Raw genomic sequence first — 56923 nt, 5'->3', positions numbered from 1 at the left:
CAACTCCCCGTCAAACAGGAGCTGTTCGGCGCCCTGGAGAGTGTGGTCGGCGAGGACTGCCTGCTCGCCACCAACACCTCCTCGCTGTCGGTGACCGCGATCGCGGGGGCGCTGCGCCACCCCGGCCGCTTCGTGGGCCTGCACTTCTTCAACCCGGCGCCGCTGCTCCCGCTGGTCGAGGTCGTCAGCGGCTTCGCCACCGACGAGGCGGCCGCGACCAGCGCGTACGAGACGGCGAAGGCCTGGGGCAAGACGCCGGTGCGCTGCACCGACACCCCCGGCTTCATCGTCAACCGCATCGCCCGGCCCTTCTACGCCGAGGCCTTCGCGGTGCACGAGGAGCGGGGCGCCGACCCGGCCACCATCGACGCGGTGCTGCGTGAGTGCGGCGGGTTCCGGATGGGCCCGTTCGAGCTGACCGACCTCATCGGGCAGGACGTCAACGAGGCGGTGACCCGCTCGGTCTGGGAGTCCTTCTTCCAGAGCCCCAAGTTCACCCCGTCCCTGGCCCAGCGCCGCCTGGTCGAGTCCGGCCTGCACGGCCGCAAGAGCGGACGCGGCTGGTACGCCTACGAGACGCCCGGCGCGCCCTCGAAGGAGGCCGTGCGCCCCGAGCCGCACACGGCGCCGCCCGCGAAGGCTCCGGCGGCCGTCACCGTGGTCGGTGACCTGGGCCCGGCCCGCGAACTCGTCGCGATGATGACGGAGGCCGGCATCGACGTGACGACCGTCAACGAGGGCGGTCCCTACATCGAGCTTCCGGGGGATGGACAGCTCGTCCCGGCCGACGGCAAGACGTCCGTCGAGTTCGCGGACGTCGTCTACTTCGATCTCGCCCTCGACTACCGGGGCGCCACCCGGATCGCGCTCTCCGCGAGCGAGGACACCTCCGAGCGCGCCGTCACCGAGGCCGTCGGCCTGTTCCAGAAGCTCGGCAAGGAGGTCAGCGTCATCGGCGACGTGCCGGGCATGATCGTCGCCCGTACCGTCGCGATGCTCGTCGACTTCGCCGCCGACGCCGTCGCCAGGGGCGTCGCCTCGCCCGAGGACATCGACACCGCGATGCGGCTCGGCGTCAACTACCCGCTGGGGCCCGTCGAATGGAACCGGCGCCTGGGCCAGGACTGGGCGTACGACCTGCTCTCGGCGCTGCACGAGCGCTGCCCCACCGGCCGCTACGCCCCCTCGCTCGCGCTCTACCGGCAGGCGTACGCGGGCGACGAGGAGACCGGCTCATGACGACCCCCAAGCGCGACACCTACACGCCCGAGACGCTCCTCACGGTCGCCGTGCGGGTCTTCAACGAGCGCGGCTACGACGGCACGTCGATGGAGCACCTGTCCAAGGCGGCCGGGATCTCCAAGTCGTCGATCTACCACCATGTCGCCGGCAAGGAGGAACTCCTGCGCCGGGCGGTGAGCCGCGCCATAGACGGCCTGTTCGGCGTCCTGGACGAACCGGGCGCCCAGCGCGGCCGTTCGATTGAGCGGGTCGAATACGTCACTCGCCGTACCGTCGAAGTCCTCATGGCCGAACTTCCCTACGTCACCCTGCTGTTGCGCGTCCGCGGCAACACCAAGACGGAACGCTGGGCGATGGAGCGCCGCAGGGAGTTCGACCAGCGGGTCTCCGATCTCCTGAAGGCGGCCGTCGCGGACGGCGATCTCCGCGCCGACCTGGACATTCGTCTGGCGACCCGGCTGCTCTTCGGCATGGTCAACTCGCTGGTCGAGTGGTACCGGCCGCAGCGCGAGGGCGAGGCGGACGGCGACCAGGTGGCCGACACCGTGGTCAGGATGGCCTTCGAGGGGTTGCGGACCGGCCATTGAGTCCCGAGGCCGTTGACTGAGGCACCGAAGCGGATCAGCATCCACGGTCATGGCTGCCTTGCGAACTCCTGCGCCCTTTGTGTCCGTCTGCGCCACGGTGCTGCTCGTGGGCCTGACGCTGGCCGGGTGCAGCGGTGAGGGCGGCAGAAACGATGCGGCGACCAAGTCGCCGGACGCGAGAGCCGCGGTCAAGAAGGCCGAGTCCCGGTCCGCCGAGCCGGCGCCGCCTGTCAAGGGCGACGACTTCGGCTGCCTGACGCCCGAGCAGGCCAAGGCGGGCTCGATCGTCTTCAAGAGCGCGACAGGATCGCCCACTGGCGGCTTTCTGACCGGTAGTGGCAATACCGGGATCGTTCTCGCCCACCAGTCGGACGGGAACGTCTGCCAGTGGAAGGACAAGGCCGTCGAGCTCGGCAAGGCGGGCTTCCGTGTGCTCGCCGTCAACAACACGACCGGTGACGCGGCCGACGAGATCGAGGGCGCGGCCACCGTGCTGCGGACCGAGGGCGCCTGGAAGCTGCTCCTGATGGGTGCCTCCAAGGGCGGCACCGCGACGCTGGAGGCGGCCGCCCACATGCCGCTGAAGCCGGACGCGGTGGTCGCCCTTTCCGCCCCCACGGCGTACGGCCCGATGGACGCGCTGGCCGCCGCCAAGAATCTCACCGTGCCGGTGCTCTACATGGCCGGCGACCAGGACGGCACGTTCGCCACGGCCGCGCGGGAGCTGAGCGGGGCGAGCACGAAGGCCCCGGAGGACCGGCTGGTTCCCGTCAAGGGATCGGCCTCCCACGGAGTGGCCCTGCTCGCCGCCCCCGACAACTGGGAGACCGTCCTCGCCTTCCTGAAGAAGTACTGCACCTGAGGGGTGAGTGCTGCGCCCGACAGACCCTTGAGCGCGGCGCCTGCGAGCGGGTCGCCCGGCCCCTACGCCGGGTCCAGGTCCGTCTCCTCGAACACCAGCAGGGTGCGCGTCGACAGGACCTCCGGGATGGACTGGATCCGGGTCAGGACCAGCTCGCGCAGCGCCCTGTTGTCGGGCGTGTGCACCAGGAGCAGGACGTCGAAATCCCCGCTCACCAGGGCGATGTGGGCGGCCCCGGGCAGTTCCGTGAGCTGCGCGCGGACCGTGCGCCAGGAGTTCTGCACGATCTTGAGCGTGATGTACGCGGCCGCGCCCTGGCCCGCCCTCTCGTGGTCCACGCGCGCGGTGAAGCCCTGGATCACGTTGTCCTCGACGAGCCGGTTGATCCGCGCGTAGGCGTTGGCGCGCGAGACGTGCACCCGCTCGGCCACGGAGCGTATCGAGGCCCGGCCGTCCGTCTGCAGGATCCGCAGGATGGCGTGATCGATCTCGTCCAGCGGGCGCGGCGGCACCGGCCGGATCTCGCCGGTGGCCATTTGTTCAGCTGCCATGTCCCCCCGCCTTCCTGTTGTGGACGACCTGTTCCCATCCCAGGCTGTGGAGAACCGTTTGTCCACAGGCTGAAGGTGGCTGTAGCCAAAATGCGTCCACGACCGAACAATCGGTAGGTGAGGGGCGTCACACTCACGCCCCTCCCACGGATGTCCGCTCCCCACAAGGAGGTGCATTGGCATGACGGTCCAAGAGCTCCCCGGTGCCGCCGCATACCGGCCGACCCCTCCGCCCGCCTGGCGGCCGCGCACCGACCCCGCGCCGCTCCTCCCGGACCCCGAGCCCCGCCGGGTCCTGGGGACCGGAGCCGAGCTCGACCGCGAGCTGATGCTGAAGCTGTACGCGGAGCTGGTGCGCGGCCGCCGCTTCAACGCGCAGGCCACCGCCCTCACCAAGCAGGGCCGCCTCGCCGTGTACCCGTCCTCGACCGGCCAGGAGGCCTGCGAGGTCGCCGCCGCCCTGGCCCTGGAGGAGCGCGACTGGCTCTTCCCGAGCTACCGAGACACCCTCGCCGCCGTCGCCCGGGGCCTTGACCCCGTACAGGCCCTGACGCTGCTCCGCGGCGACTGGCACACCGGCTACGACCCGCGCGAGCACCGCATCGCGCCGCTGTGCACCCCCCTCGCCACCCAGCTTCCGCACGCGGTGGGCCTCGCCCACGCGGCCCGCCTCAAGGGCGACGACGTGGTGGCGCTCGCCCTGGTCGGCGACGGCGGCACCAGCGAGGGCGACTTCCACGAGGCCCTGAACTTCGCGGCCGTATGGCAGGCCCCGGTGGTCTTCCTGGTCCAGAACAACGGCTTCGCGATCTCCGTGCCGCTCGCCAAGCAGACCGCCGCTCCTTCCCTCGCCCACAAGGCCGTCGGGTACGGAATGCCGGGCCGCCTGGTCGACGGCAACGACGCGCCCGCCGTGCACCAGGTGCTGTCCGAGGCCGTCGCCCGGGCCAGGCGCGGCGGCGGGCCCACCCTGATCGAGGCCGTCACCTACCGCATGGAGGCGCACACCAACGCCGACGACGCGACGCGCTACCGGGGCTCCGCCGAGGTCGACGCCTGGCGCGACCACGACCCGATCCGGATCCTGGAGGGCGAGCTGACCGCCCGCGGCATCCTCGACGAGGACGGCATACGTGCCGCCGCCGAGGCCGCCGAGGCCATGGCCGCGGCGCTGCGCGACCAGATGAACGCCGACCCGGTCCTGGACCCCATGGACCTGTTCGCCGAGGTCTACGCCGAGAAGAACGGCCAACTGCGCGAGCAGGCGGCCCAGTTGCGTGCCGAGCTGGAAGCCGAGGCCCACTGATGGCCACCGCCACCGACCGCAAACCCGCCACCATGGCGCAGGCCCTGCAGCGCGCGATGCGCGACGCCATGGCCGAGGACCCCACCGTCCACGTCCTCGGTGAGGACGTCGGTACCCTGGGCGGCGTCTTCCGGGTCACCGACGGGCTCGCCAAGGAGTTCGGCGAGGACCGCTGCACCGACACCCCGCTCGCCGAGGCCGGCATCCTCGGCACGGCCGTCGGCATGGCGATGTACGGCCTTCGTCCGGTCGTCGAGATGCAGTTCGACGCCTTCGCCTACCCGGCGTTCGAGCAGCTCATCAGCCATGTCGCCAAGATGCGCAACCGCACCCGCGGCGCCATGGCGATGCCCATCGTGGTGCGCGTGCCCTACGGCGGCGGCATCGGCGGCGTCGAGCACCACAGCGATTCCAGCGAGGCCTACTACATGGCGACGCCCGGCCTCCAGGTCGTCACCCCGGCCACCGTGGAGGACGCGTACGGCCTGCTCAGAGCCGCCATCGCCTCCGACGACCCGGTCGTCTTCCTGGAGCCCAAGCGGCTGTACTGGTCGAAGTCGGACTGGTCGCCCGAGGCCCCGGCAGCCGTGGAGCCCATCGGCAAGGCCGTCGTGCGGCGCTCCGGGCGCAGCGCCACGCTCATCACCTACGGGCCGTCCGTGCCGGTGTGCATGGAGGCGGCCGAGGCGGCCCGCGATGAGGGCTGGGACCTCGAAGTCGTCGACCTGCGCTCCCTGGTGCCGTTCGACGACGAGACGGTGTGCGCGTCGGTGCGCCGCACAGGGCGGGCCGTGGTCGTGCACGAGTCGGCCGGCTTCGGCGGCCCCGGCGGCGAGATGGCCGCGCGCATCACCGAGCGCTGCTTCCACCACCTGGAGGCGCCCGTGCTGCGGGTCGCCGGCTTCGACATCCCCTACCCGCCGCCGATGCTGGAGAAGCACCATCTGCCCGGTGTGGACCGGGTGCTTGACGCGGTGGCGCGGCTGCAGTGGGAGGCGGAGCACTGATGCCGAAGGTCCTTGAATTCAAGCTGCCCGACCTCGGCGAGGGGCTCACCGAGGCGGAGATCGTGCGCTGGCTCGTCGCGGTCGGCGACGTGGTGGCCGTGGACCAGCCGGTGGTCGAGGTGGAGACGGCCAAGGCGATGGTCGAGGTGCCCTGCCCGTACGGCGGCGTGGTCACCGCCCGCTTCGGCGAGGAGGGCACCGAACTGCCGGTCGGCGCGCCCTTGTTGACCGTCGCCGTCGGCCCCGTGCAGGAGGAGGACGCCGTCGAGGAGGCGGAGTCCTCTGCGTACTCGGAGGACTCCGGCAACGTCCTGGTCGGCTACGGGACGGCCGCGGCCACCACCCGCCGCCGCTCCCGTGTGCGGCCCATGACCCCGGCCGCTGTCCCGGTCGCGCCGCCCGCCCCGGTCGAGGCGGCCGGACCCGTGCCGGTCATCTCCCCGCTGGTGCGCAGGCTGGCCCGTGAACACGGCCTCGATCTGCGGGAGTTGCGAGGCAGCGGGCCCGAGGGGCTGATCCTGCGCGCCGACGTGGAGACGGCCATGCGGACACCGGCGCCGGCTCCCGCGCCCGTCGCGCCTGCGGGCCCGGCTCCCGCCCTCGCGGGTGAGCGCATCGCTCTGAAGGGCATCCGGGGCGCGGTCGCCGACAAGCTCAGCCGCAGCCGTACCGAAATCCCGGACGCCACCTGCTGGGTGGATGCCGACGCCACCGAGCTGATGGCGGCCCGCGCCGCCATGAACGCCGCGGGCGGCCCCAAGGCGTCCGTCCTCGCGCTGCTCGCCCGCATCTGCACGGCGGCTCTCGCCCGCTTCCCCGAGCTCAACTCGACCGTCGACATGGCGGCCCGCGAGATCGTGCGGCTGCCCGAGGTGCACCTGGGCTTCGCGGCCCAGACCGAGCGCGGCCTGGTCGTCCCGGTCGTCCGCGATGCCCACACCCGCAACGTCGACTCGCTCGGCGCCGAGCTCGCCCGGCTCACCGAGGCGGCCCGCACGGGCACGCTGACCCCGGCCCAGCTGACCGGCGGCACCTTCACCCTCAACAACTACGGGGTGTTCGGCGTCGACGGCTCCACGCCGATCATCAACCACCCCGAGGCGGCGATGCTGGGCGTGGGCCGCATCATCCCCAAGCCATGGGTGTACGAGGGCGAGCTCGCGGTGCGCCAGGTGGTCCAGCTGTCCCTCACCTTCGACCACCGGGTGTGCGACGGCGGCACCGCGGGCGGCTTCCTGCGCTATGTCGCGGACTGTGTGGAGCACCCTGCGGTGCTGCTGCGCACGCTGTGACGAACGGCCCCGCGAACTCGGGACGTTCGCGGGGGTGGCGGTGATCGTCCGGCGGCTCATACTCGGGGGATGACCGCGTATGACGCCGCAGCACCCGCGCATGACGCCGCAGGATCCGCACCGTATGACGCCGTGGTACTCGCCGGAGGCGCCGCCAAGCGGCTGGGCGGCGCCGACAAACCCGGGCTCAGCGTGGGCGGCCGGCCCCTGCTCGACCGGGTGCTCACCGCGTGCGCGGGCGCCGCGACCACCGTGGTGGTGGGCGGGCGGCGGCCCACCGCACGGCCGGTGGAGTGGACGCGGGAGGAACCGGCCGGCGGCGGACCGCTCGCGGCTCTGGACGCCGGGCTGCGCCACACCTCGGCCGAGAGCGTGCTCGTGCTCTCGGCCGATCTGCCCTTCCTGGCCGCGCCGACCGTCGACGCCCTCCTCGGCGAGCTGCGGCGCACCGGCCGCGAAGGCGTGCTCTGCACCGACGCCGACGGCCGCGACCAGCCGCTGGTCGCCGCCTACCGTGCCGAACCGCTGCGCCGCGAGCTCGCGCTGCTCGGCACCGGGCACGGCTCGCTCGCCGGGCTCCCGCTGCGGCTGCTGACCCGCGCACTCGACCTCGCCCGCATCACGGCGGACCCGCTCGCCTCCTTCGACTGCGACACCTGGGAGGACCTCGCCGCCGCCCGGGCCCGGATCAGGGACCATGGGGGCGTGCTGGACGAATGGATCACCGCAGTCAAGGACGAACTCGGCATCGAGCTGGACGTCGACACCGGCGTCCTCCTGGACCTCGCCAGGGACGCCGCCCACGGCGTCGCCCGGCCCGCCGCCCCGCTCACCACCTTCCTGGTCGGCTACGCCGCCGCGAAGGCGGGCGGCGAGGGCAAGGACGTGGTGGACGCGGCCCGTAAGGCCGCCGCGCTCGCCAACCGCTGGGCGGCCGAGGCCGAGGCGGCCGGCGGCCCGAAGAACGACGCCGGATGACCGCCCCCAGCCCGGCGGCGGACGACGGATCCGACGAGGCCCTCGCCCTGCTGCGCGACGCCCTCCCGGCGCCGGGCCCGGCCGGGGAGAGCCGGCCGCAGGACCCGGACAGCGCCGAGACCGCGTCCCGCCCGGCCCCGCGCCACCGGGCCTCCGCCTGGGCCGATGCCCGCAACGTGGCCGCCCGGGCAGGCCGGGCCGCACCCGCCCGCTCCCACCGGGTGCCGCTGGAGCAGGCCCTGGGGGAGATCCTCACCGCGCCGCTCACCGCGCTCACCGACCTGCCGTCCTTCGACACCTCGGCCATGGACGGCTGGGCCGTCGCCGGGCCCGGACCCTGGGAGGTGCAGGACGGCGGCGTCCTCGCCGGACACGCAGCCCCCGGTCCCCTCGCCGACGGCGAAGCCGTACGCATCGCCACCGGGGCCCGCATCCCCGCCGGTGCCACCGCGGTGATCCGCAGCGAGCACGCCCGCACCGACGAGGCCCGCACCCAGCTCCAGGCCGACCGCGTGGTGCTGCACGGCCAGGACATCCGCCCGCGCGGCCAGGAGTGCCGCTCGGGCGACGTACTGCTGCCCGCGACCGCGCTGGTCACCCCTGCCGTGCTCGGTCTGGCCGCGGCCGCCGGATACGACGAACTCACCACCGTTCCCCGGCCCCGCGTCGAGATCCTGGTGCTCGGCGACGAACTGCTCACCCGGGGACTCCCCCACGACGGGCTGATCCGGGACGCGCTCGGCCCGATGCTCGGCTTCTGGCTGCGCACGCTCGGCGCCGAGGTCATCGGGACCCGGCGGCTCAAGGACGACGCGGGAGCGCTGCTCGCCGCCGTCACCGGATCCTCGGCCGACCTGGTGATCACGACGGGCGGCACGGCGGCCGGACCCGTCGACCACGTCCACCCCGTGCTGCACAAGGCCGGTGCCGAGCTCCTGGTCGACGGGGTCGCCGTGCGGCCTGGCCATCCCATGCTCCTTGCGCAGATCGGGGTGGGAAAGTACCTGGTCGGACTGCCCGGCAATCCGCTCGCCGCGGTGTCCGGGCTGCTCACGCTGGCCGAGCCGCTGCTACGTGAACTCGCGCACCGGGCAAGGGCGGTGACGTACACCGCGCCGCTGCGCAACGAAGTGCAGGGGCACCCGCACGACACCCGGCTCGTGCCGGTGGTGCACCGCGCGGAGCGGGTCGTGCCGCTGCACTACAACGGGCCGGCGATGCTGCGCGGGATCGCCGCCGCCGACGGCCTCGCGGTGGTGCCGCCCGGCGGGGCGCGGGCGGGCCAGGAGGTGGAGATCCTCGATCTGCCGTGGGCTCAAGCAGGCCCGGGTGAAGGGTGTTTCACGTGAAACAGCGTGCCAGCACCCCCAACTCCCCCCTGGATGAAGGGTGTTTCACGTGAAACTTCCCGGCCATGACGCGATGGCACGCCAGGCGGGCGAGAACCTGATCACCCGGCCGGTGAAGCTGCCCCGCCGGGTCGTCGACCGGCCGTTGCGCCAGGTCGCCAAGCGGCTCCTCATGGCGCTCGCCGTGCTGATACTGACGACCCTCATCGTCTGGATCGACCGCGACGGCTATCACGACAACGCCAATGGCAAGGTCGACTTCCTCGACGCCGCCTACTACGCCACCGTCACGCTCTCCACGACGGGCTACGGCGACATCGTCCCCTACAGCGACAGCGCCCGGCTCATCAACATCCTGCTGGTCACACCGCTGCGCGTGCTGTTCCTGATCATCCTCGTCGGAACCACTCTCGAAGTCCTCACCGAACGGACGCGCGAAGAGTGGCGGCTCAACCGCTGGAAGGCTCAATTGCGAGAGCACACCGTCATCGTGGGCTTCGGGACGAAGGGCCGGTCGGCGATCCAGACCCTGTGCGCGACGGGCCTGAAGAAGGACCAGGTCGTGATCGTCGACCCGAGCGCGAAGGTGATCGAGACCGCCAACGCGGAGGGCTTCGTCGGGGTCATCGGCGATGCCACCCGCAGCGATGTGCTGCTGCGCGCCGAACTGCAAAAGGCCCGCCAGGTCGTCATCGCCACCCAGCGCGACGACACCGCGGTCCTGGTCACGCTGACGGCCCGCCAGCTCAACCGGGGCGCGAAGATCGTCGCCGCGGTGCGGGAGGAGGAGAACGCGCCGCTGCTGCGCCAGTCCGGCGCCGACGCCGTCATCACCAGCGCCAGCGCAGCCGGCCGGCTGCTCGGCCTCTCCGTGCTCAGCCCGAGCGCGGGCACGGTGATGGAGGACCTGATCCAGCAGGGCAGCGGGCTCGACATGGTGGAGCGGCCCGTGAAGAAGAGCGAGGTCGGCCGCGGGGTGCGGGAGACCGAGGACCTGGTGGTGAGCGTGCTGCGCGGCCACCGGCTGCTCGCGTACGACGACGCCAAGGCGAGCCCGCTCCAGCTCACCGACCGGCTCATCACGATCGTACGAGCCGGTGGCACGGCGGTCGAGGGTCAGCCGGAGTAGCGTCGCCCGCATGCATGCGATCACGATTCCTGAGCCGGGCGGTCCCGAGGCGCTGGTCTGGGCCGAGGTACCCGATCCCGTACCGAGCGAGGGCGAGGTCCTCGTCGAGGTGGCCGCGGCCGCCGTCAACCGTGCCGATGTGCTCCAGCGCCAGGGCTTCTACAACCCGCCGCCCGGAGCGTCCCCGTACCCGGGCCTGGAGTGCTCCGGGCGGATCGCCGCGCTGGGGCCCGGGGTGTCCGGGTGGAGCGTCGGCGACGAGGTGTGCGCCCTGCTGAGCGGCGGCGGATACGCCGAGAAGGTGGCCGTGCCGATCGGCCAGCTCCTTCCCGTGCCCGACGGAGTGGACCTGGCCCAGGCAGCCGCCCTGCCCGAGGTCGTCTGCACCGTGTGGTCCAACGTGTTCATGGTGTCCCACCTGCGGCCCGGCGAGACGCTCCTGGTGCACGGCGGGGCGAGCGGCATCGGCACGATGGCGATCCAGCTCGGCAAGGCGATCGGCGCCAGGGTCGCGGTCACGGCCGGTGGTCCCGACAAGCTGGCGCGCTGCGCCGAGCTGGGTGCGGACATTCTCGTCGACTACCGCGAACAGGACTTCGTGGACGAGGTGTTGAAGGCTACGGACGGCGTCGGCGCCGACGTCATCCTCGACATCATGGGCGCCAAGTACCTGGAGCGAAACGTGCGGGCGCTCGCCGTCAACGGGCGGCTCGCGGTGATCGGCCTCCAGGGCGGCGCCAAGGGCGAGCTGAACCTGGGCGCGCTGCTCACCAAGCGGGCCGCGGTCACCGCGACCTCGCTGCGGGGCAGGCCCGCCGCCGAGAAGGCGGCGATCGTGGCGGCCGTGCGCGAGCACGTGTGGCCGCTGATCGCCGGCGGCCGGGTGCGGCCCGTGGTGGACCGGACGCTGCCGCTGTCGGATGCCGCCGAGGGCCACCGGGTGCTCGAAGCCTCCACCCATGTGGGCAAGGTACTGCTGACGGCCTGACGGCCGGGTGAACGCGGAGAGGGGGCGCCGGGAAGGCGCCCCCTCTCACCGCTCCGTACGCCGGGCCTGCGAGCCCGGCAGGGGCCGGTTACAGGTACGGGCCCGAGCGGGCGCCCGCGTGCGGGCCGTCGTCGTCCTCGTCGTCGTGCGAGACGCCGGGCGGCAGCGCGCGGCGCATCTGCTCCAGCTGGGCGCGGGCGGCCATCTGCTGGGCGAACAGAGCCGTCTGGATCCCGTGGAAGAGACCTTCGAGCCAGCCGACCAACTGGGCCTGCGCGATGCGGAGTTCGGCCTCCGAGGGGATCGCCTCGTCGGTGAACGGCAGGGAGAGCCGCTCCAGTTCCTCGACCAGCTCCGGCGCCAGGCCGTCTTCCAGCTCCTTCACGGAGGAGGCGTGGATGTCCTTGAGGCGTACTCGGCTCGCCTCGTCGAGAGGAGCCGCGCGGACTTCCTCAAGGAGCTGCTTGATCATGCTGCCGATACGCATGACCTTTGCCGGCTGTTCGACCATCTCCGTCACCGGGACCTCGCGGGACTCGTCGTCTCCACCGCCGATGGCCATACCGTCCTGGCCTACGACCAGGATGTGGGGGCTGTCCGGCGACTTATCGTTCCTCGGCATCTCCATGCCGCCCATTCTCTCGCACACGTGCCTCACATCACGTTGTGCCCCCGGGAAGGGGTGATCCACCGCCCGCCGGGCGACGATTCCCGCCGGACGAGCGTGGTTTCACGTGAAACAGCCGTCCGTTTTCCCGGGGCCCCTTTCACGGCCGCCGGAGCCGCAGTGCCAGGAATCCGAGCCCCAGGCCGGTCAGTGCCAGGCCCGCCCCCAGCGAGAGGACGTGGACGCGCAGGCCGTCATCGGTGGACACGGCCTGCGGCGGCTGGTGGTGCCGGGCCGGCGGCAGGACCCCGCCGGTCGTGGGGGTGGGCGTGAGCGAGGGGGGCGCCGGAGGCTCCGAGCGCGGAATCTGCTGCGGGGTCTGCGGGGCCGCCCCGACCTGGGCCGGTGCCACCTCGTCGGGGTCCGCCATGGCGGGGGCGTACGGCAGGAAGTGGTACGCGGGACCCACCCGGCCCGGCCGGATCCGGCCTTCGCCCGCCCGGCTGCCCGCCAGGTGCTGGTCCTCGGAGACGGTCTGGGAGGCGGTGGTACGGGGTGAGGCACGCGAGGGTTCGCCGTGGGGCGAGGCCTGCGCCGTGCCGGAGGGAGTCGCGGTCGGGGACGGGCCGGGTGACGGAGTGGCGGCGGCGAGGGCGTACGGCAGGGGCGTCAGGAGCAGCGCCCCCGTCAGCGATGCGGCCGCGGCGAGCGACCGGATCCCTGGAGCCATGACAGGGCCCCTTCCCGAAGGGACGTGCAGGATCGCCTGGGGTGACCGAATCAGCGTCACACGGGGCGAGTTGTGCGGCATCCCGGGAGCTGCCCGCCGTGCGCCGAATGGGACGTGCGGTGTCGGCCGCACGCCCCCGGACATGCGCGAAGGCCCGGCACCAGGGGTGCCGGGCCTTGTCCGAACGAACGGCGCGCGGTTACTGCGCGGGCGCGTTGCCCGACGAGATCTGCAGCGTGAACTGCGCGTTCTTCTTGTCCACGTCCACGCCGGCGGCGGGGAACTGGCTGATCACCACGTCCTGCCCCCACTGGCCGTTGTCGACGGTCTCGGTGTTGACCTTCCAGCCCGCGGCCTGGATGCAGGACTTCACCGACAGGATGTCCTTGTAGGTGAAGTCCGGCGCCTGGACCTTGCCCGGGTCCACCGTGGAGGTCTGCGGCGAGGTGCACTTCTCGGCGTCCATCGTGCGGTCGCGCTCCGGGCCCTTGTGGCCCGCGGCCGACGAGCTGCTGGCCTTGGCGTCGCCGCCGGTGCCGCCCGAGTCGTCCTTGTTCATGGCGATCGCGGTGACCAGGCCGCCGACCGCGAGCAGGGCCACCGCGATCGCGCCCACGATCACCGGGGTGTTCCGCTTCGATGCGCCGGAGGCAGCCGGGGAGGCCTGCGGGGAGATCGTGTACGGCGGCGGCGTCTGGGCCGCCATCGGGGCGGGCTGCTGCGCCTGCTGCGGGTACCCGTACGAGGGCTGGGACTGCGGGGTCGGCGCCGGGGTCGGCGGACCGTAGGGGCCCGGCTGGTACGGGGTCTGCACATTGCCCTGGAGGCCGGGCGCGGCCTGCGAGTCGAGCGGCGGGAAGACCGTCGCGCCGACACCCGCGCCGCTGACGGGCGGGGCGCCGCCGGTGATGACCGGGGCCGCGCCCATCTGGCCCGCGTTGGCGATCCGCAGGATCTCGTCGTGCATGGCCTGGGCGCTCGGGAAGCGCTCGTTCGGGTTCTTCTTCAGCGCGCGGGCCACCAGCGCGTCCACGGCCGGGGTGATCGACCGGTTCACCGAGGAGGGCGCGACCGGCTCCTCCTGGACGTGTGCGTACGCGATCGCCAGCGGCGAGTCCGCGTCGAAGGGGATGCGCCCGGTGAGGAGCTGGAAGAGCATGATGCCGACGGAGTACAGGTCGGAGCGGGCGTCCACGCCGCGGCCGAGGGCCTGCTCGGGCGACAGGTACTGGGGGGTGCCGACGACCATGCCGGTCTGCGTCATCGAGGTGACGCCGGACTGCATGGCGCGGGCGATGCCGAAGTCCATGACCTTGACGACGCCGCGCTTGGTCATCATGACGTTGCCCGGCTTGATGTCCCGGTGGACCAGGCCCATCTCGTGGCTGACCTCCAGGGCGGCCAGCACGTCGGCGGTCACCTTGAGAGCCTTGTCGGCGGGCATCGCGCCGTACTGCTGGATGTCGCGGTGCAGCGTCGAGCCGAGCGGCTCGCCCTCCACGTACTCCATGACGATGTACGGCATCAGCGCACCACCGAGCTCGTCCTCGCCGGTGTCGAAGACGGAGACGATGTTGGTGTGCTGGAGTTTGGCGACGGCCTGGGCCTCGCGGCGGAACCGCTCGCGGAAGGACTGTTCCCGGCCGAGTTCGGTGTGCAGCGTCTTGATGGCGACCTGGCGGTCCAGAGCGGAGTCGTAGGCGAGGTACACCGAGGCCATGCCGCCCTCGCCGAGGAGGTCGCGCAGCTGGTAGCGCCCGCCCGCGATGGATCCGCCCGCATAGCGGCCGTGTGCGCCGTCCTGGCTCATGACTGTGCATCCCCCTTGGCGCGGTGGCCCGTGCTGATCCTCGATTTTTCAGGCCAAGTCTGCCCGAGGGGTCACCCACGTCAAGCCGGGTGCCCGTTCCGTGACCGTACGCACTGGAAGAGTCTCGCAAGCGTTACAGGACCGGCATGGAAAACGTACGGGATTTGCATGGGTACACGCGGAACCGATTGGATGGCCGGTCCATCCCGGACCGGTGCCCCGTGTTGACGCTGTAGCGTGCACTACTGCACAACCAGCGGAAGAGCACGACGGAAGACCGTAAGGAAGACCGCGGACGCGGCCAGATACGACGGCGAGGACTGATGGCACCCGAACCCGACGGAAACGGCGCCGGGATGGCCGATGCGCAGGACCACGAGTCGTGGGTCGGCGGACTCGTCGGCGACGGCCGTTACCGCCTCACCCACCGGCTGGGGCGCGGCGGCATGGCGGAGGTGTTCGCCGCCGAGGACGTGCGCCTGGGCCGTACCGTCGCCGTGAAGCTGCTCCGCGCCGATCTCGCCGAGGACCCGGTGTCCAAGGCGCGCTTCACGCGTGAGGCGCAGTCGGTGGCCGGACTCAACCACCACGCGGTGGTGGCGGTGTACGACTCCGGTGAGGACTTCGTGGGCGGCCAGACCGTCCCGTACATCGTGATGGAGCTCGTCGAGGGCCGCACCATCCGCGACCTCCTGGTGGACGCGGACGCCCCGCCGCCGGAGCAGGCGCTGATCATCGTCTCGGGCGTCCTCGAAGCGCTCGCGTACTCGCACCAGCACGGCATCGTGCACCGTGACATCAAGCCCGCCAACGTGATCATCACGGACACGGGCGCGGTCAAGGTGATGGACTTCGGCATCGCGCGGGCGCTGCACGGCGCCCAGTCGACGATGACCCAGACCGGCATGGTCATGGGCACCCCGCAGTACCTCTCGCCCGAGCAGGCGCTCGGCAAGGCCGTCGACCACCGCTCCGACCTGTACGCGACCGGCTGCCTGCTGTACGAACTCCTCGCGCTGCGGCCCCCGTTCATCGGCGAGACGCCGTTGAGCGTGGTCTACCAGCACGTCCAGGACATGCCGGTGCCGCCCTCGCAGGTGACCCATGTCGCGCCGCCGGAACTCGACGGCCTCGTCATGCGTTCTCTCGCCAAGGACCCGGACGACCGTTTCCAGTCCGCCGAGGAGATGCGCGGCCTGGTCCAGTACGGCCTGCAGATGCTCCAGGCGCAGGGCGGCCACACCGGCACCTGGAACACCGGCCCGGTCGAGCTGATGCACGAGGGCGCCCACACCCCGGCGATGGGCACCACCGGCGCGACGGCGGCCATGGGCCACCCCGTGCACGGGGACACCTCGCAGTTCGGCGGACCGATCCTGCCGCCGATGAACCCGGACGACGGCGGGTACGACGGCTACGCACACGGCGGCCACAAGCAGGGTGGTGGCCGCGGCGGCAAGATGGTGCTGTTCGTGGTGCTCGCGATCGTCGCGATCGCGGTGGGTGTCGCCTTCGCGCTGAAGGCCACGAACAACGCGGGCGGCGGCGGTGGCGGCGGGAGCAGCAACTCGCCGACGCCGAAGACGTCGCCGTCGGTCTCCCAGTCGGACACCCCGTCGACGCAGGACACCCCGGGCACCAGCCAGGGCCAGTCGTACGGCAGCAGCTCGAACGGCAACGGCGAGTCGCCCTCGACGCACCGCTCGCGCTCCTCCTCGCCGACGCCGAGCAAGTCGCACTCCTCGTCCTCGCCGGGCACCAGCCAGGGCACGACGTCGGGCACGAGCGAGGGCACGGACACGCAGGGCACGACGTCCGGCAACGAGGGCACGAGCTCCGGGAACACGGGCACTTCCAGCGGCAACACGGGGACGTCGTCCGGGAACACGGGCACCACCGACGGCACGAGCTCCGGGAACACGGGCACCTCCAGCGGCAACACGGGGACGTCGTCCGGGAACACGGGCACCACCCACGGCACCAGCGCCGGGAACACGGGCACCTCCAGCGGCCCCGGCGGCTCCAAGCCGACCCCCTGACCGGAGCCGGGGCTCAGCCCGCGAAGGCCTCGCACACCGCCTCGTACTCGCGGGTCCACCAGACCGCCAGGGCCGACGCCGCAGGAAACTGCGGGTCGGCCCTTCGGTCGTGCAGCTGGTAGCGCCAGCGCAGGATCCAGAAGTCGTTGAGCCGCTCCCACCACACCCGGTGCACCGCGGCCGCGAGCTCCTCGGCATCCGCCCCGGCGGCCCGCCGGTAGGCCCGCGCGTACGCCCGCACCTTCGCCAGCTCCAGCTCGCCCGACGGACGTACGAAGAAGATCGCGGCGGCCCGGACCGCCTCCTCGGCGCGCGGCTGGACGCCGAGCCGGTCCCAGTCGACGATCGCGGCGGGCTCGGCCGAGCGGCCCTCGCCCCGGTACAGCAGGTTCAGCGGATGGAAGTCGCCGTGCACCCAGGTGCCGGTGACGGGGGCGGCCGGGCGGCGGTGGGCGTGCTGGCCCAGCAGCACCCGCCGCTCCAGGAGCCGGTGTTCGGCGAGTTCGTCGAAGACGTCCCGGGGCCGGTGCCTGCGGGCCCGCGCCACCAGGTCGTCGATCAGCGCGAAGGTGTCCGCGGGGTCGGCGCTGAGGTGCTCGGCCTGCGGCACGTCGGGCTCCATGACCTGGGCCAGGCACGTGTGCACGAGCCCGAGCAGCGCCCCGAGCCGGCGGGACTCCACGGCGCAGAGCTGGGCGCCGTCGCGGTGGCGGCCGTGCACCCAGGGGTGCAGGGCGTAGCAGTGGCCGCCGATCACCGCGACGGTGTCGCCGGCGGCGTCCGGTACGGGAGGGGCGACGGGCACGCCGAGGGCCTGGAGGCGTTCGGTGGCCCGGTGCTGGCGGGCGATGGCCTCGTGGTCACCGTCCAGGTGGTGCTTGAGGAAGTAGTCGCCGCGGGTGGTGGCGAGCCGGTAGCCGCGGTTCAGCAGGCCCTGGGCGACCCGTTCGCAGGAGAGTGGCTCACCGGGGGACTCGTAGCGGCGCAGGAGGTCGCCCACGGGTGGAGTTGCAGATGAGCGCGGCACTCTTCAGATGTTAGATCACGCCACGTACTTGAGTTGTCGCTCTTTGGAGTAGTCCAGCGAATGGACGGTTACGAACTGGGGCTCGATGCGCATGTACACGGGATCGAAGGGCTCCCCGTCGACCGCGCGGGGGTCGTCGCCGAACAGCGCCAGCTCCCCGGCGGTCGGCTCGAAGGGCTCGGCGGTGCCGGTGAACTGCACCGACCACACGTCGGCCCCGCCCGAGCCGAGGTTGTCCGCGCCGTACGCGACCACGCTGCCCAGACAGGCGTGGTGGTGGCCGAGCCCCGCATGCAGGCGCAGCAGCACGCAGCCGTCGATCACGATGTGGCGGGCCGGGGCCACGAACGGCAGGGCTCGCATGCTGGTCGCGACGCGGCCGTACGGAACGCGGGCGAGCAGCTCGATGGCGCGGGCTTCCTCGGAGGACATGCCCCCACCTTTGCGGCCCGCGGGGGCCGGTGAAAGAGCCCGGGGCCCCGCGCATCCGGGCCCTAGGTCCCGAATGACCGGCCCGGGCCCCGTCGGTGAGAGGTGCTCAGTGGTTCTTCTCGGCCTGGATCCGGGCCACGTACGCGGCGGCCTGGGAGCGGCGCTCCATGCCGAGCTTGGACAGCAGCGAGGAGACGTAGTTCTTGATCGTCTTCTCCGCGAGGTGCAGGCGCTCGCCGATCACGCGGTTGGTGAGGCCCTCGCCGATCAGGTCGAGGATCTTGCGTTCCTGATCGGTGAGGTTGGCCAGGCGGTCGTCGCCCTTGCTCTTGCCGCCGTCGCGCAGCCGCTCCAGGACGCGGGCGGTGGCCACGGGGTCGAGCAGCGACTTGCCGGCCGCCACATCACGTACGGCCGTCAGGAGTTCACTGCCGCGGATCGCCTTGAGGACGTATCCGGAAGCCCCGGCCATGATCGCGTCGAAGAGGGCCTCGTCGTCCGCGAACGAGGTGAGCATCAGGCATTTGATGTCCTCGTTCTGCGAACGGATCTCGCGGCAGACCTCGACTCCGCTGCCGTCCGGGAGGCGGACGTCGAGCACGGCGACGTCGGGGCGGGTGGCGGGAATCCTGACCAGGGCGTCGGCGGCGGTGCCGGCCTCGCCGACCACTTCGATGTCGTCCTCGACGGAAAGCATCTCGTGGACGCCGCGACGGACCACCTCGTGGTCATCGAGCAGGAATACGGTGATTTTGCCTGTTTCGCGCACGGAATCAGTCTCACACATTCATCCGAAGGACGCCGGGGAGTGCCATAAGTGACCCCTTCCCGAACACGCGTGACCGGGATAACGTGCCGTTGTTCCGGCGGCCTGCAAGGCTGTGACCAGCGACTGTTCCCCACTTTCTCGATTTACTTGGAAATCCAAGCAAAAACGCAGGTCAAGTGGGGTTTCGCAGTAATGCGCAGCACTGGGTAACGTGCCTTTGGCAGGGCGCTCGCCGGGGCACCTGTCACGCCTGATCCCCGGCCGAGCGCGCACACCCCGTGCACTTGAGACGGACAGGCGAGCCTCCCCCAAGCTCTGGACGAGCCGGGGGGACCCCCAGGCTCACCGGCGAACCCGGGAGCCGGACAGACGGAGGAGCACGCACGTGACCGTGGAGAGCACTGCCGCGCGCAAACCGCGACGCAGCAGCAAGCGCACCGCCGGCGCCGGCGCAAGGAAGACGGCCGCCGAGCCCGAGCTCGTACAGCTGCTGACGCCCGAGGGCGAGCGGGTCGAGCACCCTGATTACGACATCGACCTGAGCCCCGAAGAGCTGCGCGGTCTCTACCGCGACATGGTGCTGACCCGGCGCTTCGACGCCGAGGCCACGTCCCTGCAGCGCCAGGGCGAGCTGGGCCTGTGGGCCTCGCTGCTCGGCCAGGAGGCCGCCCAGATCGGCTCCGGGCGTGCGCTGCGGGACGACGACTACGTCTTCCCGACCTACCGCGAGCACGGCGTCGCCTGGTGCCGCGGCGTCGACCCGACGAACCTGCTCGGCATGTTCCGTGGCGTCAACCACGGCGGCTGGGACCCCAACAGCAACAATTTCCACCTGTACACGATCGTCATCGGCTCGCAGACGCTGCACGCGACCGGTTACGCGATGGGCATCACCAAGGACGGCGCGGACAGCGCCGTGGTCGCCTACTTCGGCGACGGTGCCTCCAGCCAGGGCGACGTCGCGGAGGCCTTCACCTTCTCCGCCGTCTACAACGCCCCGGTCGTGTTCTTCTGCCAGAACAACCAGTGGGCGATCTCCGAGCCCACCGAGAAGCAGATGCGCGTGCCGCTCTACCAGCGCGCACAGGGCTTCGGCTTCCCCGGTGTCCGGGTCGACGGCAACGACGTGCTGGCCTGCCTGGCCGTGACGAAGTCCGCCCTGGAGCGGGCCCGCCGGGGCGAAGGCCCCACCCTGGTCGAGGCGTTCACCTACCGGATGGGCGCGCACACCACCTCCGACGACCCGACGAAGTACCGGGCCGACGAGGAGCGCGAGGCGTGGGAGGCCAAGGACCCGATCCTGCGGCTTCGCACCTACCTGGAGAGCGCGGGCCACGCGGACGCCGCGTTCTTCGAGGAGCTGGAGAGCGAGTCGGAGACCCTGGGCAAGCGGGTGCGCGAGGCGGTCCGCGCCATGCCCGACCCCGAGCCCATGGCGATCTTCGAGAACATCTATGCCGACGGCCACGCGCTGGTCGACGAGGAGCGGGCCCAGTTCGCCGCCTACCAGGCATCGTTCGCGGACGGAGAGGGCAACTAGCCATGACCGTACAGAAGTTGCCGATCGCCAAGGCGATCAACGAATCGCTGCGCAAGGCGATGGAGACCGACCCCAAGGTCCTGGTCATGGGCGAGGACGTCGGCAAGCTCGGAGGTGTCTTCCGGGTCACCGACGGCCTGTTCAAGGACTTCGGCGAGGACCGGGTGATCGACACCCCGCTCGCCGAGTCCGGCATCGTCGGCACCGCGATCGGCCTGGCCCTGCGCGGCTACCGGCCCGTCGTGGAGATCCAGTTCGACGGCTTCGTCTTCCCGGCGTACGACCAGATCGTCACCCAGCTCGCGAAGATGCACGCCCGCGCGCTCGGCAAGATCAAGCTCCCGGTCGTCGTGCGCATCCCCTACGGCGGCGGCATCGGCGCGGTCGAGCACCACAGCGAGTCGCCCGAGGCGCTGTTCGCGCACGTGGCGGGCCTCAAGGTGGTCTCGCCCTCCAACGCCTCCGACGCGTACTGGATGATGCAGCAGGCCATCCAGTCCGACGACCCGGTGATCTACTTCGAGCCCAAGCGCCGCTACTGGGACAAGGGCGAGGTCGACACGGAGGCCATCCCCGCCCCGCTGCACAAGGCCCGTACGGTACGCGCCGGTTCGGACCTCACGCTTGTCGCGTACGGCCCGATGGTGAAGGTCTGCCTCGAAGCGGCCGCCGCCGCTCAGGAAGAGGGCAAGTCGATCGAGGTCGTGGACCTGCGCTCGATGTCCCCGATCGACTTCGACGCCGTCCAGGCCTCCGTCGAGCGGACCGGCCGCCTGGTCGTCGTCCACGAGGCGCCGGTCTTCTACGGCGCCGGAGCGGAGATCGCCGCGCGGATCACCGAGCGGTGCTTCTACCACCTGGAGGCCCCGGTGCTCCGGGTCGGCGGCTACCACGCCCCGTACCCGCCGGCGCGCCTGGAGGAGGAGTACCTGCCGGGTCTCGACCGGGTGCTCGACGCCGTCGACCGCTCGCTGGCGTACTGAGGTGACGACAATGACTGAGAACGCTGCCCGCTACCGCGAGTTCAAGATGCCGGATGTCGGCGAGGGGCTCACCGAGGCGGAGATCCTCAAGTGGTACGTCAAGCCCGGTGACACCGTCACCGACGGCCAGGTGGTCTGTGAGGTCGAGACCGCGAAGGCGGCCGTCGAACTCCCCGTCCCCTACGACGGCGTGGTGCAGAAGCTGCACTTCGAAGAGGGCGTGACGGTGGACGTCGGCACGGCCATCATCACCGTCGACGTGGCCCCCGACAGCGGGTACGCCCCGTTCGCCGAGGCCGCGGAAGCAGCCGAGGCCGCGACGGCCGCCGCGCCCGCCGAGTCCGACGAGGACGAGGCGCCCAAGGGCCGCCAGCCCGTCCTCGTCGGCTACGGCGTCTCCGAGGCCTCGACCAAGCGCCGTCCCCGCAAGGGGGTTTCGGTCCCCGAGCAGGCCCCGGCCGAGGCTCTGCGTGCCGTGCAGACCGAGCTGAACGGCCGGGCCCCGGCCGCGGCCCGCCCGCTCGCCAAGCCTCCGGTCCGCAAGCTCGCCAAGGACCTCGGCATCGACCTCGCGACCGTGGTGCCGACCGGCCCCGACGGCATCGTCACCCGCGAGGACGTGCACGCGGCCGCCGCGCCGGTGGCCGAGCCCGCGCCTGTTTCACGTGAAACAACTCCCGCTCCTGCGGAGGCCGTTCAGGCATCCGACGCCCGCGAGACGCGGATTCCCGTCAAGGGCGTACGCAAGGCGACCGCTCAGGCCATGATCGGTTCGGCGTTCACCGCGCCGCACGTCACGGAGTTCGTGACGGTCGACGTGACACGGACGATGAAGCTGGTCGAGCAGCTGAAGTCCGACAAGGACATGGCGGGCCTCAGGGTCAATCCGCTGCTCCTGATCGCCAAGGCGCTCCTGGTCGCGATCAAGCGCAACCCGGACGTCAACGCCTCCTGGGACGAGGTGAACCAGGAGATCGTCCTCAAGCACTATGTGAACCTGGGCATCGCGGCGGCGACCCCGCGCGGTCTCATCGTCCCGAACATCAAGGACGCCCACGCCAAGACCCTGCCGCAACTGGCCGAGTCCCTGGGTGAGTTGGTGTCGACGGCCCGCGAGGGCAAGACGTCGCCGGCGGCCATGTCGGGCGGCACGGTGACCATCACCAATGTCGGCGTGTTCGGCGTGGACACCGGCACCCCGATCCTCAACCCGGGCGAGGCCGCGATCCTCGCGGTCGGTGCGATCAAGCTCCAGCCGTGGGTCCACAAGGGCAAGGTCAAGCCCCGCCAGGTCACCACGCTCGCGCTCTCCTTCGACCACCGCCTGGTCGACGGCGAGCTCGGCTCCAAGGTCCTCGCCGATGTGGCGGCGGTCCTCGAACAGCCGAAGCGGCTCATCACCTGGGGCTGATGCGCCCCCGCTCGGCCCCCGGCGCGCATCCGTGCGCCGGGGGCCGAGGCATGTCCGGGTGGACAGGGCTGCGGGCAGGGCGGAAGGTGAGGGAAGGGCGGCTCCGGCCGTCCGCACCGCGCCCCGGGCAGCCTGCCGTGACCGGGCGCGACGTGATGACCTGGGCAGACGGGGCTGAGGGGAGTCATTCATGCGGATGTACGCCCGCGCCGCGCTCGGCGCCGCGATCGCCACGGCGGCCCTCACCGGAGCGCTGCTCGCCTCCACGGCCGCCGTCCCGGAGGACCGGGCCCCGGCCGCCTTCGTCACCGCTCCGGGCCGGGCCCCCGTCTCCAAGGCCTGCATCGCCTCCCTGGAAGCCGACATCGGCGCCGGCACCACCGCGCTCATGACCCTGAGCACGAGCGGTCCGACGGTCACCTTCAAGGACGGCCCCGGCCATCCGATCCCGAGCCTCGGCACGCTCGACCGCAAGCACCCCAAGCTGCCCGCCTCGGCCGGCATCCACGCCGAGATCCTCAAGCCGTACGGCACCGCCCCGCAGCTCAGAACCAAGGTCGAGGGCGGCCCCCATGCCCAGTACCAGGTGCAGGACTTCCCCAAGCTGCCCAAGGGGTGCAAGGTGACCGGCACCAAGTAGGCGCACATACAGGGGTAAATCGCCCGCTCTGTGCGAGTCGGCTCGCCCATCCGTGTGACCCGTCCACGCTCCCGTGGCCCCGTCCCGCGATCCGGACGTGACTTTCTGATGCACCCCTGTTGTATCTATCCTGTGCGCATGTCTCCCGCCCCGGCCCCCGCCACCAAGCAGCCCCCCGCCGCCGACCGCGTCTACATGCACGTCAAGCAGGCGGTGCTCGACCGCCGCTACGAGGGCGGCACGCTGCTCACCGAGGGCGAACTGGCCGAGGCGGTCGGGGTGTCGCGGACGCCCGTGCGCGAGGCGCTGCTCAAGCTCGAAGTCGAAGGGCTGCTCAAGCTCTACCCGAAGAAGGGCGCGCTCGTGCTCGCCGTCTCCGCGCAGGAGACCGCCGACGTGGTCGAAACCCGGCTGCTCGTCGAGGAGTTCGCGGTGCGCAGAGCCGTACCCGCGCCGGAGCACCTGGTCGTACGCCTCCAGGAACTCCTGGCCGAGCAGAAGGCACACGCCGCCGCAGGGGACCTGGCGGCCGTCGCCGTCAGCGACCGCTGCTTCCACGCCGAGATCGTGCGCAACGCCGGGAACGAGATCCTGGCCCGGCTCTACGACCAGATGCGGGACCGCCAGCTGCGCATGGGGGTGGCCGTCATGCACGCCCAGCCCGACCGCATCGCCAAGAACATCGCCGAGCACCAGGAGATGCTCGACGCCATCAGGGACGGCGACGGCGAGCGGGCCGCGCACTGTGTGCGCCAGCACCTCAGCTGGGTCAAGGTCCTGGTCAGGGGGGACGATCGATGAGTTCGGCCACACTGCCCGCGCCACAGCCGCTCGGCGGGCGCCGGGCCGCGTTCGTGTGGGGCATAGGCGTCGGCGTCTACTTCGTCGCCGTCATCTTCCGCACCTCGCTCGGCGTCGCCGGCCTGGACGCCGCCGACCGCTTCCACGTCAACGCCTCGGCCCTTTCCACCTTCTCCATACTCCAGCTGCTCGTGTACGCGGGGATGCAGATACCCGTCGGCCTCATGGTCGACCGGCTCGGCACCAAGAAGGTCCTCGTCCTCGGGACCGTCCTGTTCACCGTCGGCCAGCTCGGCTTCGCCCTGTCGCCCTCGTACGCCACCGCGCTCGGCTCCCGCGCGCTGCTCGGCTGCGGAGACGCGATGACCTTCATCAGTGTGCTGCGGCTCGGCTCGCGCTGGTTCCCCGCCAAGCACGGGCCCATGATCGGGCAGGTCGCCGCGCTGTTCGGGATGGCCGGAAATCTGGTGTCCACCATCTTCATCGCCCGCGCGCTGCACGACATCGGCTGGACGGGCACCTTCGTGGGCAGCTCACTCGCCGGGGTCGCCGTCCTCGTCCTGCTGCTGCTCTTCCTGCGCGACCACCCCGAAGGCCACGAGCCGCCGCCCGCGCACCACGCCGGGGCCGCGTTCGTACGCCGTCAGATCGCCGAGTCGTGGCACGAGCCCGGCACCCGGCTCGGGATGTGGGTCCACTTCACGACACAGTTCCCCGCGATGGTGTTCCTGCTGCTGTGGGGGATGCCGTTCCTCGTCGAGGCGCAGGGCCTCGACCGGGGTACGGCGGGCGGACTGCTGACCCTTGTGGTGCTCTCCAACATGGTCGTCGGCCTCGTGTATGGCCAGCTCATCGCGCGCCACCACGCGGCCCGGCTGCCGCTGGCGCTCGGCACCGTAGGGGCGACCGCCCTCATGTGGGCCGCCACCATCGCCTATCCCGCGCCGCACGCGCCGATGTGGCTGCTCGTCACCCTGTGCCTCGTGCTCGGTGCGTGCGGACCTGCCTCGATGATCGGCTTCGACTTCTCGCGCCCCGCGAACCCGCCCGAGCGCCAGGGCACCGCGTCCGGCATCACCAACATGGGCGGCTTCATCGCCTCCATGACGACGCTGCTCGCGGTGGGCGTGCTGCTCGACGCGACCGGTGACAACTACCGGATCGCGTTCTCGTCGGTGTTCTTCCTGGAGGTGCTGGGCCTGGTCCAGATCCTGCGGCTCCGCACGCGGGCGCAGCGCCGCGAGCGGGAACACCTGGTGGCGAGCCGGGTGGAAGCCGTGCACGTCCCGGTGTAGCCGAAACCCTGGTTCCCGGTGCGGCCGGGCCCTCCTCGGGCTTGGCGAAGCCGGAACCCCCAGCGTTACGGGGTGACCGCGAACTCCCGCAGGATCGCGTCGGCCAGCGCCTGGTCGCCCTCCGCCTTCACCCGGTCGGCGACGGCGTGCGGGCGGACCCGGCCGCAGGCGAGCCGCAGGAACGTCTCCCAGTCCATGGCCAGGGTGACCAGCGGGCCCAGTGAGGGCGCGCCGTCGATGGTGCCGTGCCCGTCCGCGTCGACCCGCACCGTGCGCAGGAACTCGACCGGCCCGTGGATGTCGAAGACGACCGCCGAGTTGGGCGGCGCGCCCGCGTCCTTCGCGACGACCCGGGGCAGTGTGTGCAGCAGGATGTCGCGGGCCACGTACGCGCCCGGAGAGTCCAGGTTCCCCGGCTTGTTGAGGGCCCAGCGCAGGTCCTGCTCGTGCACCCACACATCGAACGCCCGCATCCGCAGCGCGAGTTCCAGGGTCTGCTCGGCGCCGAGCGGGGCGCGCACCTTGGTGTCGGGATCCCGGTTCTCGTTGCGCAGCTGACGCGCCCGGCGAATGATCGTGTACTCCAGCTCGGAGGTCATCTCCGGCGCCGTATGGTGCCGGCGCACATCGACCTGCATCTCCATGTAGCGAGCGAGCTCGGTCTGTACGTGGAAGATGTCGCGCGGCAGGGTGTGGATCGGCCTCGGATCGCCCAGCTGCTCGCACTCCATGCCGATGATGTGCGACACGATGTCCCGCACCGACCAGTTGGGGCACGGCGTCGCACGGTTCCACTCGCCCTCGACGAGCGGCTGCACCAGCTCCGATATCGCCTCGATGGAGTGGGTCCAGGCATCGGCGTAGGTCTGAAGGCTGGGATGGACGGTCACGGGACCCCTCGGCGGTTCTTTTGTACGCGGGCTGGACTGCGGGACTGCGTGGGAGGATTGGTGGCTAGGGGGGTCCGGGGGTTTCCCCCGGAAAGTCACAGTACGCTGCCGGGCAGCACCCCGGCAGTGCTTTCGTATGACGATCGTAGGCTGTTTCCCCCAGTGCTGACGGCTCGACAGCCAGGACGGTGGTACCGTGCGCGCCTCGCTCATTCAGATCGATGTAAACCCGTATGAATCCGTCAATTCCCGCCGCGAGCGCGTGGGTTCGCTGATCCGGGAGCTGCGGAGCAGCGATCTGGTCGTGCTCCCCGAGCTGTGGACGGTCGGGGCGTTCGCGTACGAACTCTTCGCGGACGAGGCGGAGACGCTGCGCGGCACCACGGCCCGGGCGATGTCCGAGGCGGCCCGGGACGCCGGGATCTGGCTGCACGCCGGGTCGATTCCGGAGCGGGGCGAGGACGGCGCGCTCTACAACACCTCCCTCGTCTTCTCGCCCGACGGCGAACTCGCGCACAGCTACCGGAAGATCCACCGCTTCGGCTTCGACAAGGGCGAGGCCGTGCTGATGGGGGCGGGCTCGGATCTGGTCACCGTCCCGCTGCCGGACCTCACGCTCGGCCTGGCCACCTGCTACGACCTCCGCTTCCCCGAACTGTTCCGGGGCCTCGTCGACGCGGGCGCCCACGCCTTCGTGATCCCGGCCGGCTGGCCCGAGCGCCGCCGCGCCCACTGGACCCTTCTCGCCCGGGCCCGGGCGGTCGAGAACCAGGCGTACGTGCTGGCCTGCGGCACGGCGGGGACCCATGCGGGCGTGCCCCAGGCGGGGCACAGCGTCGTGGTGGACCCCTGGGGCGAGGTCCTCGCCGAGGCCGGCCCCGGTGAGGAGACCCTGACCGTGGATCTCGACCCGGCGAAGGTCTTCGACATCCGCGAGGCGTTTCCCGCCCTCAAGGACAGGGTGCTGTAGCACTCCGCCGGGGGTGCGGTCATTCGGCCGCGGGCCGTCGGTGGCCGGTCGCGCAGTTCCCCGCGCCCCTTGAGGGGACGGGGCGTACCGGGCCCGCACGGGTGAACGGGTCGCATCCGGGCGCCGCACAAGCGCGTGGACCGTACCCCGCCCCGCACACGAAGACGGGTCAGTCCTCGTGGCCCCGCTCCTTTTCGTCCATGCGGATCACGCAGATCACCACCGCGAGGAGCAGCGCCGCGTCCGCGTCTTCCCGTACTACGTTCACCGCGTACGTCTCGCGGATGTGGAACCACTTGCGCGAGACATGGGCCAGCAGCTCCCCGTCGTACTCGACGGTGAACTCGCGGTCCAGGATCTTGCCCGTCACGTCGAGCTCCGTGCCCTCGATCAGGCTGACCCGGTAGTGGTTGCGCAGCAGGGAGAGGCGCTTGCGGCGGACCTTCGCCAGGATCTGGTCGTCCCGCTCGATGGTCATCGCGTCCCGCAGGCTGAACATCTTCTCCCGCAGCGTGATCAGCACCCGCCCCGACGGGTCCTTCAGCTCCAGGGTGTCGCGCAGCCGCAGCGCCTTGCCGTCGGCGAGGAAGGCGTGCCGGCCGTCCTCGGTCTCGATCCAGTAGTCGTCACCGATGGCGAAGATCTTGTCCCGCACGAGGTATTTCATGGGGACACCCCTGCCCGCGCCGGGGCCCCGCCGAACGGCGACACAGGGTGTTCATACCGGGATGGCAAGCTTGAACCATGAACGATGCCGTCCCGGCGCCCACCCCCGCGCCCGTGCCCCGCAAGCGTGCCCGTGTCCGTGCCCCCGAGCTGATCGGCAAGGGCGGCTGGCTGAACACCGGAGGCAAGGAACTCACCCTCGCTGACCTGCGAGGTAAGTGCGTTGTTGTGGATTTCTGGACCTTCTGCTGCATCAACTGCCTCCACGTCCTCGACGAGCTCCGCGAGCTGGAGGAGAAGCACCGGGACACCGTGGTGATCGTCGGGGTGCACTCGCCGAAGTTCGTGCACGAGGCCGAGCACCAGGCCGTCGTCGATGCCGTCGAGCGGTACGGGGTGGAGCACCCGGTGCTGGACGACCCCGAGCTGGCGACCTGGAAGCAGTACGCCGTGCGGGCCTGGCCCACGCTCGTGGTGATCGATCCCGAGGGGTACATCGTCGCCCAGCATGCCGGCGAGGGCCATGCTCATGCCATCGAGCGGCTCGTCGAGGAGCTGGAGGCCGAGCACGGGGCGAAGGGGACGCTGCGCCGCGGCGACGGGCCGTACGTGCCGTCGGAGCCCGTCGCCACCGACCTGCGCTTCCCGGGCAAGGCGATCGTGCTGCCCAGCGGGAACTTCCTGGTGTCCGACACCACCCGCCACCAGCTCGTCGAGCTCGGCCCGGACGGGGAGAGCGTCGTGCGGCGGATCGGCGGGGACGGGCAGTTCAAGGAGCCCCAGGGTCTTGCGCTGCTCCCGGACGGGAGGGTTGTCGTCGCCGACACCGTCCATCATGCGCTGCGGGCCTTCGACCCGGTCAGCGGGGAGATCGAGCTGCTTGCCGGGACCGGGAAGCAGTGGTGGCAGGGGCAGCCGACCTCCGGGCCCGCGCTCGACATCGACCTGTCCTCCCCGTGGGACGTCGCCTGGTGGCGGGGCAAGGTCTGGATCGCCATGGCCGGTGTTCATCAGTTGTGGACGTACGACCCGGAGACCGCGACCGTCGAGGTCGCGGCGGGCACCACCAACGAGGGGCTCGTCGACGGGCCCGGTGCCGAAGCCTGGTTCGCGCAGCCGTCCGGGCTCGCGGCCACCGAGGACCGGCTCTGGGTCGCCGACTCGGAGACCTCGGCGTTGCGCTACGTCGATGCCGAGGGTGCGGTTCATACCGCCGTCGGGACCGGGCTCTTCGACTTCGGGCACCGGGACGGGGACGCCGCGCAGGCGCTGCTCCAGCACCCGCTCGGGGTCACCGCGCTGCCGGACGGCTCGGTCGCCGTCGCGGACACGTACAACCACGCGCTGCGCCGCTACGACCCGGCCAGTGGTGAAGTGACCACGCTGGCAACGGACTTGAGGGAGCCGAGCGATGCCGTCCTGGTCGGGGACGACATCGTCGTCGTCGAGTCGGCGCGGCACCGGCTGACCCGGCTGCGGCTGCCCGAGGAGGCCGTACGGGTCGAGGCCGTGGCGCATCGGACCCGGCGTTCGGCGACCGAAGTAGCCCCGGGCAGGCTCCGGTTGGACGTCGTGTTCCAGGCGCCCGCCGGGCAGAAGCTGGACACCCGGTACGGTCCCTCGACCCGGCTGCTCGTCTCCTCGACCCCGCCCGAGCTGCTGCTCGCGGGCGAGGGCACCGGCACCGACCTCGCGCGTGAGCTCAGCCTGAACCCGGAGGTCGGCGAGGGCGTGCTGCACGTGTCGGCGATGGCCGCCTCGTGCGACGACGACCCCGAGAACGAGTACCCGGCCTGTCACATGCACCAGCAGGACTGGGGCGTGCCCGTACGGCTCGTCGAGGGCGGCGCGAGCCGGCTGCCGCTGGTCCTTGCCGGGATGGACGCGGAGTAGGCCCAGCGACCGGGCCCGGCCCTATCCGAAGCCCGGCTTGAACGGGCCGGTGCGCGGGGCCGGGCCGCACAGGGCCAGCACGGTCGGGCGGCCGTGGGAGTCCAGGACCGGCAGGGTGTTCACCGTGTCGGAGCCGGGCAGCGTCACGCGCACGGTCGAGCCCCGGGCCGGGCAGCCGCGGAGCGGGGTGTAGTGCACCTTGGCGACCCCGTTCGCCCCGGGATGCAGGGCGAAGGGCTTCGCGAACGGCTTGGCCGGGGTCGAGACGAGCGGCGCGGCCCGGCCGCTGTCGTCCAGGACGGTCAGCGTCGGGGCGCCGTGCAGGACGCAGGTGTGGCCGGAGGTGTTGCGGACCAGCAGGACCGCGTCGCTCCCGCCCCGCACGTCCGCGCCGGGCCGGGAGCCGCCACCGCCGCGGGCGTCGCCCCCGGTGCGGAAGGTGAGGGACAGGGCGCTGGGTGAGCAGAAGCCGCGGGCGTCCTCGCCGCCGTCCTCGAACGGGCCCGTGCGGGTGTCCGTGCCGGGGACGGACGGCGACGGGCCGGCCGGGGGCGGGACGGCCGGGGTCGCCGAACCGGCGCCGGGCTGCGGGCTCTGCGCGGCCGTGCTGCGGCCGGTCGCGGGGACGGACGGGCCGGGCGGCTGCTCCTGCGGGGTGCCGGACCGGGGTGCGCCAGAACTGTTCGACACCGTTGTCGTGCCGGTGCCGGGAGCGGCGGCGGGCACGCGGTCCGTGCAGGCCGTCAGCGCGCCGAGCAGCACGGCGAGGCCGGCTATGGCCGCCCCCCTGCCCCGGGCCCTGCGCATCGCGTCCCCCACTCCGAATCAAGCAACCAAGCAAGCCCGCCGGCAACCGACCAGGCCATCTGGAACATGTGCCGCGCCAGCCTCGCGAGCGTCCCTATCGTTTGGCTAACGCGCCCGTGAAGGCAAGACGTTCGGCACGAGGCGGCGCGTCGTCGTGAGGCGTGCGCATCGGCATGAGGCGGCGCGTCATTATGCCGCGAGCCGGTCAGGATGACGCGAGCCGGTCAAGGCTACGCGGGCGGCGGGGCTTCCAGGGCCTGCGGGTCGGCCAGGTTCGCCAGGCTGGTGCGGGCCGCCGCCGCGCCCTCCTCGTAGCCGTGGTCGTCGGCCTCGCGGGCCGCGATCGCGAGCTCGCGGCGGGCTTCTTCCGTACGGCCGAGGCCGGCCAGGGCCTCGCCGTAGCTGGTGCGCAGGAGCACCCGGCGCGGGATGGCCTCCGGCGAAGGCCCGAGTTCGAGGCCGCGCTGGGCGTGCTCCATGGCCAGGTCGTAGGCGCGGGCGGTGAGGAAGTGCCGGGCCAGGTGCTGGTGGGCGAGCATCTCGGTGGACCGGTCGCGGGCCCGGCCCGCCAGGGTCAGGGCGTGCCCGAGCAGGTCGCCGGCCCGGTCGACCTCGCCGTACTGGGTGAGGATGAGGGCCAGGTTCATGCGGGCGATGGCCTCGCTGGTGACGTCGCCGGCCTGGCGGGCCAGGTCGGGGGCCTTCTCCAGCTGGGCGAGGGCCTCGTCGTAGCGGCCCTCCTCGTGCAGGACCCAGCCGAGCAGGGCGCGGGTGCGGGACTGTGCGTCGAGCTCCTGCTCCAGCTCGGCCGATTTCAGGGCCTGTTCGAGGAGCGGGACCCAGCCGTCGCGGACCCGCCACAGAATGAGCGGCCACTGGAGGAGGACGAGCCGCCAGGCGCGGTCGTGCATGCCGGCGGCGACGGCGGCGGCGACCGCCCCGCGCAGGGTGGCCCGTTCGGCCTCGTACCAGGCGAGTGCGGCCTGGCGGTCCTCGAACTCGCGCACCGCCGCAGGGCGCCGGGCCCCGGGCGGCGGGGTGAAGCAGGGCTGGCTGCCGGGCTCGGCGGTGGCGGTCGCCACGAGGCCGGTGTGCAGATAGTGGTCCAGGAGGCGGGCGAGGCCGTCGGGGTCGGCCTCGGGGGCGAGCGCGCGGGCGTAGAGGCGTACCAGGTCGTGGAGGGTGTACGAGTCCGGCCGGGTGCGCGGGTCGGGGCCGTGCGGGCCCGACTCGACCACGAGGTGGGCGGCGGCGAGCCGGTCGAGGGCGGTGGCGGCCTGGTCGGGGGTGCATCCGGCGAGGGCGGCGGCGGTGTAGCGGTCGAGTTCGGAGCCGGTGTGCAGGCCGAGCGCGCGGAACATCCGGCGGGCCTGCTCGGGGAGTTGCTGCACGGTCAGGCGCAGGGCGGCGGCGACCCCGGTGTCCTCGACGCGGAGCAGGCCGAGGCGGCGTTGTTCGTCGGCGAGTTCGCAGGCGAGGGCGGCCAGCGTCCACTGGGGGCGGGCGGCGAGGCGGGCGGCGGTGACGCGCAGGGCGAGCGGAAGGCCGTCGCAGAGCGCGGCCAGGTGGGCGGCCGCTTCGGGTTCGGCGGCGACCCGGTCCTCGCCGAGCACGGCGGCGAGCAGGGCGGTGCAGTCGGCGGCGGGCAGTTCGTCGAGGCGGACCGGGCGGGCGGCGTCCGAGGCGACGAGGCCGCCGAGCCGGTCGCGGCTGGTGACGAGGGTGACGCAGTGGTCGCCGCCCGGCAGCAGCGGGCGGACCTGCTCGGAGTCACGGGCGTTGTCGAGCACGACGAGCATCCGGCGGTCGTCGGTCAGCGAGCGGTAGAGCGCCCCCATGCCGGCCTCGGTCTCGGGTATCCGCTGCACGGGCACGCCGAGTGCGAGCAGGAACTCCCGTAGTACGACGGTGACTTGGCGGGCCGGGGTGTCGCTGTAGCCGCACAGGTCGGCGAAGAGGCGGCCGTCGGGGAAGTCGCCCTGGCGCTCGTGCGCCCAGTGCACGGCGAGCGCGGTCTTGCCGACGCCGGCGCCGCCGGTGACCAGGGCGATGGCGCCGTACTCCCCGGCGGCGGCCAGGCCGAGCGCGGTGAGCTCGGTGTGCCGGCCGGTGAAGCCGCGGGGGCGGCGCGGCAGCAACTCCGGTACGGCGACGGCCCGTTCGGGCTCGTCGGCGGTCGGTGCGGGCAGGGTGACGGGGGTGCCGGTGCGCAGGATCTCGGCGTACGCCTCGGAGAGGACGGGCCCCGGGTCCACGCCGAGTTCGTCGGCCAGCAGGCGGCGGGTGCGGTGGAACCATTCGAGGGCGTCGGACTGGCGTCCCGAGCGGCTCAGGGCCAGCATCAGCGCGGCCGAGATGGGCTCGCGCAGGGGGTGGGCGACGGCTTCGGTGCGCAGCACCGCGGCGGCCCGGCCGTGCTCGCCGAGTTCCCCGTACGCCTCGGCTAGTGCCTCCACGGAGGCGAGCCTGAGCTCTTCGAGGGTGTGGGACGCGGCTTGCAGGGGCGGGCTGGTGACGGTGCCGGTGAGGGCGGGGCCCTGCCACAGGGCGAGCGCCTCGCGCAGCATGAGCACCGCGTCGCCGGGGCGGCGCTGGCCGCGGGCGAGGGTGACGAGCTCCTCGAAGCGGTGCGCGTCGATGAGGGTCTCGGGGAGCCTCAGGACGTAGGCCGGTCCCTGCGTGGCCAGTTCGATGCCGTACGCCTCGGCGCCGTGCTCGGCGAGCAGGGCGCGCAGCCGTGAGACGTGCCCTTGCAGGACGGTGCGGGAGTGCAGGGGCGGCTCTTCGTCCCACAGGGCCTCGGTGAGGCGGTCCACGGGTACGGCGATGTTGGGCCGGAGCAGGAGCATGGCAAGGAGGCTGCGGCGCTTGGCGGGGCCGAGCGCGAGGAACGCGCCGTCCTCCGTCGCCACGGCCACCGTTCCCAGGACGCGGAACTCCACGGTGGCGCTACCCCCTTGCTCCCCGTTCCCGGCTTCCCCCGGACCTGGTCAGGGCCCGGACAGTCGAGGATACGCGGGGCCGAAGGGGGCGGACCCACCTCCCGGGGTGCGGGTGGCGCGGCTCACGTGAGGCGGTCGACACAGCCGCCCGTACGGGTCAGGTCAGGTGGTCGCGGCGCTCCTCCTCGACGATGGTCGCGCCCGGTACGACGCGCCGCCTGCGCAGCACGCTGGTGAAGACGGCCACGCCGATGATGCCGACGGACATCAGGATCAGGCCCACGACGTCGAGGTTCACACCCTTGGCGTGCCAGTCCGTCGCGAACGTGAGGATGGCCCCCACCGCGATGAGGATGATGCAACCGCCCAAACCCATGAATCTCGCCTCCGTAGAAGGGGATTGGCCGTCCGGGTACCCGGGTCCGGGGCGGTCAATCCCCTTCCATGGTGCGGTGGTTCAGCCCGCGAGGAAAGCGGTGAGGGCGTTCGCGAGCAGGTGCGGGTCGTCGGCGCCGCACAGTTCGCGGGCGCTGTGCATCGACAGGATGGCGACGCCGATGTCGACGGTCTGGATGCCGTGCCGGGCCGCGGTGATCGGGCCGATGGTCGTGCCGCAGGGCATCGCGTTGTTGGAGACGAAGGTCTGCCACGGGACTCCGGCGCGCTCGCAGGCCGCCGCGAACACGGCGCGCCCGGCGCCGTCGGTGGCGTACCGGGCGTTCACGTTGACCTTGAGGATGGGGCCGCCGTTGGCGCGCGGGTGGTGCGTGGGGTCGTGCCGCTCGGCGTAGTTGGGGTGCACGGCGTGGCCGGTGTCGGAGGACAGGCAGATCGTTCCTGCGAAGGCGCGGGCGCGGTCCTCGTAGGTGCCGCCGCGGGCGAACACCGAGCGTTCCATGACGTTGCCGAGCAGCGGGCCGTCCGCGCCGGTGTCGGCCTGCGAGCCGTCCTCCTCGTGGTCGAAGGCGGCGAACACGGGGATGAAGGGGAGGTCTTCGGAGCCGGACACCGCGGCGAGCGCGGCCGCCCCGGCGTGCACGGAGAGCAGGTTGTCCATGCGGGGCCCGGCCACCAGCTCCCGGTCGCGGCCGAGGTAGGCGGGCGCCTCGACGGAGTGCAGCATCAGGTCCCAGCCGGCCACCTCGCCCTCGTCGAGCTCGGCCTCCTGCTCCAGGAAGCGGATCAGATCGCCTTCCTGTACATCGTCGCCGAGGCCCCAGATCGGCTGGAGGTGGCGCTGGCGGTCGAGCTTGAGCCCGTCGGTGTTGACCGAGCGGTCCAGGTGCACGGCCAGCTGCGGTACGCGCATGAGCGGGCGGTCCACGTTGACCAGGCGGTGGCTGCCGTCCCTGAGGGTGAGGCGGCCCGCGATGCCGAGGTCGCGGTCGAGCCAGGTGTTGAGCAGCGTCCCGCCGTAGATCTCGACGGCGACCTGCCGCCAGCCGTACGCCCCCGAGTCGGGCTGCGGCTTCACGCGCAGGTTCGGGGAGTCGGTGTGGGCGCCGACGATCCGGTACGGGGTGTGGGGCTGGGCGTCCTCGGGGACGTACCAGGCCACGATGGCGCCGCCGCGCAGCACGTACTTTCCGCCGTGCGTGCCGTCCCAGGCGTCCGTCTCCTGGACCTGCCGGAACCCGGCCTTCTCCAGGCGTGCGGCCGCGTTGGCCACGGCGTGGTACTGCGACGGGCTCGCCGCGAGGAAGGTCATCAGGTCGTCGGTGTGGCCGCGGTCGAAGCGGGGCGGTGTGCTCATGCGGCCACCCTAGCGGCGGGGCGGATCGCACTCCGGGCTCTGCAGCATGCCTGTGGCTCCGCCCCAGACCCCGGGGGGTTCGCCCACCCGCCCGCCGGTGCAGGGGGTTGGATGGCCCCGCCCCTGGTGCTCCGCCCCAGACCCCGTATCGCGCCTTAAGGGCGCTCGTCCTCAATCTCCCCCAAGGCCTTAAGGGCCAGGGGGGACCCCCATGACGGGCTGGGTATGCCTGCATGGGCAGCAGGCAAAGCTGCCGGCAGCCGGGCTTGGGCGTGCACTCTGCCAAGGACAACCCTGCTAGGGGCGCGGGGAACTGCGCGAGCAACCACGCACGGTCCGCAGCCGAACGAACTCCCCCCGGCGGGTTTCGGGAAGGGGTGGGGTGGGGCCAAAACCGCCCGGCCCCGGCGCACCCCTGCCTCCCCGTACGGGGAACCCTGCTCCCCCGCACACGCGGAACGGGGGCTTCCGGGCAGCGGAAAGGGGCCCGGGGTCCGACCACCCCGAGCCCCCGGTTCCGCAGCGACCGGAAGGGCTAGAACGCCGCCTCGTCCAGGTCCATCAGCGAGCCGTCCACCGTCTCGGCCAGCGCGCGGGCCGTGCCGACGCCCGGCAGGACGTTCGCCGCGAAGAACTTCGCAGCAGCGATCTTGCCCGTGTAGAACGCGACGTCCTTCGCCGACGCCGAGGACAGCTTCTCGGCGGCGACCGCGGCACCCTTGAGGAGCAGGTAGCCGACGACGACGTCGCCCGAAGCCATCAGCAGGCGGGTCGTGTTGAGGCCCACCTTGTAGATGTTCTTGACGTCCTCACCGGTCGCCGTCAGGTCGGTGATCATCGTGCCGACGATCGCCTCCAGGTCGACGGCCGCCGTGGCGAGCGCGTCGAGCGCGCCGCCCAGCGCCTCGTTGCCGTTCTGCTCGGCGAGGAACTTCTTGATCTCCTCGGAGAGGGCGTTCAGGGACGCGCCCTGGTCCCGGACGATCTTCCGGAAGAAGAAGTCCTGGCCCTGGATCGCCGTGGTGCCCTCGTACAGCGTGTCGATCTTGGCGTCACGGATGTACTGCTCGATCGGGTACTCCTGGAGGTACCCGGAGCCGCCGAAGGTCTGGAGCGACTCGGACGACAGCTTCTCGTACGACTTCTCCGAGCCGTAGCCCTTCACGATGGGCAGCAGGAGGTCGTTCAGGCCGACGAGCGCCTTGGCGTCCTCGCCCGCCGCCTCCTTCACCTGGATCGCGTCCTGGATGGAGGCGGTGTAGAGGACGAGCGAGCGCATGCCCTCCGCGTACGCCTTCTGCGTCATCAACGAGCGGCGCACGTCCGGGTGGTGAGTGATCGTCACCTTCGGCGCGGTCTTGTCCATGAACTGCGAGAGGTCGCTGCCCTGGACGCGCTCCTTGGCGTACTCCAGCGCGTTCAGGTAACCCGTCGACAGCGTCGCGATCGCCTTCGTGCCGACCATCATGCGGGCGAACTCGATGATCATGAACATCTGGCGGATGCCGTCGTGCTTGTCGCCGATCAGCCAGCCCTTGGCGGGGTGCTGGTCGCCGAACGTCATCTCGCACGTGTTGGACGCCTTCAGGCCCATCTTGTGCTCGACGTTCGTGGCGTACACGCCGTTGCGCTCGCCCAGCTCGCCGGTCTCCCAGTCGAAGTGGAACTTCGGGACGAGGAAGAGGGACAGGCCCTTGGTGCCGGGGCCGTGGCCCTCGGGGCGGGCGAGGACGTAGTGGAGGATGTTCTCCTCCATGTCGTGCTCACCGGAGGTGATGAAGCGCTTCACGCCCTCTATGTGCCAGGAGCCGTCGTCCTGCTGGACGGCCTTGGTGCGGCCGGCGCCGACGTCCGAGCCCGCGTCCGGCTCGGTGAGCACCATGGTCGAGCCCCAGCGCTTCTCGACCGCTATCTCGGCGACCTTCTTCTGCGCCTCGTTGCCCTCGGCGAAGAGGATGCCCGCGAACGCCGGGCCCGAGGAGTACATCCAGATCGCCGGGTTCGAGCCGAGCAGCAGCTCCGCGTACGCCCAGATCAGGGAGCGCGGCGAAACGGTGCCGCCGATCTCCTCGGGCAGGCCCAGGCGCCAGTACTCGGAGTCCATGAACGCCTTGTACGAGCTCTTGAAGGACTCCGGGACCGGAGCGGTGTTGGTCGCCGGGTCGAAGACCGGCGGGTTGCGGTCCGCGTCCGCGAAGGAGTCGGCCAGCTCGTTCTCGGCGAGACGGGCGATCTCCTCAAGGATCGACTTGGCGGTGTCGACGTCCATCTCCCCGAACGGGCCGGTGCCGTACAGCTTGTCGCGTCCGAGCACCTCGAAGAGGTTGAACTCGATGTCGCGGAGATTCGACTTGTAGTGCCCCATGGCGACGGCTCCGTAAGCAGGGTGTCGGTTACATCTACCAGCAAGTAGGTCAGTACTCCGATGATGCTACCCGTCGGTAATAACACGCAACCTCTGGCCGAGAACTGTGACGTGTCAGGCAGAGAAACTCCGCTGGGCCGCGTGGTCCCGCTGGGGCGAGCCCCCCAGCGCCGCCGCGAGCGCCCGCGCGGTGGCCGTATTGCAGTTCCCGAGGATGACGAGCGGGGGCGTCCCGAAGTCCCGCCCGAGCGAGGGCAGCGTGATCCCGTGCCCGGCGAGCGCGGCCCGCAGCTCCATGACGACCTTGTACGTGTCGTCCTGGCGGGGCGGGAGGGGGGTGGATGCGGTCATGGGGTGCCTCCTGTGAGTGCGGTGCGTGACGAATCCCTCACAGAGTGCCGCCGAGTCCTTTACCTTCGGAAGTGGTTCGCGTTACGCCCGGCAACTGGCAAATGGTGGTGGTGAGTTGTGCCCTCTCGTAAGGAACCTGACGCGTCGGCGAACGTCCCGTCCTTCTATGGTGCGGAGCTGCGTTACAAGCGTGAGGCGGCGGGCCTCACGCTTGAGCAACTGGCCGAGGACAGCTTCCGCGGCGTGCCGTTCCTGAGCCAGATCGAGCGCGGGGAGCGCCGCATGCCGCTGGATCTGGCGAAGCACGTGGACGAGCGCCTCGGCACGGACGGCTTTTTCCAGCGCCGCTGTGAAGACGCCCGCCGGGCGAAGCAGTCCGGACATGCGGAGTACTTCGCTGATGTTGCGGAGATGGAGCGAGGAGCGGAGACCATTGAGGAGTGGGCGCCTACGGTCGTTCCGGGGCTGCTTCAGACGAAGCCGTACGCCCTGAAGGTGATCCGGACCAGTCTTCCGTGGCTTGGGCCTGACACGGTCGAAAAGCAGCTAGGCGCGCGCATGGACCGCACCGCTCTCTGGAAGCGGGAAAGCCCGCCAGCGTTTTGGGTGATCCTGCATGAGTCTCTGATCAGCAGGCCCCTGCTCCCGCCAGAGGGAATGGCGGAGCAACTGGAGCACATCGGCGACGTCGTCACGTCTGCGCGGGGGGTTCTGCAAGTGCTGCCGGAAACGGCGGCGGCACACCCCCTCATGATGGGCATGGTCAAGCTCATGACGTTTCCGGACGCGCCTCCGCTGGCGTACACCGAAGGCGTCCACAGCGGCCAACTCATCGACTACCCAGGCCTCGTGAAGGACTATCGCAGGTCCTACGATCTGCTAAGGGCCACCGCCTTGCCGCCGGAGGTGTCCCTGTCCCTTCTCCGAGATGCGGCAGAGGACTACCGAAATGGCAAGCACCGGCTTTGACTTGAGTGCGGCCTACTGGCGCAAGAGCAGCTACAGCAATGGCAGCGGCGGGGACTGCGTCGAGGTGGCCGAGGGTTTCCTTGGCGCGGCCCGCTGGCGTAAGAGCACGTACAGCAACGGGACCGGCGGCGAGTGCGTCGAGGTGGCCGAGGGCTTCCTCGGGGCGGCTCGCTGGCGTAAGAGCACCCACAGCAACGCCACCGGCGGCGACTGCGTCGAGGTCGCCGACAACCTCCCCGGGGTTGTCCCCGTCCGGGACTCCAAGGTGCTGGGCGGCCCGGCAATCATCATCGCGGCCAGCGCCTGGGTGCCCTTCGTCGAGGCGGTCAAGGGCGCGGCGCTTCGCGCCTGAGACGCGGTGTTCGGGGCGGGCCCGCGTCGGTAGGCTGTGGCCCCATGTACGGCTACGACCAGAACCCGGGTGCCCAGCAGCAGTACGCCCCGCCGCAGCAGATGCAGGGCGGGTACGGGGAGCAGCCGCTGTACCCCGAGCCGTCGCCGCCCTCGCTGGCCGACGCGGTGCGGGCGTTCACGACCGGGTCGCTCTCGGCCGAGGACTTCCAGCAGATCTTCGCCTCGTCCAAGGTGTACTGCCCGCGCGGCGACAACCCCGGGTTCCTGGCGCTGCACAACACCCAGCAGCCGGTCATCCCGATGTTCACCTCGCTCAAGGAGCTGCGCCGGTACGCGGGCAAGGAGTCGAAGTACTTCGTCATCACCGGCGCCGAGGTGATCGACCTGCTGCCCACCGGGTACGGCTTCGTGCTCGACATGGAGGGCGACCACCGGATGGTCTTCGACGCGAAGGCCGTGGAGCAGATGGTCGACTTTGCCATGCGGCGGATGTACGGGTAGCAGCCCGGTAACCCGCAGTTCTGAACGGCCTCGCTTTCGGGCCCGTACCCCTTGGGGTGCGGGCCCGAAGTGCGTCCAGGGCTGGGCGGGAATGCGGTCGCCTTGCAGGATGTTCACCATTCAACTACTTTGGATGCAGAGCATCCTGCAAGGAGGGCCGTCCCATGCCTGCTGTGACCGTCGAAAACCCGCTGACCCTGCCGCGCGTGTCCGCGCCGGAGGGCGTCTCGGCGCGGCCCGTCCTTGCGGTGACCACCGCGCCCCAGGGGTTCGAGGGGGAGGGATTCCCGGTGCGCCGCGCGTTCGCCGGGATCAACTACAAGTACCTCGACCCGTTCATCATGATGGACCAGATGGGCGAGGTGGAGTACGCGGCCGGCGAGGCCAAGGGCACGCCGTGGCACCCGCACCGGGGCTTCGAGACGGTCACGTACCTGATCGACGGCACCTTCGTGCACCAGGACTCCAACGGTGGCGGCGGCACCATCACCGACGGTGACACCCAGTGGATGACGGCGGGCTCCGGGCTTCTGCACATCGAGGCGCCGCCGGAGGCGCTCGTCATGTCCGGCGGGCTCTTCCACGGGCTCCAGCTGTGGGTCAACCTGCCGGCCGCGGACAAGATGCAGGACCCCCGCTACCAGGACATCCGGGGCGGCCAGGTCCAGCTGCTGACCTCCGCCGACGGGGGCGCGCTGCTCCGGGTCATCGCGGGCTCGCTCGACGGGCACGAGGGGCCGGGCATCACGCACACCCCCATCACGATGGTGCACGCCACGCTGCGGCCGGGCGCGTCCGTCACGCTGCCGTGGCGCTCCGACTTCAACGGGCTCGCGTACGTGCTGGCCGGGCGCGGCTCGGTCGGGGCCGAGGGAAGGCCCGTCCACATGGGCCAGACCGCGGTGTTCGGGGACGGCGGGTCGCTGACCGTGCGGGCCGACGAGCGGCAGGACTCGCACGCTCCCGACCTGGAGGTCGTGCTGCTCGGCGGGCGTCCGATTCGCGAGCCGATGGCCCACTACGGGCCGTTCGTGATGAACACGCGGGCCGAGCTGGAGCAGGCCTTCGAGGACTTCCAGAAGGGACGCCTGGGTACGATCCCGGCTGTCCACGGCATGTAGTCCCGCCGAGGCCTGACGGGGTGTCACCCGGCTGGGTGTGCACCCCGGGCGGCCCCCGGCGCCCCGTGGTCCGCTGGCAGGGTGGACCCACGCCCCCTGCTCCCCGAACCCGCCCGGCGGATCGGCGCGTGGTGTGTGCTCGTACTGCTCGTCGCGGGGGTCGTGGGCGTCGGCGCCTGGCTGTGCGTCGTGTTCAAGACCGCCGTCACCCCCGTGCTGCTCGCCCTGCTCGGGACCGCGCTGCTCGGGCCCGTGCACCGGTGGCTGATCCGCATCGGGGTGCGGCGGTCGCTCGCCGCCGCGCTCACCTGTGTCGCGCTCGTCGGGGTGGTCGGCGGGGCCGGGTACGTCGTCGTCAGTGCGCTCATCGACACCGGGGACCAGATCGTCGCCTCGCTCAAGCAGGCCGGGCAGTGGGTGGCCGATCACTTCGGGGTGGCCGGCGGGGACGGCGTCACCAACCTCGCCGACAACGCCAAGAAGCTCCTCTCCAAGTTCGGGGCGGGCGCGGCCAGCGGGGTGCTCGAAGGGCTCAGCCTGCTCGGCTCGCTGCTCGCCACCAGCGTGCTCGCGCTCCTGCTCACCTTCTTCTTCCTCAAGGACTCCGACCGGGCCGTCGGCCTCGCCCACTCCCTCGCGCCGCGCGGCGCCGGCGACACCGTCGAGGCCATGGCCCGCCGTGCCTTCGAGGCGGTCGAAGGGTTCATGCGGGGAACCACTCTCATCGCCTTCATCGATGCCATCTGCATCACCGTCGGGCTGCTGATTCTGCGCGTGCCGGGCGCCATCGGGCTCGGCGCGCTCGTCTTCATCGGGGCGTACATCCCCTACCTCGGCGCCTTCGTCTCCGGGGCGGTCGCCGTGCTCGTCGCGCTCGCCGACCGGGGGTTCGGCATCGCGCTGTGGACCCTCGGGATCGTCCTCGCCGTGCAGCAGCTCGAAGGGCACATCCTGCAACCGGTGATCCAGAGCCGTACCGTCCAGATGCACCCCGCGATGATCATGATCGCGCTGACCGCCGGGGCCAGTGTCGCGGGGCTCATCGGCATGCTGCTCGCGGTGCCGGTCGCGGCGGCCGCCTTCGCGGTGCTGGGGGGGCTGCGGAAGCGCTACTCCGCGGACGACCCGGCCGAACCTCCCGACTCGTAGAGCTCGAACCAGATCGACTTCCCGTCGCCCCTGGGGTCGACCCCCCAAGCGTCCGCCAGCATCTCCATGAGGATCAGGCCGCGGCCGCTGGAGGCCATTTCGCTGGGGCGGCGGCGGTGCGGGAGTTCGTCGCTGGCGTCGGCCACCTCGACGCGCAGACGGCGGGTGCCGAGTTCGCCCCGTGCCTCGGCCACGAGCAGCGCGTCGCCGTCGGTGTGGACCAGGACGTTGGTGACCATCTCGGAGATCATCAGGACCGCCGAGTCGACCTGCTCCTCGTCCGCCCAGTCGTGCAGGAGCTCGCGCAGCTGGCGGCGGGCGCCCGCGATGCGCTCGGGTTCGGCCTGGGCGACGGTCAGCGCGGTGCGGCGGACCACGGCGGGCGGGGCGGTCCCCACACCGCCCACGTTGCGGCGGAGCAGCAGCAGTGCGATGTCGTCCTCGCGGCGGTCGACCAGCGGGCCCGTGGTGTGGTGCGAGGACGGGCCGTGCACGGCCTGGACGAGCTCGTCCGCGAGCTGTTCCAGGCTGTCGCCGGTGTGCTTCTCCAGGATCGGGCGCAGCCGCGTCCAGCCGCTGGCCATGTCGTGGCCGCCGGTCTCGATCAGGCCGTCCGTGCAGATCATGATCGTCTCGCCGGGGTCGAGGACGAGCCGGGTCGTCGGGTAGTCGGAGTCGGCCTCGATACCCAGCGGGAGGCCGCCCGCGGTGGCGCGGATCAGGGCGGTGCCGTCGGCGGTGCGGATCACCGGGTCGGGGTGGCCGGCCCGGGCGATGTCGAGGGTGCCGGTGGCCGGGTCGACCTCGATGTACAGGCAGGTCGCGAAGCGCGGCGCGTAGTCCTCGTGCCCGTCGCCGTACGGGTCGGGCACCCCGTACGACTCGGCGATCCCGTACAGGAAGCGGGAGGCGCGCGAGAGGACCGCGTCGGGGGTGTGGCCCTCGCTCGCGTACGCCCTGAGCGCGATGCGCAGCTGGCCCATGAGGCCGGCGGCCCGCACGTCGTGGCCCTGTACATCGCCGATGACCAGCGCGAACCTGCTGCCGCCGGCCCCCGTACGGGAGCCGGGCAGCGGGATCATGTCGTACCAGTCGCCGCCGACCTGGAGGCCGCCGCCGGTCGGGACGTAGCGGGCGGCGACCGTCATGCCGGGGATGTCCGGGCCGAGCGTCGGCATCATCGCGCGCTGCAGGCCGAGCGAGAGCTCGCGCTCGCTCTCCGCCTCGCCCGCCCGGGCCAGGGCCTGCGCCAGCATGCGGGCGACCGTGGTGAGGACGGAGCGTTCGTCGGGGGTGAAGGCGACGGGGTGCTTGAACGCGGCCATCCAGGCGCCGATCGTGTGCCCCGCGACGATCAGCGGGACGAACGCCCAGGACTGGCGGTCGAAGCGCTGGGCCAGCGGCCAGGCGGCGGGGTAGCGGCGCCGGTACTCCTGCGGGGTCGGCAGGTAGATGGCCCGTCCGTTGCGTACGACGTCGGCGGCCGGATAGTCCATGTCGAGCGCCATGTCGGTGAACGGGCCGTCGTCCCCGGGGTTGTGCCCGTGGTGCCCGATGATCGTGAGGCGCTCGCCGGCCACCCCGAACACGGCGAGGCCGTCCGGCGAGAAGCCCGGCATGGACAGCGAGGCGGCGACCCGCAGGACCTCGGAGGTGGAGCGGGCCTCGGCGAGCGCGCGGCCGGCGTCCAGGAGGAAGGCCTCGCGCGAGCGGCGCCAGTCGCCGGTGATGGAGGGGTGGGCGGCGGTGGTGCCGGGCTGCGGCTCGGCGACCTCCTGGATGGTGCCGATCAGGAGGTAGCTCTCGCCGCTGGCGATGGGCTTGGAGCGGCTGCGTACGGTGCGCAGGACCCGGCCGTTCTCGTCCATGATCCGCAGCCGGACCTCGGCGAGGGTGCCCTCGGCGACGGCGAGGTTCACGATGCCGTCGACCTCGTTCCAGTCGACGGGGTGGAAGCGGGAGCGTACTGCGGCCTCGCTCAGGGTGGCCGGCTGTGCGGGCAGACCGAGGAGCCGGGCGGCCTCTGCGTCGAGAGTGACCGTCCCGGCTGCGTTGTCCCAGCGCCACAGGCCAGTCGCGATCGCGGCCAGGACGTCCTCTGTGCGCATTGCCCCTATTTAAGAAGATCCCGGGACCGGTCGCCACCGAGCGTGGCCACCCGGGGGCGGTCGCCGCCGAGACCGCGTCCCCAGGACCGGGCGGTAACCTGGACTGGTTGATTCCCGCCTGTCTCGCGAAGAATCTCGCGAAGATCGCGGCCACGGTTCGCGAAGAATTGGATGAATGATGCACCGGTACCGGTCCCACACCTGCGGCGAGCTCCGCGCCTCCGACGTCGGCAGCGACGTCCGGCTGAGCGGCTGGCTGCACAATCGCCGAGACCTGGGCGGCATTCTCTTCATCGACCTGCGGGACCACTACGGCATCACGCAGTTGGTCGCCCGGCCCGGCACGGCCGGCGCGGAGGCCCTGGACAAGCTGTCCAAGGAGACCGTCGTACGCGTCGACGGCAAGGTCGTCTCGCGCGGCACCGAGAACGTGAACGGCGAGCTGGCGACCGGCGAGATCGAGATCGAGGTCGGCGAGGTCGAGGTGCTCGGCGCCGCCGCGCCGCTGCCCTTCACGATCAACGCCGAGGACGGCGTGAACGAGGAGCGGCGCCTGGAGTACCGCTTCCTGGACCTGCGCCGCGAGCGCATGCACCGCAACATCATGCTGCGCAGCGCCGTGATCGCCTCGATCCGCTCGAAGATGGTCGCGCTCGGCTTCAACGAGATGGCCACCCCGATCCTGGCGGCGACCTCGCCCGAGGGCGCGCGTGACTTCGTGGTGCCGTCGCGTCTGAACCCGGGCAAGTTCTACGCGCTGCCGCAGGCCCCGCAGCAGTTCAAGCAGCTGCTGATGATCTCCGGCTTCGACCGGTACTTCCAGATCGCGCCCTGCTTCCGCGACGAGGACGCCCGCGCCGACCGCTCGCCGGGCGAGTTCTACCAGCTCGACGTCGAGATGAGCTTCGTCGAGCAGGAGGACGTGTTCCAGCCCATCGAGAAGCTCATGACCGAGCTCTTCGAGGAGTTCGGTGGCGGCCGCCACGTCACGTCGCCGTTCCCGCGGATCCCGTTCCGCGAGTCGATGCTGAAGTACGGCAACGACAAGCCCGACCTGCGCGCCAAGCTCGAACTCGCCGACATCACCGACGTGTTCGAGGGCTCGGAGTTCAAGGCGTTCGCGGGCAAGCACGTGCGCGCCCTTCCGGTGCCGGACGTGGCGGGCCAGTCCCGCAAGTTCTTCGACGGGCTCGGCGAGTACGCCGTCTCGCTCGGCGCGCAGGGCCTGGCCTGGGTGCGGGTCGGCGAGGACGGTTCGCTGTCCGGCCCGATCGCGAAGTTCCTGACCGACGAGAACGTCAAGGTGCTCACCGAGCGCCTCGGCCTCGTCCCCGGGCACGCGGTGTTCTTCGGCGCGGGCGAGTTCGACGAGGTCTCCAAGATCATGTCGGGCGTACGTGTCGAGGCCGCCAAGCGCGCCGGACACTTCGAGGAGGGCGTGTTCCGGTTCTGCTGGATCGTCGACTTCCCGATGTACGAGAAGGACGAGGAGACCGGCAAGATCGACTTCTCGCACAACCCGTTCTCGATGCCGCAGGGCGGTCTTGAGGCCCTGGAGACCCAGGACCCGCTGGACGTCCTGGGCTGGCAGTACGACATCGTCTGCAACGGCATCGAGCTGTCGTCGGGCGCGATCCGTAACCACGAGCCCGACATCATGTTCAAGGCGTTCGAGATCGCGGGATACGACCGGGAGACCGTGGAGCGCGAGTTCGGCGGCATGCTCAAGGCGTTCCGCCTCGGCGCGCCGCCGCACGGCGGCATCGCGCCGGGCGTCGACCGCATGGTGATGCTGCTGGCGGACGAGCCGAACATCCGGGAGACGATCGCGTTCCCGCTGAACGGGAACGCGCAGGACCTGATGATGGGCGCGCCGACGGAGCTCGACGAGTCGCGCCTGCGCGAGCTGAACATCGCGCTGCGCAAGCCGGTGTCGGAGAAGTAAGGGACCGGGTCCCTTTCCAACCCCCTGGGCTGCGGCTCGGGGGGTTGGTTTGTTTCCCCTACCCGCCCCTTCCCTAGCCCCTCCGGGGGTGAGAGGGAGGGGAAGGGAGGTTCCCGGGGCTCCGCCCCGGACCCCGGCGGGGGCTTGTGCCCCGGACCCGGCGGGGCTGCGACCCGGCGGGGCTGCGCTCCCTGCGCCCCTGCTTCGGGGCTCTGGCCTTTGCACCCCCGCCCCGGGGCTCCGCCCCGGACCCCGGGGGCTGTCGTCCCGGGGTCCGGGGCGGGGGTCAGTTCTTCGAGCGGGCGAAGAACTCGACCTCTGCTATGGCCACTTGCTTGTCCTTCGCCGCGCCGAAGGCCGAGCGCAGGATGATGCGGACCGAGGCCGCGTTGCGTACGCGGACGTCCACGCGCTGCACTCCGCCGTCGTTCAGGGTGCGGTGCGACGTGTGCTGCTTGCCGCTGGAGTCGGTCACCACCAGGTCGAATTCCTGGGGGCGGGCCTGTTCCGACTGCTGGCCCTGGCGCTTCGACGTGCCCGGCGTGATCAGCAGGGCCAGGAGGTCGGTCGGCTGGCCGAACGTCGCTTCCAGGTACGTGCCCGCCGCGTCGTCCGCGTAGCCCGTGCCCCACCACGTGTTGGAGTAGCTGTCGCCCGCCAGATCCGCCTTGTGGTTCGGGTCCTCGTGCGAGGCCGCCCACTTCGTCGGGTGTACGGCCACTCGCTTCGCGAAGTGGTCTTGGACCGCCCTTGCCGCCGGGGGGCCGCCGATGACCCCTCCCACGACGACGGCCACGACCGCCGTTGCTATCAGCGCCCTTGCTATCCAGCGCTTCCTGTCCCTGTGCAGCGCGGGGCGCTGGCCCGCGTACGGGCCCGTCGCGTTGTCCTCGCGGCGCGGCGTCAGCGGGGTCGCGCAGCTTCGGCAGAAGTTGCGGTGCTGGTGGTTCGGGGTGCCGCAGGCGGGGCAGGGCGTGCCGTTTTCCGGGGCGGGGGCGGGGGTTGCCGTCCTTACGCGGGGGCGGGCTGCCTCCGGGCGGCCGGGCAGTACCGATCCCGGGGCCCCGGGCGGCTGGGTCGCGCTCGGTTCCTGTACGGGGACGAGGAGGGCCCTGGCCGCGTCCGTTGCCGAGGCCGGCCTTGCCTCGGGGAGGGGGGTGGTGGTTTCTGCGTCCTCCGCCACGGCGGGGATGGGGGTGGTGGTTGCCTCGGGGTTCGATCCGCGCGCCGGGGCGGGCGTGGCGGGGTGCGACGCTTCCGGGTCCGCCGGTTCGGCGGGGTTTGCGGCGGCGGGTCCGGCGGAGGGGGGCACGGGAGTGGAGGCCGGCGGGGTCGCGCCCGCAGCAGGGGGCTCCTCCCGCGGCGTCGCACTCGCTGCCGGGGTGGACGAGGCAGCGCTCGACGCGGGACGGGCCGCATCCCCCGAGGGGGTCGGCGTCGGCGCATCCGGGGTCGCATCCCCCGACGGCGTCGGCGGGGTCGTCGGGGCCGCCCAGCGGAGGAACGCTCCGCAGGAGTCGCAGAACGACTGGCCCGTGGCTCGGGCCGGGGTGCCGCAGTCGGGGCAGGGGACCATGGCCGGGGTGGACATGAAAGGTCAGTTCCCTTCGTGGGTAAGGGTTTTCGCGGATACCTCGGCCGTGAAAGGGAGGTGGGCGGGGCGGGCCGCCGCCACCACCGCCTGCAGGCGGTGCGGGTCGACGGAGGACGGGTCGGAGACGTGGAGGGTGACGCGCAGCGACGGCCTGGGGGTGCCCGGGAACGGGCCCAGCGGGCGGGCCGACCACGTCGCCCCGCCGCTCTCGGTGATCTGGGGGCGTACCCCGAAGGCCAGTTGGACCGCCCGGGCCAGGCCCTGGGCGGTGCCCCGGACCCGGTGCAGGGACACCGCTGTCGCCACGGCATGGCGCCGGATCTCCAGTGGCTCCGTGCCGTCGAGCTCCGTGCCGACCCAGCCCGTCAGCCAGTCCACGAAGTCCTCGGGAGCCAGCGCCGGGTCGAAGTACGCCTCCAGGCAGTCCAGGACGTTGAACAGCGGGGCCAGGACCACGTCCAGGCCCTCGACGAAACGCTGGGCGAAGTCGTCGTCCGCGTACACCGCGGGCAGCTCGCCGCCCAGCGGGTGCGACGAGCCGAGCCCCTCCACCGACCCCCGCGCGCTCATCGCGCCTCGATGACGCGGACGCGGTGGTCGAAGGGGAAGAGGAGGGCCGAGGGGGAGAGTTCGATCCTGTCGGTGGCGTCGCCCCGGCGGCCCGTCAGCGGGTCCGCGGGGTGCAACAGCACCTCGTCCACCAGTTCCACCCCGGGGACCCTCTGCAGTGCCGCGAAGATCTCGCCCGCCCGCAGCGGGCGGCCGAACGGCCAGCCCGTGCCGTGGGCGCCGCCCGTCAGCGGGTCCAGGTAGGAGTACAGGGCGTTCAGCGCGTCGTCGCGTACGTGGTCCGCCTTCGCCGCGCGGAACGAGTGCAGCGTCGCGACCACCGTCACGCCCTGGTAGAACGGCGGGCCCACCGCCAGGCGGGTGCCCAGCGGGCGGCGCTCGTCGAGGAAGCTCGTCACACGGCCCAACAGCTCGTTGCCGGGGACGAGTTGCTCGAAGCGCAGGCGGCCGCCCCGGTCCGGGACGGCCTGCGGGACCACCAGGACGCGTACCGCGTTGTCGCCCGACTCGGCCGCGTCCGCCGCCAGGCACGCGATGCGGGCGGTCTCGGGGGCGGCCCGGCGGGCCAGCTCCTCGTAGTCGCGGGCGGTCACCGCGCGCTCCTGGGCACGCAGTGCGATCGGCGCGCGGATCTTGGCCTCCTCGACGGTCTCGCCGTCGACGCCGCCGCGCGCCGCCTCCCGGTTCTCCACGCGGGAGATGTACGGAATCGAGCTGCGCAGGACCTGGATGGACCCCCGGGCGACGTTGCCGGAGCGGCCGCCGCCGGTGCCGTAGCGGGAGGCCCGGATGGCCGCGCCCTTGATCGGTACGGCGCCGAACTGCCGTACCGTGCCGTCCGGTTGGCGGACGGAGGGGCCGAAGGCGATCTCGCCCGTCGCCGCGTCCAGGGTGAAGTGGCGGTCGAAGGGGCCGGAGGAGGCGAAGTCGTCCACGGCCTCCCACTCCTCCCAGCCCTCGCCCGCAGAGATCTCCAGGCGTGCGCCGCCGACGACCGGCGCGTTGGCCAGCATCAGCCGCTGGCCCGGGACGCCCTCGGAGTCGCCGAGGGACTCGTCCCGTACGGTCTCGGCGTGCGAGACCCGGGTGGTGCCGCCGATGGTGAACGCGGAGGCGCTGCGCACCGTCGGCGAGACGCTGTAGAACGGCTGGCCGGGGGCGGCCTCGACGACGCGGCAGCGCAGCCAGCCCGCGTCCAGGCGGCCCATCCGGGACACCGCGTGCGCGGCCGGCATGTGCAGGACGACCTCGCCGGGGCGGTTGAGACCACCCGTGGTGTCCTCGGCGACCTCGCACTCGGTCCAGCCGTCGGCCGTCCACGCCTCCCACACCAGGGGAGGCTGGCGCGGGTCGACGCCGACACCGTCGACGCGGCTCTCCATGCGCACGGCGGCCGTGCAGTTGGGCAGGGCCGCCGACAGGCCGAAGAGCAGCACGTCGCCGGGGAGCGGGCTCGGGCTGAACACCGAGACATCGGTGCCGCCGAGCACGTCCTGTGAGCAGTCCTCGGGGGCGGAGCCGGTGGGCTGGCGCAGTACGTGACTGAGGCTGCAGGGCACGATCGTCAGATCGTCCTCGGTCGCGAAGACCACCGCCTCCTCGGTCTCGGTGCGGCCGGTGGCGACCTCGGTGCCCCGGGGCAGCAGGACCGGCTCGGTCTGCGGCGCGGACAGCCAGAACGTCACCGACGCGCGGGCCGCCGACGGCGGGAACAGCGTCACGCCGAGCAGGTCGAGGAAGGCGAGCTGGTTCTTCTCGGGAACCCGGTTGAGCCGGTACACCAGCTGGTCGGCCATGTGCGCGACGGCCTCGATGAGGGTGACACCCGGGTCGGAGACGTTGTGGTCGCTCCACTCGGGGCAGCGCTGCTGGATGTAGCGCTTGGCGTCGTCGACGAACTGCTGGAAGCGGCGGTCGTCGAGATGGGGTGCGGGCAGGGCCATCAGTGTCGTTCGCTTTCGCCGGCCGTCGGGCCTGGCTGGTCGCCGCCCTCGGAGGGAATCACATAGAAGGGGAAGACGAGGCTGCGCGGGTTGTTGGTGCCGCGCACCGAGTACCGCACGTCGATGTGCAGCACGGTCGGCTCGTCGGGCGCCGGGGTCACCGTGACCTCCTCGACCTCGATCCTGGGCTCCCAGCGGTCGAGCGAGGTGCGCACCTCGTAGCGGATGCGCCCGGCGGTGGCGTCGTTGACGGGCGCGAACACCAGGTCGTGCACCGCGCAGCCGAACTCGGGGCGCATGGGGCGTTCGCCCGGCGCGGTGGCGAGCACCAGGCGCATGGACTCCTCGATCTCGCGGTCGCGCCGGGCCAGGGCGATGCCGCCGCCCGGGTCGGTGCGCATCGGGAACGCCCAGCCGGCCCCGACGAAGTGTTCGCTCATCTCAACTCTCCTAGATGATCGGCATGCCGTTGGACAGCGGGGCCGGAGACGTCAGCTCGATGGCGGCCGCTCCGCTGATGGCGACGGTCGCCGCGGTGATGCTGGCGTTGGCGATCGCGGTGATGGCCGCCTCGCCGGCCGCGTTCAGCGACACCGCGCCTCCCGCGACGACGGACGCCTCGCCGCCGGCCTTCACGTCGAAGGCGAGCCCCGCCTTGACGTTGACGGCCATGCCGGCGTCGATCTCGATGCCGGCGCCCGCCTTCATGCTCAGCAGGCCGCCGGCCTTCAGGGACAGGTTGCCGCCCGCCTCGATGTCGACACCCCGGGTGCCCTTGATCTCGACGGTGCCGTCGCTGTTGATGGTGAGGGAGGTGCGGGCCTCGTTCAGCTGGATGTGCAGCCGCCCCTTGCCCGTGCGAAGGCGGATGCCGCTGGACAGGCGGGCCGCCCCGCCCTCTTCGAGCAGCTCGACGGTGTGGCCGCTGCGGGCCGTCAGGGAGCGCCAGTTGATCTGCCCGCTGGTCGGGTCGACGACGGGGATGTTGTCGGGCTCGCGGGTGTGCTTGTCGATGCCGTTGTAGAGCCCGGCGATGACGTACGGGTGCTCCAGGGAGCCCCGGTCGAAGGCGCAGAGCACCTCGTCGTTGACGTCGGGCAGGAGCAGCCCGCCGCCGCCCTTGCCGCCGAACTGGGCGACCCGGCACCAGTCGCTCTCGTACGTCTCGGACAGCCACGGGAAGCGCAGCCGGACCCGGCCGAGCCGCAGCGGGTCCTTGGTGTTGGTGACCAGGGCGATCGCGACGCCCGGCATCGGCGGCGCCTGGTCGGTGCCGCCCGCGGCGAGCCCGTACAGCGAACGGAACTGGCGGCCCGAGACGTTGAGCCAGGTCGTGTACTGCTCGCCGGACGCGAAGACATGACGGACGCCGGTGGCCGTGTACTTGCCCTCGAAGGGGAAGCCCGCGCCCTTCACGGCGATGGGGGTGCCGGGCCTCAGGTCGGGGTTGCCGGTGACGGCGACCTCCAGCTCGGCGAACGCGCCGGTGACGTCGTCGGCCAGCGCCTTCGCGGCGCCTGTGACCTCGGACAGCGTGGTGTACGGGATCTGCGTGGCGGTCAGCTCGGCCGCGCCGAACGGGGTGGTCACCGCGGCCGGCGTGATGTCGGCGACGATGTCCTTGCTGGTGACGGCCGGTGCGGGCGCGGCGAGCTGCCGCTTGGTGCGCATGTCCCAGCCGCGCACATTGACCTTCTTGACCTGCCCGGCCGACGTCATCGCGATCCGGCTGTGCAGGGTGTTCGTGCCGAAGTCGAGGACATACGGGCTCTGCGCCGCCGGGGTCGTGTCGGACGGCGCGCCCGAGGCGGGCTTCAGCCCGGCGAAGTTGAGCTTGCCCATGTTGTCGAAGGACAGCCGGACGTCGTTCTCGGCGGCCAGGCGGGACAGGAAGTCCCAGTCGGTGATGTTGGGCTGGGTCGCCAGGTCGTACACCGTCGGCGTCGAGTCGATCTTGCCGAGCGCGAGGCCGTTGAGGCCGGCGACGCGGCGCACGATGTCGGACGCGGTCATGCTCGGGTAGCCCTCGACGCGGCGGTTGCGCAGCAGCCGGTGGCCGGGGTCGTAGCCGCGCACGACGAGCTGGCGGCCGGTGCCGGGCTCGGCGTCGACCTCCAGGGCGGTGATCTCGCCGGTCAGCATCGGGTCGCCGCGCCGGCTGTCGGTGAACGGGCTGAGCACCACCTTCGCGCCGATCTTCAGCATCGGGTACTTGGTGGTGACGACGCCGTCCTTGTCGCTGAAGGTCAGCTGGAAGGCGGAGGGGACGTTGACGGACGCGTCCACCCAGCCCTCGATGAGGCGCACGGCCAGCGGGTCGGGCAGGACCGTCCCGTTGATCTGGACGTGCAGGACGGTGGTGAAGGTCTTCTCGCTCACGCGGCACCCTCCGAGGAAGCGGGCAGGAGCAGCTCGGTGCCGGGGCGCAGCCGCATCGGGTCGTCGATCTCGTTGGCCTCGGCGATGACCCGCCAGCGGGTGGCGTCGCCGTACTCGCGCCAGGCGAGCGAGGCCAGGGTGTCCCCGGCGACCGTGCGGTGCACACGGCGCGCGGACAGGGCTCCCGAGGTCGGGTTCTGCCCCTTGGTGTTGGTCGCGACCTCGGTCAGCGAGAGCGTGCAAGTCGCCCGCAGTGGCACGCCGTTGGGGCTGAACAGGGTGTAGTTGGCGTTCACGTTGGTGACGTACGCGGTGAGCTCGACGGTCGAGAACGAGCCCCAGCTGAACTTCACGAACGGCGGCGAGGGTGCCTTGGAGGCCACGCTCTGCGGGGTGACCTCGCAGCACGAGAGCAGCAGCTCGACCTGCTTCTGCACGGTGGTGGAGCTGGGCGTGCCCGACGCGTCGAGGAACACCTCCAGCTGGAGGGCCGCGGGCTGCGCGCCGGTGAACTTGGCGGGCGCGCCCCGGGTGTAGGCGATCGCCGGCATGACGACCCAGCTGGCCGAGCGGCCCAACTGCACCTGCGACGGGTTGAACTGGAACTTGACCTCGCCCATGAGCCCGCCCACCGCGCCACCGAGGTCGGTGGGCGGCTGGTGGATGGCGAGGGTGGCGCGGGACAGACCCGCGGCCTTTCCTCCGGTCGGAGCGGCCATTGCTCACGCACCCCCTGCGTCGGTGAAGCCGTGGTGGGCGATCTCCAGCGTCTCGGTGGCCACGCTCGGGCTCGCCGGGTCGAGGCTCGGGCCCGTCCAGCGCACCGGCAGCACCTCGATGAGGCCCCACTGCGCGACGATCGAGCCGTCGGCGCGCAGCGCCGCGATCTGCGCGGTGGGCCGGGTGATGCCGGAGGCGAGCGAGGAGATCCAGGACGCGACCTTGGACGTGTCGGCGGTCAGCGGGCGGGTCAGCCGGATCGTGGAGAACGTGACCCGGGTGGGCAGCTGCCACACGAACCCGTTGTTGCCGCCCTCCTGGCGCTGCTCCACCTCGACCTCGGACGCGAGACCGTCACAGCCGTTGAACAGGCCGAGGTTCTGGCCGTCGATGGTCAGCTTGAAGAAGACGGTGGAGCCGGGGTCAAGGGTGGAGGGCATGGGGGGTCTTCCGTCGGTAGGAGTTCTGGGCGGTTGGAGTTGTCGGGGGGCTGTTTACGGGTGCGGGGTGGCGGGTCAGCGGTCGCGCAGGCGGCCGATGCGTTCGCGGTCCCCGCGGAGTTCGGCGCGGAGCAGGCGCGAGAGCGGGGCGACCAGGCGTCGGGCCAGGGCGTCGATGTCGGGGGCCTGTTCGGCGGGCCCGGTCGCCGACTGGGGGTCGGCGGCCGGGGCGGTGGCGGGCGGGGCCTGCGGGGTGGCTCTCCGTTGCACGGGGGGCTCGGGCCGCCGCTGTACGGGTTGCGGCGGCGCGGGTGCCGGGGCGGCCGGCGGTGCCGGTGCCGGGTTGTTCCGGCGTACGGGGATGACGGGCTGCGGGGTCGGCTCCGCGGCCCGCTGGATGGAGGGCTGCGTCATGCCGCGGGGGGCCGCGGGGCGGTGCAGGGGGACGACGACCTGGCGGGTGTCGGAGGTGGGGGGTGCCTGCGTCAGGGGGGTGGGTGCGGGGGCGGCGGCGGGCGCGCCGGTCGCCGTACTGGCCGGACCGGCCGGGGCTGCTTGGTGCCGGGTTGTCAGAGGGCGGGACGAGGCGAGCGGGGGTCCCGCAACTCCCGTGCGCTGCAAGGGAGTTGGCCTGGGGAGGCGAACCTTGGGGAGAGGGGCGGGCGGGGCTGCGGGGGTGGTGGCGCGCTGGACGACGGGGGGCGCGGGGGTGGGCGCCGTGTCCGGGGTCCCGGCGAGCGGGGTTCGCTGCGCCGCCGCTTCCCCAAGGGCTCGGCTGCGCTCGACCAGGGGAGGCCCCTGTCGCTCTGCGGAACGACTGCCCACAGCGGGGGTGGCCTGCGAGGCGGTTGCGCCCGGGGTCGTGCCCGGGGGCGTGGCTGTCGCGGGGCTCGGGGTTATGGGGGCGCCGATCAAGGGGCGGCGGCGAGGCGCTTCCGGGGCCGGGGTCTGCGTACGGGTTACGCGGCGGACCATCGGCTTGCGTTGGACGGGGGGTGCCGCCGGGGGCGGGGTGGGGGTCCCCGCATCGGCGGGGGAAACCGATGCGGGGACGTCGGAGGGGCCGTCGGGGGTGACGGCAGGGGCGGGCGCGGGCGCCTTGGGGGCCGGGCGCACCACACCTACCGGGTCGAGGTGGTGGGAGGGGCGTACCGGGCGCGGGGCGGAGGTCAGGGAACGCCGGGTCGGCGCGGAGGCCGCGCGCTGAACCGGCAGAGGAGCCGCGTCCGGGCCGGGGCGGCTCGGCGTGGCCCTGACGACGCGCGGTGCCGCGGGAGTTGCCCCGGATGCGGCACGGGGGGTTTCCGCCGAGCGGGGTCCCGTCGGGCGGGGTCCGGGCTCGACGGCACGCCGAGCCTCACCGGGCGCGCCCTGAGCGGGGCTGCCCGACGGGGCGACCGGTGGGGTGACGGCCCGCTGTACGGCGGGGGCGGCCGGGGCGGGGCCGTTGGCGGCGCGCCGGATCGGGGGGCCGATGGGGGTGGCCGGACGCGGACTGTCCGCCGTCGGCGGGCTGGGCGGGGCTGCCGTTGCCCGGCCGGGCTTGGGGGTTTCGCCGCGTACGGGCATGGCGGGGGGTGCGTCGGACTTGGGCGGGGCCGCCGGTACAACTGCCCGCTGTACGGGGGTGGTTGTGTCGGGGGTGGCCTGGCCGGCCGGGGCGGGCGCCGACGGCGTGGCGGGGTGGCCGGCTGCGGGGCGCTGGGCCGGTGCGGGCGTACCCGGGGTGCTTGTCGTGCTGCGCACGGGCATGGAGGAGGGCGCGCTGGGCTCGGCCGTGGCTGCGCGCTGTACGGGGGGTGCCGGTGCCGGGACGGGGTTCTTCGGCTCGGGGTGTGCGGGTGTGGTGGCCCGTTGCACGGCAGGGGGCGCCCCGGGTGCAGGCGAGGGGGACGGTTCCGGCGAGCGGGTTGCGTTGCGCCCACCCTTCCCCGAGGTCTCGGCTTCGCTCGACCGGGGGAGACCCCTGTCGCTCTGCGGAACGTCTGCCGACAACGGGGGCGTCTGGCGCGGCGGCGCGGCGGGACTGCTCGACGGGGTACGCGGAGGCGTGGCTGCGCGCTGCACGGCGGGAGCGGCACTGGGCTCGGACGGGTTGTTCGCAGAGCCGACCGCAGGCTTGACCGCCCGCTGTACGGCGGGAGCCGAAGCAGCGGACCCCGGGTTGTTCGCCGAGCCGTCCGCGGGCTTGACGGTCGTCGCAGGCTTAACTACCTGCTTTGTAGGGGGAGTTGACCCAGCCGGAGCCGGACCAGCCACTCCGGGAGCCGTACCCGGCCCGCTCGCCGGAGCAACCGCCCGCCGCACCGGACCCGGGGTCGACGCAGAAGCCGACGGCTGCACCGGAGTTGGAGCCGACGCGGAGGCAGCCCGCTGAACCGGAGCTGGAGCCGGAGTCGGCGCCGGGCTGGGGGCTGATGCGGAGGCCGACCGCTGCACCGGACCCTCGGCGGGGGCGGATGCGGAAGGCGACTGCTGAACGGGAGTCGGAATCGCAGCCGGACCGGATGCGGAAGCCGACCGTTGCACCGGACCCGCAGCCGGACCGGATGCGGAAGCCGACGGCTGAGCCGGGTTCGACGCAGAAGCCGACCTCTGAACTGGAGCCGGACGCGCAGCAGGGGCCGACGCGGAAGGCGACTGCTGAACGGGAGTCGGAATCGCAGCCGGGGTGGACGCGGAAGCCGAACGCTGCACCGGACCCGCAACCGAACCGGACGCGGAAGCCGAACGCTGCACCGGTGCCGAAGCAGGCGTCGATGCGGAAGCTGGCCGCTGTACCGGACCCGCAGCCGGACCGGATGCGGAAGCCGACGGCTGAACAGGGGCCGGAACAGGGGCCGGAGCCGGAGCCGCAGCCGGCGTCGACGCGGAGGCTGCCCGCTGTACCGGAGCCGACGCAGAAGCCGCCCGCGGTACCGGAGCCGGACCCGATGCGGGGGCCGGCCGTTGCATCGGCGTCGCCGAACCCGCCCGCTGCACCGGGGTGGACGCGGAAGCAGCCCGCTGCACCGCTCCCCGCGTCGCCGTCGGCGCTGCCTCAGGACCCGATTCCTCCGCTCCCGCCGCCTCCGGCCCCCTCCCCGCCACCGGCAACCGCAGCAGCGGGAGCGGGAGG

The 56923-nt window shown here is 72.0% G+C and carries 49 protein-coding genes (1 of these 49 cut by a window edge); 25 read left to right on the top strand and 24 right to left on the bottom strand.

Features of this window, described 5'->3' with window-relative positions; genetic code table 11:
- The 3 genes in view from ABD346_RS01485 to ABD346_RS01475 are tightly spaced (at most 49 nt apart) and all read left to right on the top strand, a layout consistent with a single transcriptional unit that may run on beyond the window.
- A protein-coding gene (locus ABD346_RS01485) for a 3-hydroxyacyl-CoA dehydrogenase (protein ID WP_344370811.1) crosses the window boundary here: on the top strand, nt 1-1239 show its 3' portion. It extends 306 nt beyond the left edge of the window; only the last 1239 of its 1545 coding nucleotides appear in the window; its start codon lies off the left edge, out of view; its stop codon occupies nt 1237-1239.
- On the top strand, nt 1236-1829 hold the full coding sequence (locus tag ABD346_RS01480) for a TetR/AcrR family transcriptional regulator (RefSeq protein ID WP_344370809.1): 594 nt from the start codon (nt 1236-1238) through the stop codon (nt 1827-1829). Before ABD346_RS01485 ends, ABD346_RS01480 begins: the two co-directional genes overlap by 4 nt.
- Before the next feature lie 49 nt (nt 1830-1878).
- Nucleotides 1879-2691, top strand: a complete 813-nt coding sequence (locus ABD346_RS01475) for an alpha/beta hydrolase family protein (protein WP_344370807.1) — start codon at nt 1879-1881, stop codon at nt 2689-2691.
- Between the two features lie 62 nt (nt 2692-2753).
- Here ABD346_RS01475 and ABD346_RS01470 read toward each other — a convergent pair whose 3' ends face one another.
- Nucleotides 2754-3242, bottom strand: coding sequence for an Lrp/AsnC family transcriptional regulator (locus tag ABD346_RS01470; protein ID WP_344370806.1), 489 nt, complete (start codon nt 3240-3242; stop codon nt 2754-2756).
- A gap of 181 nt (nt 3243-3423) precedes the next feature.
- Here ABD346_RS01470 and pdhA (ABD346_RS01465) point away from each other — a divergent pair, with 181 nt between their 5' ends.
- The 7 genes from pdhA (ABD346_RS01465) (at nt 3424) to ABD346_RS01435 (ending at nt 11291) form a co-directional block, all read left to right on the top strand.
- A complete protein-coding gene (gene pdhA, locus ABD346_RS01465) occupies nt 3424-4548 on the top strand; it encodes a pyruvate dehydrogenase (acetyl-transferring) E1 component subunit alpha (RefSeq protein ID WP_344370804.1) in 1125 nt (374 codons plus the stop codon).
- Nucleotides 4548-5555, top strand: coding sequence for an alpha-ketoacid dehydrogenase subunit beta (locus tag ABD346_RS01460; protein WP_344370802.1), 1008 nt, complete (start codon nt 4548-4550; stop codon nt 5553-5555). Before pdhA (ABD346_RS01465) ends, ABD346_RS01460 begins: the two co-directional genes overlap by 1 nt.
- Nucleotides 5555-6847, top strand: coding sequence for a dihydrolipoamide acetyltransferase family protein (locus tag ABD346_RS01455; protein ID WP_344370800.1), 1293 nt, complete (start codon nt 5555-5557; stop codon nt 6845-6847). The genes ABD346_RS01460 and ABD346_RS01455 overlap by 1 nt, the downstream gene beginning before the upstream one ends.
- 69 nt (nt 6848-6916) lie before the next feature.
- The gene (locus ABD346_RS01450) at nt 6917-7825 is read left to right on the top strand and encodes an NTP transferase domain-containing protein (protein ID WP_344370798.1); all 909 of its coding nucleotides are present in this window, start codon (nt 6917-6919) and stop codon (nt 7823-7825) included.
- Nucleotides 7822-9174: a molybdopterin molybdotransferase MoeA gene (locus ABD346_RS01445; RefSeq protein ID WP_344370796.1), complete on the top strand. Its 1353-nt coding sequence runs from the start codon at nt 7822-7824 to the stop codon at nt 9172-9174. Before ABD346_RS01450 ends, ABD346_RS01445 begins: the two co-directional genes overlap by 4 nt.
- Nucleotides 9175-9223: 49 nt before the next feature.
- Nucleotides 9224-10303 (top strand): potassium channel family protein, encoded by a 1080-nt coding sequence (locus ABD346_RS01440; protein ID WP_344370794.1) that lies wholly within the window; start codon nt 9224-9226, stop codon nt 10301-10303.
- Nucleotides 10304-10313: 10 nt separating this feature from the next.
- On the top strand, nt 10314-11291 hold the full coding sequence (locus ABD346_RS01435) for an NAD(P)H-quinone oxidoreductase (protein ID WP_344370792.1): 978 nt from the start codon (nt 10314-10316) through the stop codon (nt 11289-11291).
- Between the two features lie 88 nt (nt 11292-11379).
- Here ABD346_RS01435 and ABD346_RS01430 read toward each other — a convergent pair whose 3' ends face one another.
- From ABD346_RS01430 to ABD346_RS01420, 3 genes are all read right to left on the bottom strand, one after another.
- Complete coding sequence (locus ABD346_RS01430) at nt 11380-11919, bottom strand: bacterial proteasome activator family protein (protein ID WP_344370791.1); 540 nt, start codon at nt 11917-11919, stop codon at nt 11380-11382.
- A gap of 139 nt (nt 11920-12058) precedes the next feature.
- Nucleotides 12059-12628, bottom strand: a complete 570-nt coding sequence (locus ABD346_RS01425; protein WP_344370789.1) for a hypothetical protein — start codon at nt 12626-12628, stop codon at nt 12059-12061.
- 199 nt (nt 12629-12827) lie between these two features.
- Complete coding sequence (locus tag ABD346_RS01420) at nt 12828-14438, bottom strand: protein kinase domain-containing protein (protein WP_344370787.1); 1611 nt, start codon at nt 14436-14438, stop codon at nt 12828-12830.
- A 323-nt stretch (nt 14439-14761) separates the two neighbouring features.
- Between ABD346_RS01420 and ABD346_RS01415 the strand changes: the two genes are divergently transcribed.
- Nucleotides 14762-16477 carry a protein kinase domain-containing protein gene (locus ABD346_RS01415; RefSeq protein WP_344370785.1) on the top strand — a complete coding sequence of 572 codons (1716 nt, stop codon included), beginning with the start codon at nt 14762-14764 and terminating at the stop codon, nt 16475-16477.
- Between the two features lie 13 nt (nt 16478-16490).
- Here the strand turns inward: ABD346_RS01415 and ABD346_RS01410 are convergent, their stop codons facing one another.
- The 3 genes from ABD346_RS01410 to ABD346_RS01400 all read right to left on the bottom strand — a co-directional run bounded on the left by ABD346_RS01410 (nt 16491) and on the right by ABD346_RS01400 (nt 18705).
- Nucleotides 16491-17504 (bottom strand): phosphotransferase, encoded by a 1014-nt coding sequence (locus tag ABD346_RS01410; protein ID WP_344370784.1) that lies wholly within the window; start codon nt 17502-17504, stop codon nt 16491-16493.
- A gap of 15 nt (nt 17505-17519) precedes the next feature.
- Nucleotides 17520-17936 carry a pyridoxamine 5'-phosphate oxidase family protein gene (locus ABD346_RS01405; RefSeq protein WP_344370782.1) on the bottom strand — a complete coding sequence of 139 codons (417 nt, stop codon included), beginning with the start codon at nt 17934-17936 and terminating at the stop codon, nt 17520-17522.
- 106 nt (nt 17937-18042) lie between these two features.
- Nucleotides 18043-18705: a response regulator gene (locus tag ABD346_RS01400; RefSeq protein ID WP_344370780.1), complete on the bottom strand. Its 663-nt coding sequence runs from the start codon at nt 18703-18705 to the stop codon at nt 18043-18045.
- Nucleotides 18706-19090: 385 nt separating this feature from the next.
- On the opposite strand from ABD346_RS01400, the gene pdhA (ABD346_RS01395) reads away from it, so the two are divergent.
- The 6 genes from pdhA (ABD346_RS01395) (at nt 19091) to ABD346_RS01370 (ending at nt 25375) form a co-directional block, all read left to right on the top strand.
- On the top strand, nt 19091-20245 hold the full coding sequence (pdhA, locus tag ABD346_RS01395; protein WP_344370778.1) for a pyruvate dehydrogenase (acetyl-transferring) E1 component subunit alpha: 1155 nt from the start codon (nt 19091-19093) through the stop codon (nt 20243-20245).
- 2 nt (nt 20246-20247) lie between these two features.
- A complete protein-coding gene (locus tag ABD346_RS01390; protein WP_344370777.1) occupies nt 20248-21228 on the top strand; it encodes an alpha-ketoacid dehydrogenase subunit beta in 981 nt (326 codons plus the stop codon).
- A gap of 1 nt (nt 21229) precedes the next feature.
- Nucleotides 21230-22639: a dihydrolipoamide acetyltransferase family protein gene (locus ABD346_RS01385; protein ID WP_344370775.1), complete on the top strand. Its 1410-nt coding sequence runs from the start codon at nt 21230-21232 to the stop codon at nt 22637-22639.
- 190 nt (nt 22640-22829) lie between these two features.
- Nucleotides 22830-23279: a hypothetical protein gene (locus tag ABD346_RS01380; RefSeq protein ID WP_344370774.1), complete on the top strand. Its 450-nt coding sequence runs from the start codon at nt 22830-22832 to the stop codon at nt 23277-23279.
- Nucleotides 23280-23417: 138 nt separating this feature from the next.
- The gene (locus ABD346_RS01375) at nt 23418-24080 is read left to right on the top strand and encodes a GntR family transcriptional regulator (protein WP_344370772.1); all 663 of its coding nucleotides are present in this window, start codon (nt 23418-23420) and stop codon (nt 24078-24080) included.
- On the top strand, nt 24077-25375 hold the full coding sequence (locus ABD346_RS01370) for an MFS transporter (RefSeq protein WP_344370769.1): 1299 nt from the start codon (nt 24077-24079) through the stop codon (nt 25373-25375). Before ABD346_RS01375 ends, ABD346_RS01370 begins: the two co-directional genes overlap by 4 nt.
- 65 nt (nt 25376-25440) lie before the next feature.
- Here ABD346_RS01370 and ABD346_RS01365 read toward each other — a convergent pair whose 3' ends face one another.
- Nucleotides 25441-26265: a maleylpyruvate isomerase family mycothiol-dependent enzyme gene (locus ABD346_RS01365; protein ID WP_344370767.1), complete on the bottom strand. Its 825-nt coding sequence runs from the start codon at nt 26263-26265 to the stop codon at nt 25441-25443.
- Nucleotides 26266-26461: 196 nt separating this feature from the next.
- On the opposite strand from ABD346_RS01365, the gene ABD346_RS01360 reads away from it, so the two are divergent.
- Nucleotides 26462-27235 carry a carbon-nitrogen family hydrolase gene (locus ABD346_RS01360; RefSeq protein ID WP_344370765.1) on the top strand — a complete coding sequence of 258 codons (774 nt, stop codon included), beginning with the start codon at nt 26462-26464 and terminating at the stop codon, nt 27233-27235.
- A 169-nt stretch (nt 27236-27404) separates the two neighbouring features.
- Here the strand turns inward: ABD346_RS01360 and ABD346_RS01355 are convergent, their stop codons facing one another.
- The gene (locus ABD346_RS01355; RefSeq protein WP_189967402.1) at nt 27405-27902 is read right to left on the bottom strand and encodes an LURP-one-related/scramblase family protein; all 498 of its coding nucleotides are present in this window, start codon (nt 27900-27902) and stop codon (nt 27405-27407) included.
- 77 nt (nt 27903-27979) lie between these two features.
- Between ABD346_RS01355 and ABD346_RS01350 the strand changes: the two genes are divergently transcribed.
- Nucleotides 27980-29794, top strand: coding sequence for an NHL domain-containing thioredoxin family protein (locus tag ABD346_RS01350; protein WP_344370762.1), 1815 nt, complete (start codon nt 27980-27982; stop codon nt 29792-29794).
- Between the two features lie 21 nt (nt 29795-29815).
- On the opposite strand, the gene ABD346_RS01345 is transcribed toward ABD346_RS01350, so the two are convergent.
- From ABD346_RS01345 to ABD346_RS01320, 6 genes are all read right to left on the bottom strand, one after another.
- The gene (locus ABD346_RS01345) at nt 29816-30601 is read right to left on the bottom strand and encodes a DUF4232 domain-containing protein (protein WP_344370760.1); all 786 of its coding nucleotides are present in this window, start codon (nt 30599-30601) and stop codon (nt 29816-29818) included.
- A gap of 230 nt (nt 30602-30831) precedes the next feature.
- Complete coding sequence (locus ABD346_RS01340) at nt 30832-33543, bottom strand: AfsR/SARP family transcriptional regulator (protein ID WP_344370758.1); 2712 nt, start codon at nt 33541-33543, stop codon at nt 30832-30834.
- Between the two features lie 157 nt (nt 33544-33700).
- Entirely contained in the window at nt 33701-33919 is a 219-nt protein-coding gene (locus ABD346_RS01335) for a DUF6458 family protein (protein WP_344370757.1), read from the bottom strand.
- A gap of 81 nt (nt 33920-34000) precedes the next feature.
- Complete coding sequence (locus ABD346_RS01330) at nt 34001-35296, bottom strand: M18 family aminopeptidase (RefSeq protein ID WP_344370754.1); 1296 nt, start codon at nt 35294-35296, stop codon at nt 34001-34003.
- Nucleotides 35297-35831: 535 nt separating this feature from the next.
- On the bottom strand, nt 35832-37661 hold the full coding sequence (locus tag ABD346_RS01325; RefSeq protein ID WP_344370752.1) for an acyl-CoA dehydrogenase: 1830 nt from the start codon (nt 37659-37661) through the stop codon (nt 35832-35834).
- 114 nt (nt 37662-37775) lie between these two features.
- Nucleotides 37776-38012 carry a hypothetical protein gene (locus ABD346_RS01320; protein WP_344370751.1) on the bottom strand — a complete coding sequence of 79 codons (237 nt, stop codon included), beginning with the start codon at nt 38010-38012 and terminating at the stop codon, nt 37776-37778.
- A 117-nt stretch (nt 38013-38129) separates the two neighbouring features.
- Here ABD346_RS01320 and ABD346_RS01315 point away from each other — a divergent pair, with 117 nt between their 5' ends.
- The 5 genes from ABD346_RS01315 (at nt 38130) to ABD346_RS01295 (ending at nt 42106) form a co-directional block, all read left to right on the top strand.
- Nucleotides 38130-38981, top strand: coding sequence for a helix-turn-helix domain-containing protein (locus ABD346_RS01315; RefSeq protein ID WP_344370749.1), 852 nt, complete (start codon nt 38130-38132; stop codon nt 38979-38981).
- Nucleotides 38962-39333, top strand: a complete 372-nt coding sequence (locus tag ABD346_RS01310; RefSeq protein ID WP_344370747.1) for a DUF397 domain-containing protein — start codon at nt 38962-38964, stop codon at nt 39331-39333. The genes ABD346_RS01315 and ABD346_RS01310 overlap by 20 nt, the downstream gene beginning before the upstream one ends.
- Before the next feature lie 44 nt (nt 39334-39377).
- The gene (locus tag ABD346_RS01305; RefSeq protein ID WP_344370746.1) at nt 39378-39836 is read left to right on the top strand and encodes an SseB family protein; all 459 of its coding nucleotides are present in this window, start codon (nt 39378-39380) and stop codon (nt 39834-39836) included.
- A 164-nt stretch (nt 39837-40000) separates the two neighbouring features.
- A complete protein-coding gene (locus tag ABD346_RS01300) occupies nt 40001-40957 on the top strand; it encodes a pirin family protein (RefSeq protein WP_344370744.1) in 957 nt (318 codons plus the stop codon).
- Nucleotides 40958-41038: 81 nt separating this feature from the next.
- A complete protein-coding gene (locus ABD346_RS01295) occupies nt 41039-42106 on the top strand; it encodes an AI-2E family transporter (protein WP_344370742.1) in 1068 nt (355 codons plus the stop codon).
- Here the strand turns inward: ABD346_RS01295 and ABD346_RS01290 are convergent.
- On the bottom strand, nt 42067-44214 hold the full coding sequence (locus tag ABD346_RS01290; protein ID WP_344370740.1) for a SpoIIE family protein phosphatase: 2148 nt from the start codon (nt 44212-44214) through the stop codon (nt 42067-42069). The two genes, ABD346_RS01295 and ABD346_RS01290, sit on opposite strands and share 40 nt — an antisense overlap.
- A gap of 178 nt (nt 44215-44392) precedes the next feature.
- On the opposite strand from ABD346_RS01290, the gene aspS reads away from it, so the two are divergent.
- The gene (gene aspS, locus ABD346_RS01285) at nt 44393-46159 is read left to right on the top strand and encodes an aspartate--tRNA ligase (protein ID WP_344371202.1); all 1767 of its coding nucleotides are present in this window, start codon (nt 44393-44395) and stop codon (nt 46157-46159) included.
- 286 nt (nt 46160-46445) lie between these two features.
- Here the strand turns inward: aspS and ABD346_RS01280 are convergent, their stop codons facing one another.
- The 8 genes from ABD346_RS01280 to ABD346_RS01245 form a co-directional block, all read right to left on the bottom strand.
- The gene (locus ABD346_RS01280) at nt 46446-47750 is read right to left on the bottom strand and encodes an NADase-type glycan-binding domain-containing protein (protein WP_344370739.1); all 1305 of its coding nucleotides are present in this window, start codon (nt 47748-47750) and stop codon (nt 46446-46448) included.
- A gap of 6 nt (nt 47751-47756) precedes the next feature.
- A complete protein-coding gene (locus ABD346_RS01275) occupies nt 47757-48323 on the bottom strand; it encodes a phage tail protein (protein ID WP_344370737.1) in 567 nt (188 codons plus the stop codon).
- Nucleotides 48320-50266 (bottom strand): putative baseplate assembly protein, encoded by a 1947-nt coding sequence (locus ABD346_RS01270; RefSeq protein ID WP_344370735.1) that lies wholly within the window; start codon nt 50264-50266, stop codon nt 48320-48322. The genes ABD346_RS01275 and ABD346_RS01270 overlap by 4 nt, the downstream gene beginning before the upstream one ends.
- Nucleotides 50266-50706: a GPW/gp25 family protein gene (locus ABD346_RS01265; RefSeq protein WP_053724991.1), complete on the bottom strand. Its 441-nt coding sequence runs from the start codon at nt 50704-50706 to the stop codon at nt 50266-50268. The genes ABD346_RS01270 and ABD346_RS01265 overlap by 1 nt, the downstream gene beginning before the upstream one ends.
- Before the next feature lie 10 nt (nt 50707-50716).
- On the bottom strand, nt 50717-52645 hold the full coding sequence (locus ABD346_RS01260) for a VgrG-related protein (RefSeq protein ID WP_344370731.1): 1929 nt from the start codon (nt 52643-52645) through the stop codon (nt 50717-50719).
- Complete coding sequence (locus ABD346_RS01255; RefSeq protein WP_344370730.1) at nt 52642-53364, bottom strand: CIS tube protein; 723 nt, start codon at nt 53362-53364, stop codon at nt 52642-52644. Before ABD346_RS01255 ends, ABD346_RS01260 begins: the two co-directional genes overlap by 4 nt.
- Before the next feature lie 3 nt (nt 53365-53367).
- On the bottom strand, nt 53368-53805 hold the full coding sequence (locus ABD346_RS01250; protein WP_053724988.1) for a phage tail protein: 438 nt from the start codon (nt 53803-53805) through the stop codon (nt 53368-53370).
- 75 nt (nt 53806-53880) lie between these two features.
- On the bottom strand, nt 53881-54219 hold the full coding sequence (locus ABD346_RS01245; RefSeq protein WP_344370727.1) for a hypothetical protein: 339 nt from the start codon (nt 54217-54219) through the stop codon (nt 53881-53883).
- Between the last annotated feature and the right edge of the window lie 2704 nt (nt 54220-56923).

It is taken from the genome of Streptomyces mauvecolor (genome assembly GCF_039532965.1).
GTDB lineage: Bacteria > Actinomycetota > Actinomycetes > Streptomycetales > Streptomycetaceae > Streptomyces > Streptomyces violascens.
The sequence above is the reverse complement of the archived record's forward strand: the minus strand, read 5'-3'. Positions and strand labels throughout refer to the sequence as shown.

Bases quoted from the DNA above. Each gene is read 5' to 3' on its own strand.
- ABD346_RS01480 (WP_344370809.1), top strand. From the start codon at position 1,236: ATGACGACCCCCAAGCGCGACACCTACACGCCCGAGACGCTCCTCACG.
- ABD346_RS01475 (WP_344370807.1), top strand. From the start codon at position 1,879: ATGGCTGCCTTGCGAACTCCTGCGCCCTTTGTGTCCGTCTGCGCCACG.
- ABD346_RS01470 (WP_344370806.1), bottom strand. From the start codon at position 3,242: ATGGCAGCTGAACAAATGGCCACCGGCGAGATCCGGCCGGTGCCGCCG.
- pdhA (WP_344370804.1), top strand. From the start codon at position 3,424: ATGACGGTCCAAGAGCTCCCCGGTGCCGCCGCATACCGGCCGACCCCT.
- ABD346_RS01460 (WP_344370802.1), top strand. From the start codon at position 4,548: ATGGCCACCGCCACCGACCGCAAACCCGCCACCATGGCGCAGGCCCTG.
- ABD346_RS01455 (WP_344370800.1), top strand. From the start codon at position 5,555: ATGCCGAAGGTCCTTGAATTCAAGCTGCCCGACCTCGGCGAGGGGCTC.
- ABD346_RS01450 (WP_344370798.1), top strand. From the start codon at position 6,917: ATGACCGCGTATGACGCCGCAGCACCCGCGCATGACGCCGCAGGATCC.
- ABD346_RS01445 (WP_344370796.1), top strand. From the start codon at position 7,822: ATGACCGCCCCCAGCCCGGCGGCGGACGACGGATCCGACGAGGCCCTC.
- ABD346_RS01435 (WP_344370792.1), top strand. From the start codon at position 10,314: ATGCATGCGATCACGATTCCTGAGCCGGGCGGTCCCGAGGCGCTGGTC.
- ABD346_RS01430 (WP_344370791.1), bottom strand. From the start codon at position 11,919: ATGGAGATGCCGAGGAACGATAAGTCGCCGGACAGCCCCCACATCCTG.
- ABD346_RS01425 (WP_344370789.1), bottom strand. From the start codon at position 12,628: ATGGCTCCAGGGATCCGGTCGCTCGCCGCGGCCGCATCGCTGACGGGG.
- ABD346_RS01420 (WP_344370787.1), bottom strand. From the start codon at position 14,438: ATGAGCCAGGACGGCGCACACGGCCGCTATGCGGGCGGATCCATCGCG.
- ABD346_RS01415 (WP_344370785.1), top strand. From the start codon at position 14,762: ATGGCACCCGAACCCGACGGAAACGGCGCCGGGATGGCCGATGCGCAG.
- ABD346_RS01405 (WP_344370782.1), bottom strand. From the start codon at position 17,936: ATGTCCTCCGAGGAAGCCCGCGCCATCGAGCTGCTCGCCCGCGTTCCG.
- ABD346_RS01390 (WP_344370777.1), top strand. From the start codon at position 20,248: ATGACCGTACAGAAGTTGCCGATCGCCAAGGCGATCAACGAATCGCTG.
- ABD346_RS01380 (WP_344370774.1), top strand. From the start codon at position 22,830: ATGCGGATGTACGCCCGCGCCGCGCTCGGCGCCGCGATCGCCACGGCG.
- ABD346_RS01375 (WP_344370772.1), top strand. From the start codon at position 23,418: ATGTCTCCCGCCCCGGCCCCCGCCACCAAGCAGCCCCCCGCCGCCGAC.
- ABD346_RS01370 (WP_344370769.1), top strand. From the start codon at position 24,077: ATGAGTTCGGCCACACTGCCCGCGCCACAGCCGCTCGGCGGGCGCCGG.
- ABD346_RS01355 (WP_189967402.1), bottom strand. From the start codon at position 27,902: ATGAAATACCTCGTGCGGGACAAGATCTTCGCCATCGGTGACGACTAC.
- ABD346_RS01350 (WP_344370762.1), top strand. From the start codon at position 27,980: ATGAACGATGCCGTCCCGGCGCCCACCCCCGCGCCCGTGCCCCGCAAG.
- ABD346_RS01345 (WP_344370760.1), bottom strand. From the start codon at position 30,601: ATGCGCAGGGCCCGGGGCAGGGGGGCGGCCATAGCCGGCCTCGCCGTG.
- ABD346_RS01335 (WP_344370757.1), bottom strand. From the start codon at position 33,919: ATGGGTTTGGGCGGTTGCATCATCCTCATCGCGGTGGGGGCCATCCTC.
- ABD346_RS01330 (WP_344370754.1), bottom strand. From the start codon at position 35,296: ATGAGCACACCGCCCCGCTTCGACCGCGGCCACACCGACGACCTGATG.
- ABD346_RS01325 (WP_344370752.1), bottom strand. From the start codon at position 37,661: ATGGGGCACTACAAGTCGAATCTCCGCGACATCGAGTTCAACCTCTTC.
- ABD346_RS01320 (WP_344370751.1), bottom strand. From the start codon at position 38,012: ATGACCGCATCCACCCCCCTCCCGCCCCGCCAGGACGACACGTACAAG.
- ABD346_RS01310 (WP_344370747.1), top strand. From the start codon at position 38,962: ATGGCAAGCACCGGCTTTGACTTGAGTGCGGCCTACTGGCGCAAGAGC.
- ABD346_RS01305 (WP_344370746.1), top strand. From the start codon at position 39,378: ATGTACGGCTACGACCAGAACCCGGGTGCCCAGCAGCAGTACGCCCCG.
- ABD346_RS01300 (WP_344370744.1), top strand. From the start codon at position 40,001: ATGCCTGCTGTGACCGTCGAAAACCCGCTGACCCTGCCGCGCGTGTCC.
- ABD346_RS01290 (WP_344370740.1), bottom strand. From the start codon at position 44,214: ATGCGCACAGAGGACGTCCTGGCCGCGATCGCGACTGGCCTGTGGCGC.
- aspS (WP_344371202.1), top strand. From the start codon at position 44,393: ATGCACCGGTACCGGTCCCACACCTGCGGCGAGCTCCGCGCCTCCGAC.
- ABD346_RS01280 (WP_344370739.1), bottom strand. From the start codon at position 47,750: ATGTCCACCCCGGCCATGGTCCCCTGCCCCGACTGCGGCACCCCGGCC.
- ABD346_RS01275 (WP_344370737.1), bottom strand. From the start codon at position 48,323: ATGAGCGCGCGGGGGTCGGTGGAGGGGCTCGGCTCGTCGCACCCGCTG.
- ABD346_RS01270 (WP_344370735.1), bottom strand. From the start codon at position 50,266: ATGGCCCTGCCCGCACCCCATCTCGACGACCGCCGCTTCCAGCAGTTC.
- ABD346_RS01265 (WP_053724991.1), bottom strand. From the start codon at position 50,706: ATGAGCGAACACTTCGTCGGGGCCGGCTGGGCGTTCCCGATGCGCACC.
- ABD346_RS01255 (WP_344370730.1), bottom strand. From the start codon at position 53,364: ATGGCCGCTCCGACCGGAGGAAAGGCCGCGGGTCTGTCCCGCGCCACC.
- ABD346_RS01250 (WP_053724988.1), bottom strand. From the start codon at position 53,805: ATGCCCTCCACCCTTGACCCCGGCTCCACCGTCTTCTTCAAGCTGACC.
- ABD346_RS01245 (WP_344370727.1), bottom strand. From the start codon at position 54,219: ATGACGCAGCCCTCCATCCAGCGGGCCGCGGAGCCGACCCCGCAGCCC.